At 61.0% G+C, this 52005-nt stretch carries 54 protein-coding genes, 1 tRNA gene and 1 pseudogene; 8 read left to right on the top strand and 48 right to left on the bottom strand.

Annotated elements, in window-relative coordinates; genetic code table 11:
* Positions 1 to 405 (top strand): annotated as a pseudogene (locus tag VM94_RS28990) (MFS transporter); the annotation flags it as partial.
* A 3-nt stretch (positions 406 to 408) separates the two neighbouring features.
* On the opposite strand, the gene VM94_RS12950 reads toward VM94_RS28990, so the two are convergent.
* The 34 genes from VM94_RS12950 to rpsO all read right to left on the bottom strand — a co-directional run bounded on the left by VM94_RS12950 (position 409) and on the right by rpsO (position 32325).
* Complete coding sequence (locus VM94_RS12950) at positions 409 to 711, bottom strand: hypothetical protein (RefSeq protein WP_046683866.1); 303 nt, start codon at positions 709 to 711, stop codon at positions 409 to 411.
* A 57-nt stretch (positions 712 to 768) separates the two neighbouring features.
* Positions 769 to 1944, bottom strand: coding sequence for a PQQ-dependent sugar dehydrogenase (locus VM94_RS12945; RefSeq protein WP_046683865.1), 1176 nt, complete (start codon positions 1942 to 1944; stop codon positions 769 to 771).
* A 114-nt stretch (positions 1945 to 2058) separates the two neighbouring features.
* Positions 2059 to 4098 (bottom strand): PKD domain-containing protein, encoded by a 2040-nt coding sequence (locus VM94_RS12940; RefSeq protein WP_138829160.1) that lies wholly within the window; start codon positions 4096 to 4098, stop codon positions 2059 to 2061.
* Positions 4099 to 4256: 158 nt separating this feature from the next.
* A complete protein-coding gene (ispF, locus tag VM94_RS12935; protein ID WP_046683863.1) occupies positions 4257 to 4757 on the bottom strand; it encodes a 2-C-methyl-D-erythritol 2,4-cyclodiphosphate synthase in 501 nt (166 codons plus the stop codon).
* Positions 4758 to 4774: 17 nt separating this feature from the next.
* A complete protein-coding gene (gene ispD / locus VM94_RS12930) occupies positions 4775 to 5476 on the bottom strand; it encodes a 2-C-methyl-D-erythritol 4-phosphate cytidylyltransferase (RefSeq protein ID WP_046683862.1) in 702 nt (233 codons plus the stop codon).
* Positions 5477 to 5488: 12 nt separating this feature from the next.
* Positions 5489 to 6184, bottom strand: a complete 696-nt coding sequence (locus VM94_RS12925; protein WP_046684566.1) for a membrane protein — start codon at positions 6182 to 6184, stop codon at positions 5489 to 5491.
* An 8-nt stretch (positions 6185 to 6192) separates the two neighbouring features.
* Entirely contained in the window at positions 6193 to 6750 is a 558-nt protein-coding gene (locus VM94_RS12920; RefSeq protein WP_046683861.1) for an NUDIX domain-containing protein, read from the bottom strand.
* Positions 6751 to 6808: 58 nt separating this feature from the next.
* The gene (locus tag VM94_RS12915; protein ID WP_046683860.1) at positions 6809 to 7132 is read right to left on the bottom strand and encodes a DUF2818 family protein; all 324 of its coding nucleotides are present in this window, start codon (positions 7130 to 7132) and stop codon (positions 6809 to 6811) included.
* Positions 7133 to 7135: 3 nt separating this feature from the next.
* On the bottom strand, positions 7136 to 8638 hold the full coding sequence (gene nuoN / locus VM94_RS12910; RefSeq protein WP_046683859.1) for an NADH-quinone oxidoreductase subunit NuoN: 1503 nt from the start codon (positions 8636 to 8638) through the stop codon (positions 7136 to 7138).
* Between the two features lie 16 nt (positions 8639 to 8654).
* On the bottom strand, positions 8655 to 10154 hold the full coding sequence (locus tag VM94_RS12905; protein ID WP_035820511.1) for an NADH-quinone oxidoreductase subunit M: 1500 nt from the start codon (positions 10152 to 10154) through the stop codon (positions 8655 to 8657).
* Between the two features lie 29 nt (positions 10155 to 10183).
* Positions 10184 to 12283 carry an NADH-quinone oxidoreductase subunit L gene (gene nuoL / locus VM94_RS12900; RefSeq protein ID WP_046683858.1) on the bottom strand — a complete coding sequence of 700 codons (2100 nt, stop codon included), beginning with the start codon at positions 12281 to 12283 and terminating at the stop codon, positions 10184 to 10186.
* Between the two features lie 46 nt (positions 12284 to 12329).
* A complete protein-coding gene (gene nuoK / locus VM94_RS12895; protein WP_010399724.1) occupies positions 12330 to 12638 on the bottom strand; it encodes an NADH-quinone oxidoreductase subunit NuoK in 309 nt (102 codons plus the stop codon).
* Entirely contained in the window at positions 12635 to 13267 is a 633-nt protein-coding gene (locus VM94_RS12890; protein ID WP_034779507.1) for an NADH-quinone oxidoreductase subunit J, read from the bottom strand. Before VM94_RS12890 ends, nuoK begins: the two co-directional genes overlap by 4 nt.
* Positions 13268 to 13332: 65 nt before the next feature.
* Entirely contained in the window at positions 13333 to 13821 is a 489-nt protein-coding gene (nuoI, locus tag VM94_RS12885; protein WP_010399726.1) for an NADH-quinone oxidoreductase subunit NuoI, read from the bottom strand.
* A 14-nt stretch (positions 13822 to 13835) separates the two neighbouring features.
* Positions 13836 to 14918: an NADH-quinone oxidoreductase subunit NuoH gene (gene nuoH / locus VM94_RS12880; RefSeq protein ID WP_046683857.1), complete on the bottom strand. Its 1083-nt coding sequence runs from the start codon at positions 14916 to 14918 to the stop codon at positions 13836 to 13838.
* Positions 14918 to 17251 (bottom strand): NADH-quinone oxidoreductase subunit NuoG, encoded by a 2334-nt coding sequence (nuoG, locus tag VM94_RS12875; protein ID WP_046683856.1) that lies wholly within the window; start codon positions 17249 to 17251, stop codon positions 14918 to 14920. The genes nuoH and nuoG overlap by 1 nt, the downstream gene beginning before the upstream one ends.
* Before the next feature lie 22 nt (positions 17252 to 17273).
* Positions 17274 to 18569, bottom strand: coding sequence for an NADH-quinone oxidoreductase subunit NuoF (nuoF, locus tag VM94_RS12870; RefSeq protein ID WP_046683855.1), 1296 nt, complete (start codon positions 18567 to 18569; stop codon positions 17274 to 17276).
* A complete protein-coding gene (nuoE, locus tag VM94_RS12865) occupies positions 18566 to 19045 on the bottom strand; it encodes an NADH-quinone oxidoreductase subunit NuoE (RefSeq protein WP_035820520.1) in 480 nt (159 codons plus the stop codon). The genes nuoF and nuoE overlap by 4 nt, the downstream gene beginning before the upstream one ends.
* A gap of 12 nt (positions 19046 to 19057) precedes the next feature.
* Positions 19058 to 20311: an NADH-quinone oxidoreductase subunit D gene (locus VM94_RS12860; protein ID WP_034749992.1), complete on the bottom strand. Its 1254-nt coding sequence runs from the start codon at positions 20309 to 20311 to the stop codon at positions 19058 to 19060.
* Positions 20311 to 20904, bottom strand: a complete 594-nt coding sequence (locus VM94_RS12855) for an NADH-quinone oxidoreductase subunit C (RefSeq protein WP_046683854.1) — start codon at positions 20902 to 20904, stop codon at positions 20311 to 20313. Before VM94_RS12855 ends, VM94_RS12860 begins: the two co-directional genes overlap by 1 nt.
* A gap of 17 nt (positions 20905 to 20921) precedes the next feature.
* On the bottom strand, positions 20922 to 21398 hold the full coding sequence (locus VM94_RS12850) for a NuoB/complex I 20 kDa subunit family protein (RefSeq protein WP_010399733.1): 477 nt from the start codon (positions 21396 to 21398) through the stop codon (positions 20922 to 20924).
* Between the two features lie 3 nt (positions 21399 to 21401).
* Entirely contained in the window at positions 21402 to 21761 is a 360-nt protein-coding gene (locus VM94_RS12845; protein ID WP_010399734.1) for an NADH-quinone oxidoreductase subunit A, read from the bottom strand.
* A gap of 177 nt (positions 21762 to 21938) precedes the next feature.
* Positions 21939 to 22023 (bottom strand) — tRNA-Leu (locus VM94_RS12840).
* 191 nt (positions 22024 to 22214) lie between these two features.
* Positions 22215 to 22619, bottom strand: coding sequence for a preprotein translocase subunit SecG (gene secG / locus VM94_RS12835; RefSeq protein ID WP_034749996.1), 405 nt, complete (start codon positions 22617 to 22619; stop codon positions 22215 to 22217).
* A gap of 28 nt (positions 22620 to 22647) precedes the next feature.
* The gene (gene tpiA, locus VM94_RS12830) at positions 22648 to 23397 is read right to left on the bottom strand and encodes a triose-phosphate isomerase (RefSeq protein ID WP_082127700.1); all 750 of its coding nucleotides are present in this window, start codon (positions 23395 to 23397) and stop codon (positions 22648 to 22650) included.
* Between the two features lie 72 nt (positions 23398 to 23469).
* Complete coding sequence (locus VM94_RS12825) at positions 23470 to 24450, bottom strand: NAD(P)H-quinone oxidoreductase (RefSeq protein WP_046683852.1); 981 nt, start codon at positions 24448 to 24450, stop codon at positions 23470 to 23472.
* 70 nt (positions 24451 to 24520) lie between these two features.
* Positions 24521 to 25129 carry a tetratricopeptide repeat protein gene (locus VM94_RS12820; RefSeq protein ID WP_046683851.1) on the bottom strand — a complete coding sequence of 203 codons (609 nt, stop codon included), beginning with the start codon at positions 25127 to 25129 and terminating at the stop codon, positions 24521 to 24523.
* Positions 25130 to 25193: 64 nt separating this feature from the next.
* Positions 25194 to 25955, bottom strand: a complete 762-nt coding sequence (locus VM94_RS12815) for a GIN domain-containing protein (RefSeq protein ID WP_046684565.1) — start codon at positions 25953 to 25955, stop codon at positions 25194 to 25196.
* Between the two features lie 108 nt (positions 25956 to 26063).
* A complete protein-coding gene (locus tag VM94_RS12810; RefSeq protein WP_046683850.1) occupies positions 26064 to 26273 on the bottom strand; it encodes a hypothetical protein in 210 nt (69 codons plus the stop codon).
* 153 nt (positions 26274 to 26426) lie between these two features.
* On the bottom strand, positions 26427 to 28379 hold the full coding sequence (locus VM94_RS12805) for a methyl-accepting chemotaxis protein (RefSeq protein ID WP_046683849.1): 1953 nt from the start codon (positions 28377 to 28379) through the stop codon (positions 26427 to 26429).
* Positions 28380 to 28500: 121 nt separating this feature from the next.
* Positions 28501 to 28800 carry a hypothetical protein gene (locus tag VM94_RS12800; RefSeq protein WP_082127699.1) on the bottom strand — a complete coding sequence of 100 codons (300 nt, stop codon included), beginning with the start codon at positions 28798 to 28800 and terminating at the stop codon, positions 28501 to 28503.
* Positions 28801 to 28806: 6 nt separating this feature from the next.
* The gene (locus tag VM94_RS12795; protein ID WP_052755746.1) at positions 28807 to 29502 is read right to left on the bottom strand and encodes a hypothetical protein; all 696 of its coding nucleotides are present in this window, start codon (positions 29500 to 29502) and stop codon (positions 28807 to 28809) included.
* A 215-nt stretch (positions 29503 to 29717) separates the two neighbouring features.
* On the bottom strand, positions 29718 to 31835 hold the full coding sequence (gene pnp / locus VM94_RS12790) for a polyribonucleotide nucleotidyltransferase (RefSeq protein WP_034750019.1): 2118 nt from the start codon (positions 31833 to 31835) through the stop codon (positions 29718 to 29720).
* Positions 31836 to 32055: 220 nt separating this feature from the next.
* Positions 32056 to 32325 carry a 30S ribosomal protein S15 gene (rpsO, locus tag VM94_RS12785; RefSeq protein ID WP_010399743.1) on the bottom strand — a complete coding sequence of 90 codons (270 nt, stop codon included), beginning with the start codon at positions 32323 to 32325 and terminating at the stop codon, positions 32056 to 32058.
* A gap of 185 nt (positions 32326 to 32510) precedes the next feature.
* Here rpsO and bamE point away from each other — a divergent pair, with 185 nt between their 5' ends.
* Together bamE and VM94_RS12775 are read left to right on the top strand one after the other, a co-directional pair.
* On the top strand, positions 32511 to 33008 hold the full coding sequence (gene bamE, locus VM94_RS12780) for an outer membrane protein assembly factor BamE domain-containing protein (protein WP_046683848.1): 498 nt from the start codon (positions 32511 to 32513) through the stop codon (positions 33006 to 33008).
* A 127-nt stretch (positions 33009 to 33135) separates the two neighbouring features.
* A complete protein-coding gene (locus VM94_RS12775; protein WP_138829161.1) occupies positions 33136 to 35175 on the top strand; it encodes an Ig-like domain-containing protein in 2040 nt (679 codons plus the stop codon).
* A gap of 44 nt (positions 35176 to 35219) precedes the next feature.
* On the opposite strand, the gene VM94_RS12770 is transcribed toward VM94_RS12775, so the two are convergent.
* The 9 genes from VM94_RS12770 to VM94_RS12730 all read right to left on the bottom strand — a co-directional run bounded on the left by VM94_RS12770 (position 35220) and on the right by VM94_RS12730 (position 44984).
* Positions 35220 to 36764: a 2-isopropylmalate synthase gene (locus tag VM94_RS12770; protein WP_046683846.1), complete on the bottom strand. Its 1545-nt coding sequence runs from the start codon at positions 36762 to 36764 to the stop codon at positions 35220 to 35222.
* A 48-nt stretch (positions 36765 to 36812) separates the two neighbouring features.
* Positions 36813 to 37664 carry a CDP-diacylglycerol--serine O-phosphatidyltransferase gene (pssA, locus tag VM94_RS12765; RefSeq protein WP_046683845.1) on the bottom strand — a complete coding sequence of 284 codons (852 nt, stop codon included), beginning with the start codon at positions 37662 to 37664 and terminating at the stop codon, positions 36813 to 36815.
* Between the two features lie 157 nt (positions 37665 to 37821).
* A complete protein-coding gene (locus VM94_RS12760; protein WP_046683844.1) occupies positions 37822 to 38580 on the bottom strand; it encodes an SIMPL domain-containing protein in 759 nt (252 codons plus the stop codon).
* 100 nt (positions 38581 to 38680) lie between these two features.
* Positions 38681 to 39436 carry an SIMPL domain-containing protein gene (locus VM94_RS12755; RefSeq protein WP_046683843.1) on the bottom strand — a complete coding sequence of 252 codons (756 nt, stop codon included), beginning with the start codon at positions 39434 to 39436 and terminating at the stop codon, positions 38681 to 38683.
* A 217-nt stretch (positions 39437 to 39653) separates the two neighbouring features.
* Positions 39654 to 40892 (bottom strand): MFS transporter, encoded by a 1239-nt coding sequence (locus tag VM94_RS12750; protein WP_046683842.1) that lies wholly within the window; start codon positions 40890 to 40892, stop codon positions 39654 to 39656.
* A 194-nt stretch (positions 40893 to 41086) separates the two neighbouring features.
* Entirely contained in the window at positions 41087 to 41497 is a 411-nt protein-coding gene (locus tag VM94_RS12745; protein ID WP_046683841.1) for a hypothetical protein, read from the bottom strand.
* Between the two features lie 149 nt (positions 41498 to 41646).
* A complete protein-coding gene (ilvC, locus tag VM94_RS12740; protein ID WP_034750044.1) occupies positions 41647 to 42663 on the bottom strand; it encodes a ketol-acid reductoisomerase in 1017 nt (338 codons plus the stop codon).
* A 75-nt stretch (positions 42664 to 42738) separates the two neighbouring features.
* On the bottom strand, positions 42739 to 43230 hold the full coding sequence (gene ilvN / locus VM94_RS12735; RefSeq protein WP_010399754.1) for an acetolactate synthase small subunit: 492 nt from the start codon (positions 43228 to 43230) through the stop codon (positions 42739 to 42741).
* A gap of 2 nt (positions 43231 to 43232) precedes the next feature.
* Positions 43233 to 44984, bottom strand: coding sequence for an acetolactate synthase 3 catalytic subunit (locus VM94_RS12730; protein ID WP_082127698.1), 1752 nt, complete (start codon positions 44982 to 44984; stop codon positions 43233 to 43235).
* A 496-nt stretch (positions 44985 to 45480) separates the two neighbouring features.
* Between VM94_RS12730 and VM94_RS12725 the strand changes: the two genes are divergently transcribed.
* From VM94_RS12725 to VM94_RS12705, 5 genes are all read left to right on the top strand, one after another.
* Positions 45481 to 46050, top strand: coding sequence for an RNA polymerase sigma factor (locus tag VM94_RS12725; protein WP_034779551.1), 570 nt, complete (start codon positions 45481 to 45483; stop codon positions 46048 to 46050).
* Positions 46047 to 46451: a DUF3619 family protein gene (locus VM94_RS12720; protein ID WP_046683840.1), complete on the top strand. Its 405-nt coding sequence runs from the start codon at positions 46047 to 46049 to the stop codon at positions 46449 to 46451. Before VM94_RS12725 ends, VM94_RS12720 begins: the two co-directional genes overlap by 4 nt.
* Positions 46452 to 47216, top strand: a complete 765-nt coding sequence (locus VM94_RS12715; RefSeq protein ID WP_046683839.1) for a DUF3106 domain-containing protein — start codon at positions 46452 to 46454, stop codon at positions 47214 to 47216.
* Positions 47206 to 47742, top strand: a complete 537-nt coding sequence (locus VM94_RS12710; protein ID WP_046683838.1) for an RDD family protein — start codon at positions 47206 to 47208, stop codon at positions 47740 to 47742. Before VM94_RS12715 ends, VM94_RS12710 begins: the two co-directional genes overlap by 11 nt.
* A gap of 62 nt (positions 47743 to 47804) precedes the next feature.
* Entirely contained in the window at positions 47805 to 48233 is a 429-nt protein-coding gene (locus VM94_RS12705) for a group III truncated hemoglobin (protein ID WP_046683837.1), read from the top strand.
* On the opposite strand, the gene VM94_RS12700 is transcribed toward VM94_RS12705, so the two are convergent.
* The 5 genes from VM94_RS12700 to hscA form a co-directional block, all read right to left on the bottom strand.
* Positions 48230 to 48988, bottom strand: a complete 759-nt coding sequence (locus VM94_RS12700; protein WP_046683836.1) for an rRNA pseudouridine synthase — start codon at positions 48986 to 48988, stop codon at positions 48230 to 48232. The two genes, VM94_RS12705 and VM94_RS12700, sit on opposite strands and share 4 nt — an antisense overlap.
* Positions 48989 to 49181: 193 nt before the next feature.
* Positions 49182 to 50099: a class I SAM-dependent methyltransferase gene (locus tag VM94_RS12695; RefSeq protein WP_046683835.1), complete on the bottom strand. Its 918-nt coding sequence runs from the start codon at positions 50097 to 50099 to the stop codon at positions 49182 to 49184.
* Positions 50086 to 50280: a Fe-S cluster assembly protein IscX gene (gene iscX / locus VM94_RS12690; RefSeq protein ID WP_046683834.1), complete on the bottom strand. Its 195-nt coding sequence runs from the start codon at positions 50278 to 50280 to the stop codon at positions 50086 to 50088. The genes VM94_RS12695 and iscX overlap by 14 nt, the downstream gene beginning before the upstream one ends.
* Before the next feature lies 1 nt (position 50281).
* On the bottom strand, positions 50282 to 50623 hold the full coding sequence (gene fdx, locus VM94_RS12685) for an ISC system 2Fe-2S type ferredoxin (RefSeq protein WP_034750070.1): 342 nt from the start codon (positions 50621 to 50623) through the stop codon (positions 50282 to 50284).
* A gap of 71 nt (positions 50624 to 50694) precedes the next feature.
* Positions 50695 to 52005 (bottom strand): Fe-S protein assembly chaperone HscA (gene hscA / locus VM94_RS12680; RefSeq protein WP_046684686.1); only part of this gene is annotated, 1311 nt, incomplete at its 5' end.

Genomic DNA, 52005 nt, shown 5'->3' with positions numbered 1-52005 from the left:
GGCTGGGCCGCCGGCCGCTACGAACGGGCCGCGCTGATGGTGACGGGCGCCGTGCTGGGCTTGTCCACCCTGGCCCTGGCCGCATTCGGCAGCCATTCGCTAACGGCCATGCTGCTGGTGGCCGTGTGGGGCTTCGGTTTCGGCGCCATGCCGATCGCCGTGCAGACGTGGATGTTCAAGGCGGCGCCCCACTTGATGGAAGGCAGCAGCGCGCTGTTTGTCGCCATCGTGCAAGTGTCGCTGGCGTCGGGAGCATTGCTGGGAGGCATGGCCGTCGACCGGCTGGGCGTATCGAGCGCGATGGTGATCGGTGGCCTGTTCGCCCTCGGCTGCGCCTTGACGATCGCCATCTTCGGCAAGCCGCAGGCCAGCGCCAAGGCTGGCGTGGCCTGCATCGCATCGTAGAAATCAGATACGGCCGCGGCGGAATTCGCCAAGGAATTTCGCCACGTCGGCCGGCGTCATCACGACGTCCGCGTCGCCGTGATACGCATACAGGAAGGGAATACCGCCCAGGCGGTCCGTCAGCTTGGCAAACAGTAAAAAGCGGCTGCCCAGCGGATAGCGCTGCAGGTCGGCCAGGCGGCGCGAACACTGCACAGCCAGCTCGGGCGAAAAGGCCTGGCCCGGCACGGGGCGGATTTCCACGCGGCCGTTGACGGCGCGCGATTCGACGGCAACGTGCCGGTATGCATAAGTATCACGGGCCATGCCGCCACCTTGAATGAAGTAAAGGCGCCATCTTAAGCGAAGACCGCGCCTGCCGTGTTACTGCGGCACGATGCGCAGCAAGCGGCCATTATCCTCATCGGTCAGCGCATACAGGTAGCCGTCCGGCCCCTGCCGCACGTCGCGCACGCGCGCGCCGATGTCCAGGCGGTCCTGTCCCGTCACCTTGCCGCTGGCATCGACGGCGATGCGGCGGATATCCTTGGCCGCCAGGCCGCCGCTGAAGATGCTGCCGCGCCAGGCGGCGATCTTGTCGCCCGTGTAGACGGCCAGCCCCGACGGCGCCGGCGACGGCACCCAGGCCACGCTTGGATTGAGCATGCCCGCCACTTCGTGCTTGCCGACGGGTTCATGCGTCTTGTAGTCGGCGCCATAGCTTTGCAAAGGCCAGCCATAGTTGCCGCCTACCGTCACCAGGTTCAGCTCATCGCCGCCATACGGCCCGTGTTCCGTGGCCCACACGCGGCCGGAAACAGGATCGAGCGCCAGGCCCTGCACGTTGCGGTGGCCGTACGACCAGATTTCCGGCAAGGCCCCCTTGGCCGCCAGCGGATTGCCGGGCGCCGGTTTGCCGTCTTCCGTCAGGCGCAGGATGGAACCCTGGTGCGTGGCCAGGTTTTGCGCCTGCTCGCGCGCCAGGCGGTCGCCGATGCGCAGCGGCGGATTGCCGCCATCGGCCACGCTCATCAGCAAAGTACCATCCGGCAGCCACAGCAGGCGCGAACCGAAATGCTGGCCGCCGCTCTTGTCCGTGGCCACCTTGAACAGAGTCTGGATGCCCGTCACTTTCTTGCCGTCGAACACGCCGCGCACGAGGGTCGTGCGGTTCGCGTCATTCGTGCCCGTCGACACCGTCATGTAGACGCGTGGATTCGGCTTGCTGACATCCTGCGGGTGAATCACGATGTCGAGCAGGCCGCCCTGCCCGCCCGTAAACACCTTGGGCATGCCTTCCAGCGCCACGTCGCTGAACGTCTTGCCATTCAGCAGGTGCAAGGTGCCCAGCTTGCTGGTGACGAGCGCGCGCCCCTCGCCCAGCCAGGCGATGCCCCACGGCTGGCGCACGCCCTGCGCGACGGTCTCGGCCTTCCAGCCCTGTTTGGCGGCGGGGGGCTCGCCCGTGGCTTGCAGTTCGGCGTGGGCGGGCATGGCGCAGGCCGCGAAGGCTCCCAGCAGCAATGCGTTGGCAAGGCGTGTGCGCTTGATGATTGGCATCGGGAATTCTCCTGTGTCGTCAATGAAAAAAGGCGGCCGGGATGGTCTTTGCCATCGCGCCGCCTTCTAAAATATCACATCTTGCACGGCGGACGCGCCGCCGTTTTCATGCGATCAGCGATACACCAGATAGTACTTGGCGCGCGTGGCGCCCTTCTGTGCACCGCCCGTCTGCACCAGCGCCACCGGATCGCCGGCGGCCGTGTGGAAGACGCCGATACCATAGCTGGCTTCGCCACCAATCACCGGCAGGCTGACAGTGCCCGCAGCGAACAACAGCTCGCCGCTATACTTCTTGTAGCTGGTCTGGTACGTCGTATCGTAGGCCGGATAAAGATAGTCAAGCGAGCTTTCCATCAACAGCACTTCCGCCTTGATCGGCGAATAACTCATCGACTGCAGATTATTGCTGAGACCACTGCTGCTTGTACCGAAAATAAAGCGCCCCACATATTTCAGCGTATCGGTATTGAAGTAGGTGCCATTTGCGGCAAACAACAGATCTTCCTTCGGCGACAGGACGAACGGCGATGGCACGCTGTATTCACTGTAGGTGCTACCGCTGGTCAGGATGGCATTCGTTGCAGGGTCGATGGTGAAATAGGCCAGACTGGAGTAACTGCCCTGCGAAAGAAAAGCCTTGTTCTTCGATGTGGCAAACACGCCGCGCAAGGCGCCATAGAAACCGCCGCCACTGGAAAAATCCAGCGAAGGCAAAGCCTGCCCCGTACGGCCGTTAATGACTGCAATTGCCGGCCGCGCGGATGAAACCAGCGTCTGACCCGTGAGGAATACCACACCGTCATTGGTGACAAACACTTCCGTTTGCGTGCCGCCAGTGCCCGTCGAGTTCAGCAATGTACCTGTTACCAAGTCAACCAGGCTGACCACACCATCATGCAGCACCCCAGCCAGCTTGCCATCCGGGCTCAGATTGAAGGCCTTGACCGCGGCCGGCAGATTGACGCTGGTGAAGGTACCATCGACCGGATTGATGACTTTCACGGCATCGGGCTCGGCAGTGACGACGACCAGGCGGTCAATGGCCAGGCTATAGCGCATGTCGACCGGTTTGAACGGTAGCGGAAGCACGCTGGACGTCGACGTGTATACGTTGAGCTTCAGGTAGGCGACCGCCGTCTGGCGGCCATTGCCGACCGTCAGCGACAGTACGTAGGCGCCGGCCACATCCGGCGTAAAGGAAGGAATCGCCGCAGCAGCTGCGCCGACGGTGGCTACGGAGCCGGCAGGCCGGCTGTCGACCGCCCAGGCATAAGTCAATTGCGCGCCACCCTCGTCATAGCTCAGGATGCCGCTGGTGACGACGGGCTGGCCCACGGGTACGCTCTGGTTGTCGCGGCTGACCACCGCCACCGTGCCCTGGATCACACCAGTAGGAATGCTGTTGTTGGCATCGAACTGGTACACGGTCTCGGCATAGGCGCCCTTACCATCGGCGCCGCGGGCGCGCACTTTGTACAAGCCCAGCACATCCGGCGAGAAACGGGCCGTTTGACCTGCAGCAAACAACACCGAGGTGCTGCTGGCTGGCTTCTGGATCAATTCCCACGTCGTGGTCACCTTGTCGCCATCGGCATCGATGCTGCCCGTGGCATCAAGCACGATGCCGGAACCAATCGATACAGCCACGGGCGTCTTGACGACCGGTTGCGCCGTGAACGTGGCGTTGACGACGATCACGGCGTTCGGTACGCGGTTATTCACCAGCACCGTCACATTTTTTTCCGCGAAACCACCCTTGCTATTGGAGACCCGCAACTTGAAGACGTAGCTGCCCAGCACGTCGGCCTGGAAGCCCAGCTTGGCAACTGTGGCGCTCTGCAAACTCAGGCTGCTGTCGGTGGGCTTGGAAACAATGCTCCAGGCAAAGCTCAACGCATTGCCTTCGCTATCCTTGCTGCCGCCAGCATCGAGTTCGATCGGTGCGCCCATGCTGCCGATGGCATCTGCGCCTTCGGCAGCTGCGGAAACCGCACCGGCAAACACAACGACAGCTTGCGGCACGACGGCTGCGGGCGGCGTCACGACGCTGCCATCACTGCTGCTCCCCCCGCCACACCCGGCCAGCATAGCCATGGCCAACAGGCTGGCGCCCAGCCAGCACAATGCCGGCCCCTGCATACGACTCTTCATATGATTCCGTTCTCTCAATATTCCCGTGGTTATAGGTGACGTCTTGTCGCGTCCGAAAAGCGGACAAATATTATCATGACAATAACGTTAAATTTTCACCAAATTTCAATTTGGAAATATTAATTTCAGAAATCATTAAAAAGCGCTGCCGGGCACGCTCAGGCACGCAGCAGCAAGGCCACGGCCTCGGCCGCGATGCCCTCTTCACGGCCCAGGTAACCGAGCTTTTCATTCGTCTTGGCCTTGATGTTGACCTGTCCCACGGAAACGCCCAGGTCTTCGGCCACGTTGGCGCACATGGCGGCGATGTGCGGCGCCATTTTCGGGCGCTGGGCGATGATGGTGGCGTCGATGTTGCCGATCACATAGCCGGTGGCTTGCACGCGGCGCACGGCTTCGCGCAGCAGGGTGCGCGAATCGGCGCCCTTGAATTGCGCGTCCGTGTCGGGGAAATGGCGGCCGATGTCGCCCAGGGCGGCCGCGCCGAAGATGGCGTCCGTGATGGCGTGCAGCAGCACGTCGGCGTCGGAGTGGCCGAGCAAGCCCAGGTGATGGGGGATTTTCACGCCGCCGATGATCAGGTCGCGGTTTTCCACCAGCGCGTGGCAGTCATAGCCCTGGCCGATGCGAAATGGGAGGTCGGAAGTCGTTGGGTTCATGCGGGTCTCTCTGGAATTCAAGGATGGGCCAAATACAGCTCGGCCGTGTGGATGTCGCGCGGCAGGGTCACCTTCAGGTTGCGCGGGTGGCCCTCGATCAATTTGGGCGCCAGGCCCAGCGCTTCGACAGCGCTGGCGTCGTCCGTGATTGCTTGCGGGTCGGGTGCTTCGGACAAGGCCCGGTGCAGCAGCGCATAGCTGAACATTTGCGGCGTCTGCGCCAGCCATAGATGGTCGCGCGGCACCGTCTGCGCTGACACATTGGCGGCCCCTGCCCGCTTGACGGTGTCGACCACGGGCAAGGCCAGCAAGCCGCCGGCCGGATGTCCACCGACTTCGGTAATGAGCTTTTCGATCAGCGCCGGCGTCAGGCCGGGCCGCGCCGCGTCGTGCACCAGCACCTGGTCGTGGGCAGCGATGCTGCCGTGCATGGCGTGCAAGCCATTGAGGATGCTTTCCATGCGCGTGGCGCCGCCGCAGCGCAGCACAGTCACGCCCTGCTCCGGCACGACCGTGTCGATCACGCCATCGTCGGCGCTGACGACGACATAGGTGTGCGCGATGAGGGGGCTGGCAAGAAAGGCGTCGAGCGCATGGCGCAGCATGGGTTTGCCGGCGATGGCTAAATATTGCTTGGGACTGCCCGCTTCCATGCGCGCGCCCACGCCGGCGGCGGGGATCAGCGCAAAGTAACGGATGGTGTTCGGTGCTGCTGTCATGCCATTCCTTGTCTAGTTGGCGGGCGCTGCCTTGCCCGCCAGGATGTTCTGGATTTCGCCTTTGCACGCCTTGCCCAGGCGCGCATATTCCTGTGGAGAATCGATGGCCGCCTGCAAGGTTTCCACCTTGCGCATTTCGGCCTTGATGTAGGGCAGCCAGCCCGTGTCGATCTCGCGCGCCAGCGCCGCCTTGGCTGTGCCGCTGGGCGCGTACAGGGGCCGCGCTTCGAAGCGTTTGGCCAGCGCCGCGCGCACGGTCTTTTCCACGCGCGGCAAGTGTTCCATATAGGTTTTCATGTGCCGCAACTCGTGCGCGAGTATCTCATCATACGCGCAAGTGCCGGGGGCAAACTCGCGGCCGATATAGATCACCACGGGCGCATACGTGAGGGACACGGTAATCTGCGGCGCCACACATTCATAGCCGCTGGCCGGGTCTTGCAGCATGGGACCGGCCAGGGCGATGGCCACGCGCGAATCCGTCTTGGTCAAGCCCAACACCCAGGTGTTGGCGCGCGCCGTGCCCTTCATCACCGTCAGGGCCTTGTACGGCAGATGCGTGTCGATGCTGTAGCCATTCTGCTGCGCCGTCAGCACGGACACCGTCTTGCTGATCGTGTCTTCGCAGCGCACCTGAAACGGCGTGCGCGCGGCTCCGTGCGCGCCCAGGCTGGCGGCCGCCAGCAGCAGGAAGATTGCCGTGCGCATGCGCTGTATCAGGCCGGCTGCCACACGCCGCTGGTGATCTTGTCGAGCCAGAAGATGCCGATAACGGTTTTCACGTCCGTGATCGTGCCATCCTTGACCCAGTCGAGCAGCTGCGGCACGGTGGCTGTAAATGTCTCGAGGAATTCGCCTTCATCGAGCTGGCGTTCGCCGGCGACCAGGCCGCGCGCCAGGAACAGTTCCAGGTGTTCATCTGAATACGCGATGGCGTTGTGGATGGTGGAGACGAATTGCCAGTCGCTGGCCGTGTAGCCCGTCTCTTCCAGCAACTCGCGCTGGGCGCACGCCAGGTGCGATTCGCCCGCGTCGATCTTGCCAGCCGGGAATTCAATGAAGACCCGGTCCAGCGGATAGCGGTACTGGCGCTCCATCAGCACCGTGCCATCGTCGAGCAGCGGCAGGATGACGACGGCGCCCGGATGCAGGACGAATTCGCGCGCCGTGATCTTGCCATCCGGCAGAGACACACGGTCGCGCTGCACGCGCAGGAAGCCGCCTTGGTAGACGAGCTCGCCATCCACCTTGGTTTCAATCAGATTCGTATCCATGGAATTCCTTTATTCAATAAAAAAACGGCGCCAGAGGCGCCGCTTTCGGTGGTTGCTGCTAACGGCGTTTGCGCAGGTAGCGTCCGACAAAACCTGGGAAAGCCAGCACCAGGAACAGACAGCCGGTGATGGCGTAGAACTCCCACGTCTGCGGGAAACCGTTGCCGATGCGCGCTTCGAGCGCGAACGCCACGGCGCCGACGATGAAGTACAGAATCACCATCTCCAGCAGGCGCAGCGCCAGCGGCTTGCGCCAGACCTGCTCCGCTTGCGCCGCCTTTTTCAGGGGCACGGCGGCAAACAGTTTCTCGTTCAAGAAAGGCAGGTTGGCGCCCAGGATGCCCAGGGCGATCACCAGCCAGCTCGAGACGGTGACATCCATCGGTCAGGACGCCAGGGTCTTGGTGATGGCCGAAGCGCAGGCCGCCAGGATGCTCTCAGGCATCACGCCCAGCGCCAGAACGAACACGCCGTTCAGGGCCAGCACGACGCGCATGTCGCCATGCACGACCAGCGCGTTGCTGTCCGTCGGCTCGTCGAACCACATCATTTTCACGACGCGCAGGTAGTAGAAGGCGCCGATCAGCGAGAACAGCACGGCGGCAATCGTCAGCCACAGCTGGCCCGTGGCCAGCACGGAAGCCAGCACCGAGTACTTGGCCATGAAGCCCATCAGCGGCGGCACGCCAGCCAGCGAGAACATGAACAGGGTCATCACCAGCGCGAAGATCGGGCTGCGTTTGCCCAGGCCCTTGAAATCGGCCAGTTCTTCCGCTTCGAAACCACTACGTGCCAGCAACATGATCACGCCAAAGGTACCCAGGGTGGTGAACACGTAGGTGATGACGTAGTACATCGAGGCGCCGTAGGCGGTGGCTGCGCCAGCCGCGTTCAGGGTGTTGTTCGGTGCGTCAACGGTACCGGACAGCAGACCCAGCAGAACGAAGCCCATTTGCGCGATGGTCGAGTACGCCAACATGCGCTTCAGATTCGTTTGCGCGATGGCGGTGAAGTTACCGATGGCCAGCGACATCACGGCCAGCACCAGCAGCATTTGCTGCCAGTCATGCGCCATCGGCAGCAAGCCCTCGCCCAGCAAACGCAGGGTGATGGCAAACGCGGCCAGTTTCGGCGCGCCGCCCAACAGCAAGGTCACGGCCGTTGGCGAACCTTGATACACGTCAGGCACCCACATGTGGAATGGCACGACGCCCAGTTTGAAGGCCAGGCCCGCAACGAGGAACACCAGGCCGAAGACCATGATGGTGCCGTTGGTCTTGCCGTTTTCCAGCGCCACGCGCAGTTCGCCCAGGTCCAGGGTGCCGGACGCGCCGTACAGCATCGAGATGCCGTACAACATGAAACCGGAAGCCAGCGCGCCCAGGATGAAGTATTTCATGGCCGCTTCCGTGGCCTTGGCATTGTCACGGCGCAGCGCGATCAGCGCGTACAGCGACAGCGACATCAGTTCCAGACCCAGGTAGATGATCAGGAAATTGTTGGCCGAGATCATGATCATCTGGCCCAGCAGTGCAAACAGGGCCAGCACGTAGAACTCGCCGCCCAGGTTGCCCGACAGCATATTGCGGTCGGTGGCGTAGGCACGCGAGTAGATCAGGGTCAGCGCCACGGCGCCGTACGAGAACAGTTTCAGCAGCTGCGACATCGGGTCCGACACGAACATGTTGTGGAACGTATAGACGGTGGTGCCCGCGTTGAAGTCGCCCACGGTCAGCAAGGCGCAGCCGGCCAGGGTCAGCAAGGACAGCGCATAGGTGATCGAACGCTTCGCCGCAGGCAAGAACATATCGATCAGCAAGAGCGCCGACGTGGCGATCAGCAGAAAGATTTCCGCGTACAGCGGTACCAGATTAGGTGCATTAGTCATGTTATCGGTCTTCTATTTAAGGCAACTTGCTGGTGGCGACATGCTGCAGCAGGTCAGCAACCGAAGTTTGCATCGTGTCGGTGAACGGGGCTGGGTACAGACCCATCACGAGCACGGCGATGGCCAGCACAGCAAGCATGAAGAATTCACGTTTGTTGATGTCGGTCAGTTCGGCCACATGCTTGTTCTTGATCTTGCCGAACACCACGCGCTTGGCCATCCACAGCGAGTACGCCGCGCCCCAGATCAGTGCCGTTGCAGCCAGCAGACCGATCCAGAAGTTGTATTTCACCGCGCCCAGGATCACCATGAACTCGCCGACGAAGCCGGACGTCGCTGGCAGACCGCAGTTGGCCATCGAGAACAGCACGAAGAAGGCGGCAAATTTTGGCATGCGGTTCACGACGCCGCCGTAGTCGGCGATGTTGCGGGTATGCATGCGGTCATACAGCACGCCGATGCACAGGAACATCGCGCCGGAGATGAAGCCGTGCGAGACCATCTGCACGATACCGCCCTGCACCGAAATGTCGTTGAACATGAAGAAGCCCAGGGTCACAAAACCCATGTGCGCGATCGACGAATAGGCGACCAGTTTTTTCATGTCGGTTTGCACCAGGGCAACCAGACCGATGTAGATGACGGCGATCAGCGACAAGGTGATCATGAAGCCCGACAGGTAGTGGCTGGCGTCAGGCGTGATCGGCAGCGAAAAACGCAGGAAGCCATACGCGCCCAGTTTCAGCATGATGGCGGCCAGCACGGCGGAACCGCCCGTAGGCGCTTCCACGTGGACGTCCGGCAACCACGTGTGGACGGGGAACATCGGCACCTTGACGGCAAACGCCATCAGGAAGGCCAGGAAGATGAAGATCTGTTCGTTCATCGTCAGCTTGAACGCATGCCAGGCCAGGATGTCGAAGGTGCCCGACACATTGCGCAGGTAGATGATGGCAACCAGGGTCAGCAGCGAACCGAAGAAGGTGTACAGGAAGAACTTGAACGACGCGTACACGCGGTTCGAGCCGCCCCAGATACCGATGATGATGAACATCGGGATCAGGGTTGCTTCAAAGAAGAAGTAGAACAGCAAGCCGTCCAGCGCGCAGAACACGCCGATCATCAGGCCCGACAGGATCAGGAACGAGCCCATGTACTGGGCGATGCGCTTCTCGATCACTTGCCAAGCCGAAATGACGACGATGACGGTGATGAAGGCCGTCAGTGGCACGAACCACAGCGACAGGCCGTCGATACCCAGCGAGTACCAGATATTGAAGGTTGCTATCCACGGTGCTTTTTCGACGAATTGCATGCCGTGTGCGGCGTTGTCGAAATGCTGGATCAGCGGCAAGGTGCACAGCATGCTGAGCACGGCGCCAGCCAGCGACAGCCAGCGGGTAAAGCCCGCTTTGCTGTCACGGCCGAGAGCCAGGATCAGGACGCCGCAAATGATCGGCACCCAGATCGACAGACTCAGGTAAGGAGGTAATGTAGAAATCGTAGACTGCATCATGGTTCTCAGTATTCTTTTATCAGGTCAGCTTACTTAGCGGGCCAGAATGGCAGGAAATAGATCAGGAAGCCCAGCACGCCCAGGATCATCACGAATGCATAGTGATAGATGTAGCCGGTCTGCAGCACTCGCGACAGCGAGGACAGCCAGGCGACGACCTTGGCGCTACCATTGACGACGAAACCGTCGATCAGCTTCTTGTCACCGAAGTTCCACAGGCCATTACCCAGCAAGCGGGCACCGCCGGCGAACACGACTTCATTGAACTTGTCCATGTAGTACTTGTTGTCCAGCAGGGTGTGGATCGCGTGGAACTTGGCAAAGAACCAGGCCGGTACACGCGGGTTGACCATGTAGCAGTAGTAGGCTGCCACCACGCCGGACAATGCCAGCCAGAACGGTGCCGTCGACAGTCCGTGGATCGCCATCGCCATTGCGCCGTGGAATTCATGCGACAACTCTTCCATTGCTGGATGGTTTTCGCCAACGAAAATCACGCCCTTGAAGAAATCGCCATGCAGCATCGGGCCGATCGTCAGGTAGCCGATGATCAGCGAAGGGATCGCCAGCATCACCAGCGGAAACCAGACGACGAATGGGGACTCGTGCGGCTTCTGGCCAGGTTCCAGACCGTGGTGCGCGTGGTCGTCTTCCTCTTCGTCATGGTGGTCATCATGTGCATCGCCGTGCGCGCCATGGGCCGCTTTCGGTGCGTGATGGTCGTCGTGACCGTGCGCATGCGCCTGGCCGAAACGTTCCTTGCCGTGGAAGACGAGGAAGTACATGCGGAACGAGTAGAACGCGGTGACGAACACGCCAGCCAGCACGGCGAACTGGGCAAAGCCAGCGCCCCAGATATGCGTCGCTTCGACGGCTTCAATGATGCTGTCTTTCGAGTAGAAACCGGAGAACAGCGGCGTGCCGATCAGGGCCAGCGACCCGACCAGCGACGTGATCCACGTGATCGGCATGTACTTGCGCAGGCCGCCCATGTTGCGGATATCTTGATCGTGGTGCATGCCGATGATGACGGAACCGGCGCCCAGGAACAGCAGTGCCTTGAAGAATGCGTGCGTCATCAGGTGGAACACGGCCACGGAGTATGCGGACGAACCGAGCGCCACGGTCATGTAACCGAGCTGCGACAGGGTCGAGTAAGCGACGACGCGCTTGATGTCGTTCTGGATGATGCCCAGGAAGCCCATGAACAGCGCCGTGATGGAGCCGATCACGAGGATGAAGGACAGTGCCGTGTCGGACAGTTCGAACAGCGGCGACATGCGCGAGACCATGAAGATACCGGCCGTCACCATCGTCGCGGCGTGAATCAGTGCAGAGATCGGGGTAGGTCCTTCCATCGAATCAGGCAGCCACACGTGCAGCGGGAACTGCGCCGATTTGCCCATCGCGCCGATGAACAGGCAGATGCAGGCAACGGTCAGCAGGGCCCAGTCGGTACCTGGCAGGCTCAACAGCGCCAGTTCGTCTTTCTTGGCGAACACTTCCTGGTAGTTCATGGTGCCGGCGTAAGCCAGCAGCAAGCCGATGCCCAGGATGAAGCCGAAGTCGCCCACGCGGTTGACGAGGAACGCCTTCATGTTGGCCACGATGGCCGTCGGACGCTGGTACCAGAAACCGATCAGCAGGTAAGAGACCAGGCCCACGGCTTCCCAACCGAAGAACAGTTGCAGGAAGTTGTTGGCCATGACCAGCATCAGCATCGAGAACGTGAACAGCGAGATGTAGGCGAAGAAACGGTTGTAGCCTTCGTCGTCCTTCATGTAGCCGATCGTGTAGATGTGCACCATCAGGGAGACGAAGGTGACCACGCACATCATCATCGCCGACAGCGAATCGATCTGGAAGCCCACTTCCATCTTCAGGGTGCCGATCGTCATCCAGTTATAGATCGTGCCATTGAATGTCGCGCCATCCATCACTGCCAGCAGTGTCTGCACGGACAGGATGAACGCAATCAGTACGCCCAGGATCGTCGCGGTATGCGACGTCTTGCGTCCGACCAAATTACCCAGGAACTGGGTGCCAAGCAAGCCTGCAATCGCGGCACCGGCCAGCGGCGCCAGCGGTACGGCAAGAAGGAGGTTAGGGTTGAGGAGTTGCCCCGCCATGATGAACCTTAATCGTTATTATTCGAGAGATCGAGTCTGAAAAACATCAGCCTTTGAGGCTGTCCAGGTCTTCGACGTTGATGGTATCCAGATTACGGAACATCACCACCAGAATAGCCAGACCGATAGCCGACTCAGCGGCGGCAACCGTCAGGATGAAGAAAACGAAGATCTGACCGGCCGCGTCGCCCATGAAATGGGAGAACGCGATGAAATTCATATTCACCGCCAGCAGCATCAATTCGATTGCCATCAGCAATACGATGATGTTCTTGCGGTTCAGGAAAATACCGACGATCGAGATTGCGAACAGGATCGCGCCCAGGACCAAAAAATGTGTGAGCGATAATGTCATGGTGCCTCCTTAACTTCCGGCTCAGCCGCAGGACGCTCGACAACCGCGTCCATCTTGATGATCTTCAGGCGGTCGTTGCGCTTGACGCGCACGGCATCGCCCGGAGCAAAATGCTTGGTGTCCTTGCGTTTGCGCAAGGTCAGCGCGACCGCGGCAACGATGGCCACCAGCAACACGACGGCAGCGATCTCGAAGGCAAACACGTATTTCGTGTAGATCAGCAGGCCCAGTTCCTTGGTGCCGCCCAGGTTGACGTTGACCGGAGCGATGCTAGGCGCAAAGTTGCGGAAACCGTGCCACAGGACAGCGGCCATTTCCAGCACGATGATCACGCCCACCGTCACCGACAAAGGCAGGTAACCCCAGAAGCCTTCGCGCATGCGGTCGATATTGATATCGAGCATCATGACCACGAAGAGGAACAGCACCATCACGGCGCCGACGTACACCAATACCAGCACGATGGCCAGGAATTCAGCTTGCAGCAGCATCCAGATGCCCGCTGCGGAAAAGAAGGACAGTACCAGGAACAGTACTGCGTGGACCGGATTACGGGCCGTGATGACGCGCGTCGCTGCCAGAATCAAGATCAGTGCGAAGGCGTAAAACAAAATTGTTTTAAAGTCCATAAAAAACCCAATAGACGTACAGATGAACGAGGGGCGCGCCGCAGCCAATGGCTACGGCGCATCCATCAGCGATAAGGTGCGTCGGCGGCGCGCGCAGCGGCGATGTCATTTTCATAACGATCACCTACGGCCAGCAACATCTCTTTCGTGTAATACAAATCCCCGCGTTTCTCGCCGTGGTATTCCAGGATTTGCGTCTCGACGATCGAATCGACCGGGCATGACTCTTCGCAGAAACCGCAGAAGATGCACTTGGTCAAGTCAATATCGTAACGCGTGGTGCGGCGCGAACCGTCGTCACGCTGTTCCGATTCGATCGTGATGGCCATCGCCGGGCAAACCGCTTCGCACAGTTTGCAGGCGATGCAACGTTCCTCGCCGTTCGGGTAGCGGCGCAGCGCGTGCAAGCCACGGAAACGCGGCGAGATCGGTGTCTTCTCTTCCGGGAATTGCACCGTGATCTTGCGCGAAAACATGTACTTGCCTGTCAGCGCCATGCCCTTGATCAGCTCGCCTAACAAGAGGCTGCTGAAGAAATCTTTTACCTTATCCATTCGTATGCACTCTCTTACTTCCAAATATTCCAGGATGTCTGCATCCAGGCAGCGACGAAGACCAGGTAGACCAGCGTCAACGGGATAAACACTTTCCAGCCGAGGCGCATGATCTGGTCATAACGGTAGCGTGGGAAAGTACCGCGCACCCAGATAAACACCGACACGATGAAGAAGGTCTTGGCGAACAGCCAGAAGAAGCCGCCGAAACCACCCCAGAACTCGAGGAAGGCAAATGGTGCGGACCAGCCACCGAGGAACATGAGCGAAGTCAGCGCGCCGATCAGGATCATGTTGGCGTATTCGGCCAGCATGAACATGGCGTAGGCCATGCCCGAGTACTCGACCATGTGGCCGGCAACGATTTCCGACTCGCCTTCGACGACGTCGAACGGGTGACGGTTGGCTTCAGCCAGGCCCGACACCATGTAGATGACGAACATCGGCAGCAGCGGCAGCCAGTTCCACGACAGGAAGTTCACGCCCTTGTCGGCGAAGTAGCCGATTTGCTGGCCGCCGACGATGTCGATGAAGTTCAGGCTGCCCGAGACCATCAGCACGATGACCATCACGAAGCCCATCGGGATTTCATACGAAATCATCTGCGCCGAAGCGCGCATGGCGCCCATGAACGAGTACTTCGAGTTCGAGGCCCAGCCGGCGATGATGATGCCGTAGACTTCCATCGAGGTAATCGCCAGCAGCATCAGCAAGCCCGCGTTGACGTTGGCCAGCACGGCTTGCGGACCGAACGGCACGACCGACCAGGCGGCCAGGGCCGGCATGATGGTCATGATCGGGCCGATCACGAACAGGCCCTTGGCGGCCTTGGACGGGATGATGATCTCTTTGAACAAGAGTTTCAGCGCATCGGCGATCGGCTGCAGCAAGCCCAATGGACCCACGCGGTTCGGGCCGACGCGGATCTGGATCCAGCCGATCAGCTTGCGCTCCCACAAGGTCAGGTAAGCAACCAGGCCCATCAGCGGCAGCAGCACGCACAGGATCTTGATCAGGGTCCAGAAGAACGGCCACGAGCCGCCCAGCAAATCCTGGCCGCCGCTGTTGATGACGTTTACAAATTCAGGCAGAGCCATCAGATTTTCCCCTCTGCTGTTTCAACTGTGATGTCACCGAACATGCCGCCCAGGCCAGCCGTCGAGGCATGCGCCGCCGACACCTTGACCACATTGGCTGGCAGGCCGGCGTGAATTGCCGCCACCAGGATGGCGCTGCCGGAGCCTTGCGCCACTTTGACCTTGTCGCCCGCCTTGATGCCCAGCTTGCCAGCCAGTTCGGCGGACAGGTGTGCTTGCGGCGCGGCGCCATCGACCGTGCGTTGCAACGGTTCGGAGCGGCGTACCAGCGCGTCGGCAAAGTAGATCGGCACGTCGGCGATGCGTTGCAGCGCAGGCGAAGCCGGCGCGTACGTTGCCGCTTCCGGCGCGTTCTTGGCGATGTTGTTCAGCTGTGCCGACAGATCGGTCACGCCGGCGCCAAACGCCTCGTCGCGGATCGCTTCGGAAGTGTCGTAGTCGAAACCGGCCAGGCCCAGGATGTTGCCCAGGACGCGCAGCACTTTCCAGGCTGGACGGGTTTCCGCCAGCGGTTTCACGGTGCCGTTGAAGCTTTGCGCGCGGCCTTCGCAGTTCACGAAGGTACCCGAGGTTTCCGCGAACGGAGCGATCGGCAGCAAGACATCGGCGTAATCCATGCCGTGCTTGAAGGCGGACATGGCCACGACCATGTCGGCGCCGTCCAGGGCGGCGCGGGCCGCTTGTGGATTGGCGGCATCGAGTTCCGGCTCGGCGTGCAGCAGCACGTAGGCTTTCTTCGGTACGGCAAACGCTGCTTGCACGTTGGCGCGCGGCTTGGCGACCAGGTGCGCGCCAACCGTGTTGGCCGCTTCCGTCAGGTAACCGAGCTTGGCGCCCGTCTGTTCGGCGATCCATTGCGCGGCAGCATGCAGTTGCGACGCTTGGGGATGTTGCGTTGCCGCGTTACCCAGCAGCACGGCGCCGTTGTCGCCAGCCATCAGGCTCGCGGCGATGGCCACTGCCACATCCGAAGCGGCAACCGCTTCGAAACCGCTTGGCGCGGCGATTTCTTTGGCTTTCGCAACAGCGACGACCACTTCCGACAAGGCCGCCAGCCAATCGCTTGGCGCTAGAATCATCTTGTTGGCGATGGTGATCAGCTGATCATCGTCGGAGGCGTGCAGGATCGACAGCTTGGCGCCGCCCTTGACGGACGCGCGCAAACGCGTGGCCAGCAATGGGTGATCCTTGCGCAGGAACGAGCCGATGACGAAGGCGCGCTTGATCTGGCCAAATTCGTTGATCGGCATGCCCAGCCATGGCTTGACGCCAGCGTCCAGCGCGAAGTCGGTCTGGCGCAGGCGGAAGTCGACGTTCTCGGAACCGAGACCGTTGGCCACTTTCTGCAGCAGGACCAGCTCTTCGACGGTCGAATGCGGCGTTGCCAGCGCGGCGATGGCGTCTGCGCCATGCTCGTGCTTGATGTTTTTCAGGCCGTGCGCCACGTATTCCAGCGCGGTCTGCCAATCGACTTCCTTCCACTCGTTGCCTTGTTTCAGCATCGGGGAAGTCAGGCGTTCGGCGCTGTCCAGCGCTTCGTACGAGAAACGGTCCTTGTCCGAGATCCAGCACTCGTTGACGGCTTCGTTTTCCAGCGGCAATACGCGCTTGACCTTGCCAGCTTTCACTTGCACGATCAGGTTCGAACCGAGGCCGTCATGCGGGCTGACCGATTTGCGGCGCGACAGTTCCCACGTACGGGCGCTGTAGCGGAACGGCTTCGAGGTCAGTGCGCCAACCGGGCACAGGTCGATCATGTTGCCCGACAGTTCGGAGTCGACGGACTGGCCGACAAACGACACGATTTCCGAGTGTTCGCCGCGGCCGATCATGCCCAGCTCCATCACGCCGGCCACTTCCTGACCAAAGCGTACGCAGCGGGTGCACTGGATGCAGCGCGACATTTCCTGCATGGAGACCAGCGGACCGGCTTCCTTCGGCGTGACGACGCGCTTGTCTTCCTTGTAGCGCGATTCGCTCTTGCCGTAGCCCACTGCCAAGTCTTGCAACTGGCATTCGCCGCCCTGATCGCAGATCGGGCAATCGAGCGGGTGGTTAATCAGCAAGAATTCCATGACCGACTTTTGCGCCTGCACAGCTTTATCGCTGGCGGAGCGCACGATCATGCCGGCACTGACCGGGGTCGCACAAGCGGGCAAAGGCTTCGGCGCCTTTTCCACTTCGACCAGGCACATGCGGCAGTTCGCTGCGATCGACAATTTCTTGTGATAGCAGAAGTGCGGAATGTAGGTTCCCAATTTGTTGGCGGCGTCCATCACCATGCTACCAGCAGGGACTTCGACTTTTTTGCCGTCTATTTCGATTTCAACCATGGTGATCGTTACCTGACGCAGCTTAGATATATGCGGGCACTAAGCAATGCTTGTGCTCGATATGATATTCAAATTCTTCACGGAAATTCTTAATGAAGGCCCGTACCGGCATGGCAGCCGCATCGCCCAGCGCGCAAATGGTGCGGCCCTGGATGTTGTCGGCGATCGAGTTGAGCATGTCCAGGTCGTCTGGACGACCCTGCCCCTGCTCGATGCGGTGCACCATGCGGTACATCCAGCCTGTGCCTTCACGGCAAGGCGTACACTGGCCGCACGATTCTTCAAAGTAGAAGTAGGACAGGCGTTCCAGCGCCTTTACCATGCAGCGTGTTTCGTCCATCACGATGACGGCGCCCGAACCCAACATCGAACCGGCTTTCGCGATCGAGTCGTAGTCCAGGTCGGTCTGCATCATGATGTCGCCGCGGATCACAGGGGCGGACGAACCGCCAGGGATCACGGCCTTGATCTTTTTGCCACCGCGCATGCCGCCTGCCAGTTCCAGCAGGGTCGCAAACGGGGTGCCGAGCGGTACTTCGTAGTTGCCCGGTTTTTCCACGTCGCCCGAGATCGAGAAAATCTTCGAACCGCCATTGTTCGGCTTGCCCATCGCCAGGTATTTCTCTGGACCGATGTTCAGCACGAATGGCACGGCCGCGAAGGTTTCCGTGTTGTTGATCGTCGTCGGCTTGCCGTACAGGCCAAACGAGGCAGGGAAAGGCGGCTTGAAGCGCGGCTGGCCTTTCTTGCCTTCCAGCGATTCGAGCAGGGCCGTTTCTTCGCCGCAGATGTAGGCGCCATAACCATGGTGCGCGTGCAACTGGAACGAGAACTCGCTGCCCATGATCTTGTCGCCCAGGAAGCCGGCGGCGCGCGCCTCTTCCAGCGCTTCTTCGAAACGCAGGTATTCCTGGAAGATTTCACCGTGGATATAGTTGTAGCCCACGGTGATGCCCATCGCATAAGCGCCAATGGCCATGCCTTCGATCAGGGCATGGGGATTGTAACGAATGATGTCGCGGTCCTTGAAAGTGCCCGGTTCGCCTTCATCTGTATTGCAGACGAGGTATTTCTGGCCCGGGAACTGGCGCGGCATGAAGCTCCACTTCAAGCCGGTAGGGAAACCCGCGCCGCCACGGCCGCGCAAGGACGAAGCCTTGAGGTCGGCGATGATCTGTTCCGGCGTGATTTTCTCTTCCAGGATACGCCGCAGGGCGCTATAGCCGCCGCGGCTCACATAATCTTGCAAATGCCAGTTCTTGCCATCCAGATCCTTCAGGATCAATGGATCGATATGGCGGTTGTGGAGTGACGTCATTTCTTGAGTTCCTCCAGCATGGCGTCGATTTTCTCGTTCGACATCCAGCTGCACATGGTTTTATTACTGACCAGCAAGACAGGCGCATCGCCGCAAGCACCCATGCACTCGCCTTCAACCAGGGTGAACTGGCCGTCTGCGGTGGTTTCGCGGAAATCGATACCCAGTTTCTGCTTCAGGTACTCTGCAGCGCGCACGCCGCCCGACAAGGCGCATGGCAGGTTGGTGCACACGGTGATCTTGTGCTTGCCCACGGGTTTCACGTTGTACATATTGTAGAACGTGGCCACTTCCTGCACGGCAATCGCCGGCATGCCGATGTAATCGGCCAGTTCCTTCATGGTTTCCGGCGCCAGCCAGCCCAGTTCATCCTGGGCATGGGCCAGCGCGGCCATGACGGCCGACTGACGCTGGTCGGCCGGGTACTTGGCCAGCTCGCGGTCAATTTTCTTATAGCATTGCTCTGATAACAACATACTTTTTGCCTCTTAGCGGTCAATACTGCCGAACACGATGTCTTGCGTCCCGATGATGGTCACGGCGTCGGCAAGCATGTGCCCACGCGCCATTTCGTCGAGCGACTGCAAGTGGGCGTAGTCTGGCGCGCGCAGTTTCATGCGGTACGGCTTGTTGGCGCCATCGGACACCAGGTACACGCCGAACTCGCCCTTCGGATGCTCCACGGCGCTGTAGGCCTCGCCTGGCGGCACGTGGAAACCTTCCGTAAACAGCTTGAAGTGGTGAATCAAGGACTCCATGTTGGTCTTCATGTCGACGCGGCCCGGAGGCGCCACCTTGCGGTTGCTGGTCATGACAGGACCTTCATTGTTGCGCAGCCACTCCACGCATTGCTTGATGATGCGGTTCGACTGGCGCAGCTCTTCCACGCGGACCAGGTAGCGGTCGTAGCAATCGCCGTTGGTGCCGATAGGAATGTCGAAATCCATCAGGTCGTACACTTCGTACGGCTGTTTCTTGCGCAAGTCCCACTGCACGCCCGAGCCGCGCAGCATGGCGCCCGTAAAGCCCATGGCCAGCGCATCTTCCGGCGAGACCACGCCGATGCCGACGGTACGCTGTTTCCAGATACGGTTGTCGGTCAGCAGGGTTTCGTACTCGTCCACCGAGTTCGGGAAACGGCGCGCGAAGTCTTCGATGAAGTCCAGCAGGGAACCCTGGCGGTTTTCGTTCAGCTTGCCGATGGCCTTGGCGTTGCGGATGATCGACGCCTTGTGCTGCGGCATCGCGTCCGGCAGGTCGCGGTACACGCCGCCCGGACGGTAGTAGGCCGCGTGCATGCGCGCGCCCGATACTGCCTCGTAGGCGTCGAACAAGTCTTCGCGGTCGCGGAAGCAATACAGGAACGGGCCCATGGCGCCAACGTCCAGCGCGTGGGTGCCGAGCCACATCAGGTGATTCAGGATGCGCGTCATCTCGTCGAACATGACGCGGATGTATTGCGCGCGCAGCGGCACTTCCAGGCCCAGCATCTTTTCGATGGCCATCACGTACGCGTGTTCATTGCACATCATCGACACATAGTCGAGACGATCCATGTACGGCACGGATTGCAGGTAGGTCTTCTGTTCGGCCAGCTTTTCGGTGGCGCGGTGCAGCAGGCCGATATGCGGGTCGGCGCGCTGGATGACTTCGCCATCCATCTCCAGCACCAGGCGCAGCACACCGTGCGCGGCCGGATGCTGTGGCCCAAAGTTCAGGGTGTAGTTCTTAATCTCAGCCATTATTTCATCCCGTAATGTTCTTCGCGGATCACGCGCGGCACGTTTTCCCGCGGCTCGATCGTCACGGGCTGGTAAATCACGCGCTTTTGTTCCGGATCGTAACGCATCTCGACATAGCCGGAGACGGGGAAATCCTTGCGGAACGGATGGCCGATGAAACCGTAGTCGGTCAGCAGGCGGCGCAAGTCGTTGTGGCCTTCGAAGAGGATGCCCAGCAGGTCGAACGCTTCGCGCTCGTACCAGTTGACGGCGCGCCAGATGCTCACCACGGAGGGCAGCAGCGGCATGTCGTCGTCCGGCGCGAACACGCGCACGCGCACGCGCCAGTTGTGCTTGACCGATAGCAAGTGCGAGACGGCCGCGAAACGCAGGCCATCCCAGCTACCATCGCCATAGGTCGAGTAGTCGACTCCGCACAGGTCGAGCAATTGCTCGAAATGCAGGGTCGGATCGTCGCGCAGGGTCTGCATTACGGCGAGGTAGTCCTCGGCCTTGACGACCAGGGTGACTTCGCCCAGCGCAACCGTCGTGCTAACGCGATCGCCCAGGGCATTGCCGAGGGCGTTTTGCAATACTTCTAAATGTGTTGTCATAATCTGAAGCGGCCCGGTTAGCGTGCGATCGTGCTGGTACGCTTGATCTTGTTCTGCAACTGCATGATGCCGTACAGCAAGGCTTCAGCGGTCGGAGGACAGCCAGGCACATACACGTCGACGGGCACGATGCGGTCGCAACCGCGCACCACGGAATAGGAGTAATGGTAGTACCCGCCGCCATTGGCGCAGGAACCCATCGAGATGACCCAGCGTGGCTCTGCCATCTGGTCGTAGACCTTGCGCAGGGCCGGCGCCATCTTGTTGCACAGGGTGCCGGCAACGATCATGACGTCGGACTGACGCGGCGACGGACGAAACACGACGCCGAAACGGTCCATATCGTAGCGGGCTGCGCCCACATGCATCATTTCGACCGCACAGCAGGCCAGACCGAACGTCATCGGGAACATAGACCCGGTGCGCGCCCAGTTGATCAGCTTGTCGGCCGAGGTGGTGATGAAACCTTCGCTTAATACGCCTTCAATAGCCATGGCTTATTCCCAGTCAAGGGCACCTTTCTTCCAAATGTACCAAAATCCGACCACGAATTCAGCGATGAACACCATCATCGTGACGAAACCGGCCCAGCCCAGGTCGCGCATTGCAACGCCCCATGGGAAAAAGAATGCCGTTTCCAGATCGAACAAAATAAACAGGATTGCGACCAGATAGTAGCGCACATCAAATTTCATGCGCGCGTCTTCGAATGCTTCAAAGCCACATTCGTACGGGGAGAGTTTTGCTGCGTCAGGCTTGTTAGGACCTAACAGGCGCCCCAGGAGCTGGGGAGCGATACCGACACCAAGGCCGATAATAATAAACAGCAGGACGGGGAAGTAATTTTCGAGGTTCACGATTGATGAGCTTATATTGAACGATCGGTTAAATGAGGACGCTGCGATCATTTGCAGCGTATCTAACGCACGACCCCAATCAAAGCTAAGACCAGGATCGAACGACACATCCTCGTAAAAAAAGCCAGCAACTTTGTACGAGCCATGGCTCGTGCGCCGTTGCTGGCTTCTGATTTCTGGTGCCGACGACGAGACTCGAACTCGTACAGCTTTCGCCACTACCCCCTCAAGATAGCGTGTCTACCAATTTCACCACGTCGGCGGTAAGGCCCGTATTCTACTCTGCTTTGCCGCTAAAGTTAATGCACAAATGCATCAAAACACAGATAAAAACGATAAATTTTTACATCTTCCAGCGCGTCACGATTTTTTCCTGCCGCGCTGCTGAAACATTGAGCAATAATCTGCCCGTAATGAGAATTACTCTCGATGAGGTATCGAGCTCCTACAAAATTACTTTGGAATCGCGCCGGCCGGGGTGCTGGCAACCGGTGCCGCCGCTGCCGGAGCGCTGGCAGCCGGAGCTGCCGCAGGCACCGTCGTCGGGATCGCGCCCGCGCCGGTGACCGGCACTGGCTTGACGACTTTATCCATCACGCCGCCGCCGACCGTCGTGGCGCGCTGATTGGCCATCAGCGACAGGGCCAGGGTGGCGCCGAAGAAGATCGCGGCGGCAACGCCCGTCGATTTCGACATGAAGTTCGACGAACCCGTCGCACCGAACAGGCTGCCCGAGGCGCCCGAACCAAAGGCGGCGCCCATGTCGGCGCCCTTACCGTGCTGCAACAACACCAGCGCGATAATCGACAATGCCGAAATAACCTGTACTACCACTACCAGATTGAACATCATGTTCATTGCAATTCCATTCTTAGTTTAAATTAATTCAATCAGCGGCGTGAATAATTGCCAGGAAATCCGCCGCCTTCAATGCTGCCCCACCGATCAGACCGCCATCGATATCCGGCATCGCCATCAATTCTTTTGCGTTCTCCGGCTTCATGCTGCCGCCGTACAGGATTTGCACGCCGGTCGCTGCTACCGCATTCTTTGCCGCCAGCTGGCCGCGCAATACCTGATGCACGTCCTGCGCCATTTGCGGCGTGGCCGTCTTGCCCGTGCCGATAGCCCAGACCGGCTCATAGGCCAGCACCAGTTTCGCCACGTCGTCGGCGGAAATCGCCGCCAGCACGGCGCCCAGCTGCTGCGCCACGACCGCGTCGGTCTGACCCGCTTCGCGCTGCGCCAGCGTCTCGCCGATGCAGACGATAGGCGTGATGCCCGCCGCCAGCGCGGCAACCGTCTTGGCCGCCACTTGCGCATCGCTCTCGCCATGGTAGGCGCGGCGTTCGGAATGCCCGATCACCACATAGCCGCAGCCGAAATCCTGCAGCATGGCGGTCGAGATTTCTCCCGTGTAGGCGCCGCTGGCATGCGCGGACACATCCTGCGCACCCCAGCCAAGAGCCGTGCCTGCCAATTGCGCCTGGCACTGCGCCAGATACGGCGCAGGCACACAGACGGCGCTGGCGGCGCCAGAGGCAGCCAGGCCAGCAACTATTTCAGACAATAACACCGCGTTCGAGGTGCGACTGCCGTTCATTTTCCAATTTCCGACGACGAGTTTGCGACGCATAGTAGCCTAAATTCTAATAACCCGTCATTCTAACTCCGGCACCGATGCCGGTCAAACAGGCAGTGCCCCGTTTCAAACAACTTGCAACATGATCTTGCCCACGTGCGTGCTCGCCTCCATCAAGGCATGCGCCTCGTTGGCCTTTTCCAATGGGAAGGTTTTATAGATCACGGGCTTGATCTTGCCCGCCTCGATCAGCGGCCAGACGGTCGTGCGCAGATGATTCGCGATGGCCGCCTTGAAGGCGCCCGAACGGGGACGCAAGGTGGAACCCGTCACCGTCAGGCGACGGCGCAGCAAGCTACCCAGGTCCAGTTCCGCCTTGGTGCCACCCTGCACGGCGATCAGGCCGATGCGGCCATCGTCGGCCAGGCAATCGATTTCGCGCGGCAAGTAGTCGCCGCCCACCATGTCCAGGATGACGTCGACGCCCTTGCCGCCGGTCAGTTCCTTGACGACGGCAACGAAATCTTCCGTGCGGTAATTGATGCCACGTTCGGCGCCCAGCGCTTCGCAGGCGCGCGCCTTTTCGTCGCTGCCGGCCGTGGCGAACACGCGGTGACCCAGCGCGGCGGCCAATTGAATGGCCGTCACGCCGATGCCGGACGTGCCGCCCTGCACCAGTAACGTTTCACCATCGGCCAGCGCACAGCGGTCGAAGACATTGCTCCAGACGGTAAAGAAGTTTTCCGGCAGGGACGCGCCTTCCAGCGCCGTCAAGCCCTTCGGCAAGGGCAGGCACTGGCCGGCGGGCGCGGCGCAGTATTCGGCATAGCCGCCGCCCTGCACCAGCGCGCAAACCAGGTCGCCCTTCTTGAATGCGGTGTTGGTGAAATCGCCATCGACGACTTCACCCGCTACTTCCAGGCCCGGCAAATCGGACGCGCCGGCTGGCGGCGCGTACTTGCCCAGGCGCTGCAGCACGTCGGGGCGGTTGATGCCAGCCGCGTGCACCTTGATCAGCAGCTCACCGGCTTTGAAGGCGGGGACGGGACGTTCGGCGATCTGCAAAACGTCGGCGGGACCTGGCTGGCTGATGGCAACTGCACGCATGGCGGGACTCTTTCAAGAGAAAACGGCGATTGTACGCCAAGCCGCCCACCCTTGCAGGGAGCCTCCCGCCCTAGGCGCCGCCCGTCTTCGACTGGCGCGGCAGCGGCGTGCCCGGCTTCCATTTCGCCGACAGGGCTTGCCCTTCTTCGACTTGCTCGTGCGTCATCTTGCGCACCACGGCGGCGCGCTGGTCGGCCGCATTCGCGTTGCCGTTCGCGGCCGCCAGGTTCCACAGCATGTAGGCGATAACGTTATCCTGCTGCACGCCGCCCATGTGATAGCGGTACATCAGGCCCAGCACCTGCTGCGCCTCGGCGTGGTTCTGCTCGGCCGCCTTGCGGAACCAGCCCACGGCCTGCTTGTGGTCCTGCAGCACGGCGTTGCCCGTGTAATACATGGCGCCCACCACATACTGGGCGTCGGCCTTGCCCTGGTCGGCCGCCTTGCGGTGCCAGAACATGGCTTGCTTGTAATCCTGCGGCAAGCCGCGTCCCATGTAATACATCAAGCCCAGCAAGTGCTGGGCATCGGCGTTGCCGGTCTTGGCCAGTGGCAGGATTTCCTTGTAGGCCAGCGCGTAATTCTTGTTGTTGTAGGCGCTGGCGCCTTCGACGAAGCCAGCCCGCGCGGGTAGCTGTATCGTCAACAGCATGAGTAATGTAATGATCAGTTTTTTCATCGGAATGGGATGTGGTCTGACTACTTATTCTTGTTCTGCCAATAAAGCCTGCGGCAGGATGCGTTTACTTCCAGCTGACTTTACCCAGGCCCTCGACGCTGACATCGCGGTTGGCCGGCTTGCCATACACCACCACCGAACCGAGTCCGCTCAGGTTCAGCTTGGCATTCGTATGGGCATTCACCGTGGCATTGCCCAGGCCGCTCAATTCCAGGTTGACGGCATCGACTTCGAACTGCTGCGCATTCAGGCTGCCCAGGCCGCCCAGGCTCGCTTTCAGGATACGCCCGCGTCCGCCCAGCACCACGGAACCGGCGCCCTGCAAGTCCAGTTCCGCCCGCTCATTGTTGCCTATCCAGATCTGCATGCTGCCCACGCCGCCCAGGCTGGCATTGAGCTTGCGGTAGTCGCCCACCAGCTTGATGCTGCCCGCCCCTTCCAGCGACAGGGTCAGTTCCTCGCCCTTGAAGCCCGTGATGTCCGTGCTGCCAAAGCCTTCCGAGCTCAGTTCGCGCAAGTTCGGCAGCACCAGGTCGGCGCGGATCGACGAAGGGCCGAGCTTGAAGCCGCGCACTTCCGTTTCGATGTGCAGGGTGTCGCCGCTTTGCGCCGTGCTGACATCGGCGATGTAGCGCTTGTCGGCCGTGATGCTCAGCGAAGCCACGTTGCCCTGGCGAATACGCACTTCCATCACGCCATCGAGCTTGACGCGCACCACGCGGGCGTCGACGTTGCGCATTTCCAGCAAGCGGGTCTCGGCGGCCACGCCGCGCACCAGGCCCAATGTCGCCAGGAACAGCAGCGCCAATTGCAGTATCTTTTTCATGTAGTGCATCCTCGGTATCTTGTTTTTATGTGTCGCGGCGCCCGCCTGGAGCGCCCGCATTGCTCGCGCAGCACCACTGTAGCAGCGACGAAAATGGCTGACAATCAATTATGCAAAACGAGCTTTTTCGGTAGCGGTCAGGCGCTTGGCCTTGACGACCACCACTTGCATGGCAGCCTTGTCCGCTGGTGCGGCCAGGGTGGCCGTGGAACTGGCCACTTGCAGGGCCGGGGCGGCCGGGGCGATGGCGTAGCAGCTGGCGCCAAGCAGGATGGCGGCGGCAACGGCAATGACTTCCATGTTTTTAGCGACGTTCATGTTGTTCTCCTCGGGTGTCTGGCAGTGGGCTTGCGGTATGGTGTCACTATAGCCATACCGCCCCCGGCAGACACGCCGATTGCGACGAACTGCATTTTTGGCAGGCTGGCCTGACAAAAACGCGGATGAACGTGCAGATCGCTACGCGTCTTCTTAAAACTCTTCCCACTCGTCGGCGCCGGACTTGGCCGCCTTGACGGGCTTGCTCGGCGACAGCGCGCGGGCCGGCGCGCGCGGCGCGGAAGCCGAAGCGGCAGGCTTCGCCTTGAGGCGCGTCACGGGCGCGGATGCCGCGGCAGGGCCAGCATCGCCCAGGCGGAACATGCCGACGGCTTGCGCCAGGTCCACGGCCTGCTCCTGCAAGCTTTCCGCGGCAGCGGCCGCTTGCTCGACGAGGGCCGCGTTTTGCTGCGTCATGGTATCCATGTGCGTGACGGCCGTATTGATCTCGCCGATGCCTGCACTCTGTTCGCGACTGGCCACCGTGATCTCGCTCATGATGGTCGTCAATTGCTGCACCGACGCCACCACCTGGTCCATGGTCTGGCCTGCTTCATTGACGAGGCGGCCGCCCGCATCGACCTTCTCCACCGAGTCGCCGATCAATTCCTTGATTTCCTTCGCCGCGCCGGCGGAGCGTTGCGCCAGATTGCGCACTTCCGACGCCACCACGGCAAAGCCCCTGCCCTGCTCGCCCGCGCGCGCCGCCTCGACGGCCGCGTTCAAGGCCAGGATATTCGTCTGGAAAGCGATGCCGTCGATCACGCCGATGATGTCGACGATCTTGCGCGAGCTTTCCTGGATGCCGGCCATGGTGCCCACCACTTGCTGCACCACGCGGCCGCCCTTGGCCGCCACTTCCGAGGCGGACACGGCCAGCTCATTGGCTGCATGTGCGTTTTCCGCATTCTGCTTGACGGTCGACGTCAGCTCATCCATCGAGCTGGCTGTTTCTTCCAGCGCGCCCGCCTGCGCTTCCGTGCGCGAAGACAGGTCGGCATTACCGGCGGCAATATCGGCCGATTCGCTGCGCACCAGGGTGCTGATGCTGCGGATCTGCACCAGCACGGTGGCGATCTTTTCGACGAACAAGTTGAATGCCTTGGCGATCTGCGCCAGCTCGTCCGTTCCTTCCGCGTCGAGGCGGCTGGTCAGGTCGCCGTCGCCCGTGGCGATCGCTTCCATCGCATCGCGTACCAGGCCCAGGCGGCGCAAGGCGCGCGCCACCAGTACGCTCAATACCGTGGCGGCCAGGGCCAGCACCAGCAAGGCCGTCAAGGCCGAGGCGCGCAGCATGGAGCTCAATGCCTGCGTCGCTTCTGCGCGGTCGAGCACGGTAGCCAGCAGCCAGTCGCTGCCCGGCACTTTGCTTACATGCAAGATGCCGTTGCGGTCGCCGAGGCGAATGGCGGCGCCATCGCCGCTCTTTTCGATATCGGCCAGCGCCTGCGCGCTCAGGCCCGGGTCCAGTTCGGCCAGCGGTTTCAGAGTCAGCTTGCCGTCCGGGTGGGCGATGATCTTGCCGCCGCCATCGACGAGGAAAGCATAGCTGGACGCCGTCGGCTTGATCGAGGCGACGTTTTGCACCACCGCATCCATCATCACGTCGGCCGCCATCACGCCCGTCACGCTGCCCTTGCCGCCCAGCGGCTCGGCAAACGTCACCACCAGCTTGCCCGTGCTGGCGCCGATGTATGGCGCCGTGATGATGGGGCCGCCCACTTCGGACGCCAGCTTGTACCAGGGCCGCGCCGTGGGATCGTAGTCGGCGGCGCGCTTGCGCTCCTGCGAAAACACGGCGTGTTTGTCGGCAAAGCCGATATACGCCATGTCGAACGTGCCCGCCTGTTCGGCCGCCTTGAGGGCCGGCAGCGGATCGGCCGCCGTGGCGCCCTGCTTGAGCGAGCCCACGACGGCCTGCTTGGAACGCAGCCATTCGGCGATGGCTTGCGCGTGGCTGTGCGACAACTGCAGCATCTGCGTGTCGAGCGCGGCCAGTGTGCTGGACCGTGTCGTGAAGAAATTGGCGATGGCGACGGCCAGCATGGCCAGCACGACGATGGAAACGGCGATGGCGATCAGCCGCGCCTTAAGGGAGGACAACATGGTGCATCCAATAAAAAAGAGGAAATCGGGAGGGATGCACCATGGTCGGGGAATAAGATTTTGTCGTCAAGCAATACCGACAGTCAATTACCCATAAACAACAATTGATACCATATATTAATCATATCTCGCCGCGCAGCTTGCGCAGGGCCGGCGAGTCGCCACCCGTGGCCTCGATGCGGAAACGGGCAAATGCCTGCTCCAGCTCGGCATAGCGGCGCAGACCGCCTTCGTTGAAGTAGCGTCCGCCCGGGATATCGCCCCACGGCAGCGGTGCGCTCAAGCCCCCACTGCCCGCCAGGGCCAGCAGCGGCTCGAGCGCGCTGCGCAGGTCAGCCACTTCCCCGTCGGCGGGCGCCAGACGGGTCAGCACTTGTTCCAGTTCGGCGGCACGGGCTTGCAGGCTCTGTTGATCCATCATCGTTCCTCAATTCTTGATCGTGCCGATCAGCACGGGGGCCGACCACAGGCTGCGGTTGGGTAATAGATATTGTTGCGCCCCACCCTTGCGCCGCACCAGCCCGCCCAGCTCTTCCGTCGGCGCCACCTGGCTGACGAACACGTTGACGGCGCCCTTGGGCATGATCTGATACACATCATACAGCGGCGCCTCGCTCTTCATGGGCAAGCCGAAACAGTCGGCCAGGGTGGTGCAGCGGCTGGATGCCAGCTGCAATTGCGCGCTGGTGGTGAAGTATGGCGAATACGGCGACACATTCTGGCCATGCGGCACGATTTTGACCAGCGCGGCCGACATGGCCTGCAGGTCGGGCAAGGTGCTGCCGGAAGCCAGCTGCTCGATCGCGCGCGCATAAATCGTCTCGGCCGGCGCGGCGGGATCGGCGGCGCGCAGTTCGCGCAGGAATTGCTGTCCTGGCCCACTATCGAGATAGGGATCGATGGCTGCGCGCTGCAAGCCCGCCGTCTTGAAGGTGCTGAGGTCATTGATTTCGCGCGCATGCACGGCGCGCAAGGCGTCGAGGTCTTGCACCGGCATGGCCGCGGACGCAGCGGCGATGGGGATGGGCAGCGGCACCGGCGTCGGTGCGTTGTCCAGCTGCGCCCAGGCACCGGGCGCGACGGCAAGCAGAAAGGCGGCGGCCAGCCCGCGGAATGTGCGCATGCTGCATCTCCTTGGAAGACTCGTTCAGGGGAAGATTCCCTTTCCGAATCTACAAGGAGCGGCAGCGGCCGATACGCGCTGTATCAAGGCCGATGCACACGTCGACACACACTTTCGATGCAGCGCAAACGCGGCGCAAAAAAAACCGCCAGGGCTTGCGCGCTGGCGGTTTTGATCATGCGGCCGAGGCCGCAGTCAGGCGAATCTGAAGGACATTAAGCGGCTGGCGCTTCGTTGCCTTCAGCAGCTTTCATCGACAGTTTCAGACGGCCGCGGTCGTCCGTTTCCAGCACTTTGACGCGAACCAGCTGGCCTTCTTTCAGGTAGTCGGCCACGGCGTTGACGCGCTCGTTGGCGATCTGCGAGATGTGCAGCAAGCCGTCCTTGCCTGGCATGACTTGCACGATGGCGCCGAAGTCCAGCAGTTTCAGCACGGTGCCTTCGTAGGTCTTGCCCACTTCGACGGAAGCGGTCAGTTCTTCGATGCGGCGCTTGGCTTCCTGGCCGGCAGCAGCGTCGACGGAAGCGATGGTGACCACGCCTTCGTCGCTGATGTCGATCTGGGTGCCCGTCTCTTCGGTCAGCGCGCGAATCACGGCGCCGCCCTTGCCGATCACGTCACGGATTTTTTCCGGGTTGATCTTGATGGTGATCAGACGCGGTGCGAAATCGGACAGTTCGGTTTTGACGTGCGGCATGGCTTTTTGCATTTCGCCCAGGATGTGCTCACGGCCTTCCTTGGCTTGCGCCAGCGCCACTTGCATGATTTCCTTGGTGATGCCCATGATCTTGATGTCCATCTGCAGCGCCGTGATACCGTTGCGGGTACCGGCTACCTTGAAGTCCATGTCGCCCAGGTGATCTTCGTCGCCCAGGATGTCGGACAGCACGGCAAACTTGCCGCCTTCCTTGATCAGGCCCATGGCGATACCGGCCACGTGCTCTTTCATCGGCACGCCGGCGTCCATCAGCGCCAGGCAGCCGCCGCACACCGATGCCATCGACGAGGAACCGTTCGATTCCGTGATTTCCGATACCAGACGCACCGAGTAGCTGAACTCTTCAGCTGCTGGCAGGGCGGCGATCAGCGCACGCTTGGCCAGGCGGCCGTGGCCGATTTCGCGGCGTTTCGGCGTACCGACACGGCCCGTTTCGCCGGTGGCGAACGGAGGCATGTTGTAATGCAGCATGAACGAATCGGTGAACTCGCCCATCAGCGCATCGATCTTCTGGCTGTCGCGGGCGGTGCCCAAAGTTGCCACGACCAGCGCTTGCGTTTCGCCGCGCGTGAACAGGGCCGAACCGTGGGTGCGTGGCAGCACGCTGGTGCGGATCGAGATCGGACGCACGGTGCGCGTGTCGCGGCCGTCGATGCGTGGCTCGCCGTCCAGGATTTGCGTACGCACGATTTTCGCTTCGATGTCGAACAGGATGTTGTTCACTTCAGCGCTGTCGATAGCCGCGCCGCCGTTGGCAGCCACTTCAGCCGACAGGTCGGCGATCACTTCCGACGTCGCCGCTTTCAGCTTGGCCGTACGCTCTTGCTTGTCCTTGGTTTGATACGCGTCATTGATCTTGGCGTTGGCGAAATGCGCGACGCGGGCGATCAGTGCTTCGTTTTTCGGCGCAGGCGCCCATTCGACTTCCGGCTTGCCGCCGTCACGCACCAGGTCGTGAATCGCGTCGATGACGACTTTCATCTGGTCATGGCCGAAGACCACGGCGCCCAGCATGATTTCTTCGGACAGCTGTTTCGCTTCCGATTCGACCATCAGCACGGCCGTTTCGGTACCGGCGACAACCAGGTCCATTTCCGACGTTTTCAGTTGCTGGACGGTCGGGTTCAGGATGTACTGGCCATTGGCGTAACCGACGCGCGCGGCGCCGATAGGACCATTGAAAGGCACGCCCGATACGCACAGGGCGGCCGATGCGCCGATCATGGCGGCGATGTCCGGATCGATTTCAGGGTTGACCGACAGCACGTGAATGATGACTTGCACTTCATTCAAGTAACCTTCCGGGAACAGCGGACGGATAGGACGGTCGATCAGGCGGGAGGTCAGTGTTTCTTTTTCGGAAGGACGGCCTTCGCGCTTGAAAAAACCGCCCGGGATTTTACCGGCAGCATAGGTTTTCTCGACATAATCAACCGTCAAAGGGAAGAAATCCTGGCCTGGCTTGGCATCTTTGCGTGCCACCACCGTTGCCAGAACGACGGTATCTTCGATCGACACCAGCACTGCGCCGGATGCCTGACGTGCGATTTCGCCGGTTTCCAGGGTCACTTGATGTTGACCGTACTGGAAGGTTTTCGTAACTTTGTTAAACATGGGGTATCCCTTTTCTAATTGCCGACAGATTTTCAGGGGCTGTCGTTCACCTCACCACAGGCGACGGAAACACTGTTGCCGCCTTTACTACTTTACTTTTAAAACATGATATCGGTAGAGAATACTGTACTTCTCGACAAAAATCCGGAATTCAAATGACAAAATGCCCGCGTCAGCGAACTGGCGCAGGCATTTCTGTATAAACTTTGTACGGCAAAAATTACTTGCGCAGACCAAGTTTAGCGATCAGGTCGCGATAACGGGTAGCGTCTTTAGCCTTCAGGTAGGACAACAGGCTCTTACGACGGTTGACCATCATGATCAGGCCGCGGCGGGAGTGGTGATCTTTCGAGTGGGCTTTGAAGTGGCCGTTCAGTTCGTTGATGCGAGCTGTCAGCAGTGCAACTTGCACTTCAGGGGAGCCGGTGTCGTTTTGACCACGTGCGTTGTCCGCGATGATAGCGGCTTTGTTGATGTTTTCTACTGTCATGATAAACCTTTCACATGCGGTGCACAGAGTCTGAACCCTATCCACCGTGAACTACGATTATTAAAATACTGGCCTATGCTTCCAACCAGACGCGCAAGTATATCGGAAAAATGCCCGCCTGTATCCTGCCGTGCGGCCTTTTCTCGGCGCATGATAGGATTTTCCTGCATTTCAGGAGGTCAAACATGAAAAAACTGCTCAAATTAGCAACGCCGCTGCTGTTTGCCGCGCTGGCCGGCTGCGCCAGCTGGAACGTCCCGCCGCCACAGCCGGGCGAGCCGCGCGCCGCCGTGGAAGCGCGCCTGGGCCGTCCCACGAATATCTACCAGCTACCCACGGGTCCCGAACTCGAATACGCGACGGGACCGTACGGCCAGTACACGTATATGGCCCGTTTCGGCCCCGACGACAGGTTGATTTCCTACGAGCAAGTGCTCGACACACCAGGCTTTGCCCGCATCAAGGTCGGCGTGTCGACCCAGCAAGACGTGCTGCACACCCTGGGCCGCCCGACGGAAAAATCCTACCTGCCGCTGCCCAAGCTCTACGTCTGGTCCTACCGCTACAAGGAATCGGGCGTGTGGGATTCCATGATGCACGTGCACTTCGACCACGACGGCATCGTGCGCATGATGATGAACGGGCCCGATCCGGACAAGGAGGAGCGGCGGTTTTTTTGGTGACGGAGGAGCATCGCTTGCGTGCGCGTGACAATGTGTGAGTTTTTGCACGGCATTAGTCTGTAAAGTCGGGCAAAAAATGGCCAAACTAACATGTCTGGTCACTCATCCACCGCCAACAAGGAAGCAGATGCTCGACCACCCGCAAAAAGTCCACCGATTCAGTCATTTTGCCTGCCACTCCATCCCCGCAACCCTGTTATTGGCCTCCTTGCTGAGCGCATGCGGCGGTGGCGGCGGCAGCGACACCGCCACGCCACCCGTGACACCGCCCGTAACACCACCGGCAAGCAGTGCCGATACACCACTATTGTTGAATGCAATTAATGCCGACTCGGCACCCACGCTCGCACTGGCCTACGGCGCCACGCCACTGGCTGTGGCGCAAATGGTGGTTGACTGGTCGGCACGCGTCAGCACCAGCGGCACCGCTTCCAGGACCTGTGGCAACGGCGGCAGCCAGAGTGCAGCCTTCATTGATGCCGATGGCAACGGCCGCGTCAGCGCTGGCGACAAGCTGAGCGTGACGTATGCAAACTGCCGCGTAAAGGAGCTTGACGGCGTGCTCGACGGCACCATGAACATTGCCTTCACGGCGCCGCTGGCACAGCAGCAACTGGCCGGCATCATCAGCTTCATGCCAGGGTTCGGCGACCGCACGGAAACGCCACGCCAGGATATACAGGGCAGCGTGCGCTTCGACTACACCAATGGCGCCCTCTCACGGCTGCTGCATGTCTACTCCGACACAAAGCCGTTCATCATGGCATTTTCCGATGCCACTACTACCAAGAACGACACCGTCACGGGCCTCGACGTGCAGCATGAATTGAGGCTCGATACCGCGCGCACGGCCACCAGCATCCGATTCCACCTGGCCAGCAACCTTCTGGGAGGCAGCCTCGATGTCGCTACGCGCATCCCGCTGAGCTCCTGGTTCGACAGCTATGCCGATGCCGGCGAACTGGTGCTGAGCGGCGCAAACAACAGCAAGGCCAGCCTGCGCGTCAAGGCGGACAATCGCAATCAATTTGACTCATTGCTGGGAGACACGGTGATCCGTGCGCAGGATGGCCTGGATGTGGGACTTCTCTGGAGCAGCGGCAACTGGTTTCCAGGCAATAAGGCCAATCTGGACTATTACGAAATCAAACCTGTCCTGGCTACCGATTTCAAGCTGCTGGTGTCGCCAGACGTCAGCGCCATGGCGCCCAGCGGGAGCTTGTCGTGGGCTTATTCCCGGCCGCTCGACACTACGTCAGTTACCGACGCCCTCTTTCAAGGACAAAGCGCCGATGCTGGCACCATAGAAGCCAAAATCAGCTACAACGGCGCCATCGTTACCGTCACGCCATTGAGCCAGCTCAAGGCGGGCGCCATCTACGACGTGCGCCTCAACGCGAAGACGAATGCACTCGTGCGCGATACGGCCGGCAATACCTTGTTCACCCCCGGGGTCAATGTGAATGTGGCCCAAAGCATACGCGCCGCCATCGGTACCGGCGGCATGGCGCCCTTGGTGCTGGGCCCAGCGGGAACGCTGACACTGGACGCCGGCGCTTCGTCGGCCAACGGCGCACCCGTCAGCAGCACGCGCTGGCGGCAGGTGTCGGGGCCGACCTTGACGATGGACAATCCCAACGCCGCCCGCGTCACCCTCTCCAGCGCGACGCCATCAAGGGGCATCGCGGTAATGGCGCTCGATGCCACGAACGCCGCAGGCGAAACGGACAGCCGGCAGATCAGCATAGACGTACTGAGCGACCTTTCGCAGGCCCTGGCCTACAGTTCACGCACTGGCAACGGCGAGTTTGAGATCGACAGCACGGCACGCACCGAGTTCGCACCGAACACGCTCTACATGGCCAATACAAACGCCTTGCAGTTCCTGTCCCCTACGCGCATCAACGTCTTCCTGCTCGCCATACCAGGTCTCACCTGGCAGTCAGGGCTGACGTTCACTTACGGCGCAGGCAACACCAGCGGAGCACAGGGGACGGCCAAGGTAGGCTGCTCCGGCGTGAATACAGGCACGGTCCGCGTGCTCGATTTCGCGCTCGATGGCGATGGCAAGCTGGCGCGCGCCGCCATTGACTACGACGACAACTGCAGCGGCATCGTCACGCAGGCATCGATCCGTTACCGCAGCGACATGCCTGTGCGCAAGTAAGCCGGCGCACGGGCAGGAAGCGTCGCGCCGCGGGCGCGGCGCGTCTACGGCTGCGGATCGATACGCTCATCCTTGGCATGCAGTTTATTGAGTGCCGACAAATACGCCTTTGCCGACGCGACGATGATGTCCGGATCAGCACCCACGCCGTTGACGATGCGCCCGTCGCGCGACAATCGCATGGTGACTTCGCCCTGCGACTGCGTGCCCGTGCTGATGGCATTGACGGAGAACAAGACCAGCTCGGCGCCGCTGGCGACCGAGCTTTCGATGGCGTTGACGGTGGCGTCGACGGGGCCGTCGCCCTGCCCTTCGCAGCTGCGCTGTTGGCCGCCGACGAGAAACTCCACGCGCGCATGGGGAACGGCGCCCGTCGTCGACTGCTGCATCAGAGAAATGAAACGGTAGTGCTCACTCTCCTGCGCCTGCTGCTCCTCGCTGACGAGGGCCATGATGTCTTCGTCGAAAATCTCGGATTTCCGGTCGGCCAGTTCCTTGAAGCGCAGGAAGGCCGCGTTGACTTCTGCTTCCGATTCCAGAGAAATACCCAGCTCCTGCAACCGCTGCTTGAAGGCATTGCGCCCCGAGAGCTTACCGAGGACGATCTTGTTGGCCGTCCAGCCCACGTCTTCGGCGCGCATGATTTCATACGTTTCGCGGGCCTTCAAGATGCCATCCTGGTGGATGCCGGACGCGTGCGCAAAGGCGTTCGCGCCCACGACGGCCTTGTTCGGCTGCACGGCAAAGCCCGTGATCTGCGACACCATCTTTGACGCGGCCACGATCTGCGTCGTATCGATGCCCACCGTCAGGTTGTAATAGGCGGCGCGCGTGCGCAGCGCCATCACCACTTCTTCCAGCGCCGTATTGCCGGCCCGCTCACCGAGGCCATTGACCGTGCATTCAATCTGCCGCGCGCCGCCTATCATGACGCCGGCCAGCGAATTGGCGACAGCCAGGCCCAGGTCGTTATGGCAATGGACGGACCAGATGGCTTTATCGGAGTTCGGGATGCGTTCGCGCAAGCGCTTGATGGTCGCGCCGAAGATTTCGGGCACCGCGTAGCCGACCGTGTCGGGGAAATTGATGGTGGTGGCGCCCTCGGCGATCACGCCCTCGAGCACACGGCAAAGGAAATCTTCATCGGAGCGGCTGCCGTCTTCGGGACTGAATTCGATGTCGTCCGTGAACTGGCGCGCAAAGCGCACGGCGTTTTGCGCCTGCGTAAGCACTTGCTCTGGTGTCATGCGCAGCTTCATCTGCATGTGCAGGGGCGACGTGGCAATAAACGTGTGGATGCGCTTGCGCTCGGCTGGCGCCAGGGCCTCGGCGGCGCGGGCGATGTCGCGGTCGTTGGCGCGCGACAGCGAGCAGATGGTGGACTCGCGCACGGCGCCGGCAATCGCCCGGATCGACTCGAAGTCGCCCTGCGAGGCGGCGGCGAAGCCCGCTTCGATCACGTCGACCTTCATGCGCTCGAGCTGCTTGGCGATGCGCAGCTTTTCCTCGCGCGTCATGGAGGCGCCCGGCGATTGCTCGCCGTCGCGCAGGGTGGTGTCAAAAATGATGAGTCGGTTGCTGGTGGTCATGGCTGCTCCTGGCTGGCTGAAGACTGGCGACGCTACCGACTCACCGCATTAATGCTCGGGGTCGGTCTGGATGATGCTGACGGGCTTGCCCTTCGCCATGCGCCAGAAAAACACGGCGTAGCCGGACAGGCCATACACGACGAAAATCGGGAACAGCACCTTCGGCGGATCGATGGAAATGAGCGCAAAGAACAATGCCAGCAGGAATACCACGATGAAGGGCACGGACTTGCGGAAATTCACATCCTTGAAGCTGTAGAACGGCACGTTGGTGACCATGGTCAGGCCCGAAAACAGGGCGATCGTCCACGACACCCAGGCCAGCTGGTTACCGGCAAATTCCAGGTCATTCATCAGCAGGATGAAACCGGCCACCATGGCCGCCGCCGCCGGGCTGGGCAAGCCCTGGAAGAAGCGCTTGTCGACCACGGCGATATTCGTGTTGAAGCGGGCCAGGCGCAAGGCGGCGCCGGCGCAATACACGAAGGCGGCCAGCCAGCCCAGTTTGCCCATGCCGCGCAGCGACCATTCGTAGATCACCAGCGCCGGCGCGGCGCCAAACGACACCATGTCCGACAGGCTGTCGTACTGGGCGCCGAATTCGCTCTGCGTATTTGTCAGGCGGGCGATGCGGCCATCGAGGCCGTCGAGGATCATGGCGATGAAGATGGCCCAGGCCGCGTGCTCGAATTTCTGGTTCATGGCCATGACGATGGCGTAGAAGCCGCAAAACAGGGCTGCCGTCGTGAAGGCGTTCGGCAACAGGTAGATGCCGCGGCGGCGCAAGGTTTTCTTGCCAGTGCCATCGGTCACCGGCTGGCGCGCGAATTTGCTGAAGCGGGACGCTTTGGAGACTGCGGGGGTGCCGTTCTTGCCTCTACGACGGGGGAAGTTTGCCATGTTGTTCCATATCTTGTGTACTGCGGGGGAATCGGTGCCAGATGGCAGGCGCATGAGTGTCACGGCATGCGCCTGCCGATGTTGTCATTATAGAGGAGCCACCGCCAAAGAAAAGCGCGGCGGCGTCAAGCTGACAATATTGATCCCTGTTCAAGCCTTATTTGAACTTGACCTTGGCTACCAGACCCATGTTCAGGGTCGTTTCGCCTGGTTCGAAGCTAGGTTCGGCCACCTGGTTGCCGCCATAGCCCATGGAGTCGGCGCTCATGCTGGCGCGCGCGCCGGCCACGTTGGCGCGCTGCGCATAGTTGCCCGAGCCTTCGAAATCGATGGTGTCGATCACGGCGTCATTGACAGTGCGGCCCATGGCGCCGGCGATGGCGGCCACGCGCTCGTTGAGGTTCTTGTAGGCGGCGGCGATGCGCTGGTCGTCGAGCTTGCGGATGGTGGCGGGCGCCAAGCCGAAGTTCAGGCGGTTCAGGGTCAGCACGCCTTGCGCAGCCGACACGGTTTTCGGCAAGGCGGCCAGATTCGTCGTCGTTACCTGCAGATACTGGCCCACTCGCCAGCCGGTCGGCACTCTGGGTTTGGCGGCGACACCAGGCGGCAATGGCGCCGTTTCAGGATACACGGCATACGTGTAATAGCCCTGGGTTTTCAGCACGGCTTGCGGATCGGCTTTCTTGACGATGGCCGCGCCCTGGTTCATCTTCTGGTTCACGCGCGAGGCGGCGGCGGCCTTGTCCTTGTCCTGCTCTTCGACGGCCAGGGTGACGGTCACCTGGTCGTTCGCATGCACCACTTCGCCGTTGGCGGGCACCACCACAAGGGTACCGGAGGTGGGCAAGGCCTGGGCTTGTGCGCCCAAGGCAACGGTAGCGGCGGCGGCAGCCAGCAGTGATTTCATGACGGTCATGGTGTTCTCCTGGAAAATATGGGGGCAAAAACGACCATGGGGCCAACAGCCCCATGATTTTTAAAACAGTCTAACGCGGAAATATTTCCCGTTGACAAGCTTACTTGAACTTGACCTTGCCGACGACACGCATGTCGAGCGTCGTTTCGCCCGGCTCGAAGCTCGGTTCGGCGACGGCACTGTCTTCGCTCATCTTGGCGCTGCGCATCATCATCGGTGCGGCGGCAGAGCGGTTTTCCGTGACGTAATTGCCCGAACCTTCGAAGTCCACCGTATCGAGCACGGCGTCGGAAACGTTGCGGCCCATGGCCTTGGCGATGGCGGCCACGCGCTCATTCAGGTTTTTATAGGTGGCGGCGATGCGCTGCTCGTCCAGCAAACGGATGGTTTCCGGCTTCAGACCGAAATTCAAGCCATTCAGGGTCAGCACGCCTTGCGCCGCCGACACGGTTTTGGGCAGGGAGGCCAGGTTGGCCGTCGTCACTTCCAAGTACTGGCCCACGCGCCAGGCCGTTGGCAGGCGCGGCTTGGCAACGGCGCCAGCCGGCAATGGGCGCTCTTCCGGATACACAGGATAGGTGTAGTAGCCATACGATTTCAATGCCGCCGACGGGTCAGCCTGCTTGACGATGGCGATGCCCTTGTTCATCTTCTGGTTGACACGCGACGCGGCCGCGGCTTTGTCCTTGTCCTGTTCTTCGACGGCCAGGGTAGCGACCACCTGGTCATTGACATGCTTGACTTCGCCAAACGCGGGAACGACCACCAGGGTGCCGGAAGTCGGCAGGGATTGAGCTTGTGCGCTCAGGGCAACGGTGGCTGCGGCGGCAACAAGGACGGATTTCATCACGGTCATGGGGGTACTCCTAGGTAGTTAATGTGGCTGACAGCCAGCGAAGGGGGCAGTTTTGCCGCCCCTTTCGCTTGAGAAACTTGTCAAACTGTGTAGATTCTAACGCCTCATTCATTCCCGTGGCGCAAATTAACAAATCGTCACAAAATGCGCTTGCCAGTCACATCTGCTCACATTTCAATACACCACCACTTAAAAAAACAATGTTATTAATGACTTATCAGTGGCCGACCACCGCGTCACCGCTGCGCCGGCCCGGCTTGAAACTGTGGCGGTGGGCGCACCAGGCGATGGTCAACGCCACCAGCAGCAAGGCCAGCATGGCCCATGGGAACGATGCCGCGCCATAGCCGTCGAGCAGCATGCCGCCCGCCAGGCCGCCGCCCGCGATGGCCACGTTCCAGATGGTCGCCACCATGGCTTGCGCCACGTCCATGCCGTCGCCGGCCGCATCCGCCGACGCCGTCTGCAGCAAGGTGCCGGCGCCGCCAAAGGTGATTCCCCAGACGGCCATGCTGACATAGATCACGATGGGGGAGTCCATCGCCAGCCCCAGCGCCACCATCACGAGGGCAAAGGCGGCGATGCAGCCCAGCACGAGCGGGCGCAGCCAGCGGTCGATCAGTTGGCTGACCAGCCAGATGCCTGCCAGGGAACCGACGCCATACACGAGCAGCACCAGATCGACGCGGGGGCGCAAGCCGGACGGCGCCAGGAACGGCGCGATGTAGGTATACAGAATGTTATGCGCCAGCATCCAGGCGACGATCACCGCCAGAATCGGCCGCACGCCCGGCGTCATGAATACCTGGCGGATCGACAGGCGCTCGCCATTCTTTTGCCCCGGATAGTCGGGCACGACCAGCAGCACCCACGCGACCAGCACCACGGCCAGGCCTGACATGATGCCGAAGATGCTGCGCCAGCCCAGCACGCCGCCCATCAGGGTGCCCAGCGGCACGCCCAAGGACAGGGCCAGCGGCGTGCCGATCATGGCAATGGCCATCGCCCTGCCCTGCTGCTCCACGCTCACCATGCGGCGCGCATAGCCAGCCATCAAACCCCAGGCCAGCCCGGCGGCCATGCCCGTGACGAAGCGCGAGGCCAGGGCGACCATATAGTTGGGCGACAGGGCCGTCGCCGTATTGAAGATCAAAAAGCCGATGATGGCCAGCAGCAAGACATTGCGCCGGCGCCAGCCGCTCGTCAGCGCCGTCAGGGGAATCGCCGTCAGGATGGAACCGATGGCGTAGACGGTGACCAGCTGGCCCGTCATGACTTCGGAAATATTCAGGTCACGGGCAATCTGCGGCAGCAAGCCGGCCGGCAAGGTTTCCGACAGGAGGGCGAGAAACGCCGTCATGGCCAGGGCCAGCAAGGCCAGGACGGGAAGGCGTTCGGAAATGGAAGATTCGGCAGTGCCCGGCATGGGTACTGTGGCGGTAGTGCGGTCGGTCATAGGGGTCCTTCAGGTTGCGCAAGCAGCTGGTAAACCAGCGCCTGGCGTGCTACGAAAGCGGTGATGCGCGTTGCGGTCGGCAGATACCGAAACAGATGCAGTCAAGTATGAAACTGCAAAGGAAGGGCGGGATTATATAGGAATATAAAAAGACAGGAGGCGGGCGGAAAACGTGCGAACGAAAGCAGCCGTGCTCAAGCTGGCGTCATGCAGGCATCATTGGCCGCCTTGCGTGGCGAAAACCAGGCATTCGATTTCGGACTGTACAGGAAGGCGCAGATGACGGCGAACGTGAGCGCGCCTGGCAGGACGTTCATCTTGAGCGGCAGGGTCGCCAGACAGAACGCAATGTCGACCACGCCCCACGCCAGATACACGGTGCGCGCGCCACGCCGCCTTTGCAGCATGGCCAGCGCCGCTACCAGGTTAATGCCCATGCTAAACATCAAAATCGCGTATTGCACCTCGGCGGGAATCACGCTGTGCCCCATTCCCGCCAGCATGGCGGGATCGTTGCGACCGAGGTAGGACGACACCAGCGCTGACAGCGAGCCGAGGAGCAGAAACCAGCAGCTGATGGTCACCAGGAAGGGGCGCTTGAGCACATGAAGATTCCCGACAAAAACTTTAGAAAAAACAAGCATGGTGCGCACGGTATTGTTGAATGGACCTGATTGTAACGGATGTTGCCTGCCAAACGATGCGCATAAAAAAAGCCGGCTTGCGCCGGCTTCTTGTGATGCACTACAACTGCTTAGTTCTTCGACTGGTCAACCATCTTGTTCTTGGCGATCCAAGGCATCATGGCGCGCAGTTTCGCGCCCACTTCTTCGATCTGGTGCTCGGACGTCAAACGGCGGCGCGAGATCAGGGTCGGTGCGCCAGCCTTGTTTTCCAGGATGAAGCTCTTCGCGTATTCGCCCGTTTGAATGTCTTTCAGGCATTGACGCATTGCATCCTTGGTGGCCGACGTCACGACTTTAGGACCGGTCACGTACTCGCCGTATTCGGCGTTGTTCGAGATCGAGTAGTTCATGTTGGCGATGCCGCCTTCATAGATCAGGTCGACGATCAGCTTCAGTTCGTGCAAGCACTCGAAGTACGCCATTTCAGGCGCGTAGCCCGCTTCCGTCAGGGTTTCGAAGCCGGCCTTGATCAGTTCCACGGCACCGCCGCACAGCACGGCTTGTTCGCCGAACAAGTCCGTTTCGGTTTCTTCACGGAAGTTCGTTTCGATGATGCCAGCACGGCCGCCGCCGTTGGCCGAGGCGTACGACAGGGCGATATCGCGGGCGATGCCCGATTTATCCTGGTACACGGCGATCAGGTGGGGCACGCCGCCACCCTGGGTGTAGGTGGCGCGCACGGTGTGGCCCGGGGCTTTCGGCGCGACCATGATCACGTCCAGGTCGGCGCGTGGCACGACTTGGCCGTAATGCACGTTGAAGCCGTGGGCGAAGGCCAGCACGGCGCCTTGCTTGGCGAACGGCGCGATGTTTTCGTTGTAGACCTGGGCGATGTTTTCATCTGGCAGCAAGATCATGATGACGTCGGCCGCTTTCACGGCGTCGTTGACTTCCGCCACTTTCAGGCCGGCTTGCTCGACCTTGGTCCACGAAGCGCCGCCCTTGCGCAGGCCGACGGTGACGTTGACGCCCGAATCGTTCAGGTTTTGCGCGTGTGCATGGCCTTGCGAACCGTAGCCGATGATGGCAACGTTTTTGCCTTTGATCAAGGAGAGGTCAGCGTCTTTGTCGTAAAAAACTTTCATGGTATTTCCTATATATTTGATGATGCGTTGTTGTTTTAAATGCGGCGCCAGGGCCGCGTAGTGCTGCTTGTATTTTTATACTTTGAGGATGCGTTCGCCGCGGCCGATGCCGGAACCACCCGTGCGGACGGTTTCCAGAATGGCGGCGCGGTCGATCGAATCGATGAACGCGTCGAGCTTGACCTTGTTGCCGGTCAGTTCGATCGTGTACGTCTTTTCGGTGACATCGATGATGCGGCCACGGAAGATATCGGCGGTGCGCTTCATTTCCTCGCGTTCCTTGCCCACGGCCCGAACCTTGATCAGCATCAACTCGCGTTCGATATGCTGGCCTTCGGTCAGGTCCACCACCTTGACTACCTCGATGAGGCGGTTCAAGTGCTTGGTGATCTGCTCGATGATGTCGTCCGAGCCGCTGGTGACGATGGTCATGCGCGACAGGGTCGAGTCTTCCGTCGGCGCCACCGTCAATGTTTCGATGTTGTAGCCGCGTGCCGAGAACAGGCCCACCACGCGCGACAGGGCGCCCGCTTCGTTTTCCAGCAAGACAGAAATAATATGGCGCATGATTAGAGATCCTCCGAACCGAGCATCATTTCGGACAGGCCCTTGCCGGCTTTCACCATTGGCCACACGTTTTCGGACTGGTCGGTAATGAAGTTCATGAATACCAGCCTGTCTTTCATGCCAAACGCCTCTTTCAGGGCGCCGTCGACGTCGCCCGGTTTTTCAATTTTCATGCCCACGTGGCCATACGCTTCGGCCAGCTTCTCGAAGTCGGGCAGCGAATCCATGTACGACTCGGAATAGCGCGAACCGTAATCGATTTCCTGCCACTGGCGCACCATGCCGAGGAAGCGGTTGTTGAGCATGATGATCTTCGGCGTCAGGTGGTATTGCTTGCACGTGGCGAGTTCCTGGATGCACATCTGGATCGAACCTTCACCCGTGATGCAGGCAACGGTGGCGTCCGGATTGGCCATCTGCACGCCCATGGCGTACGGCAAACCGACACCCATGGTGCCCAGGCCGCCCGAATTGATCCAGCGGCGCGGCTTGTCGAAGCCATAGTATTGCGCCGCCCACATCTGGTGCTGGCCCACGTCGGACGTGATGAAGGCGTCGCCCTTGGTGATCTGGAACACCTTTTCCACCACCGATTGCGGCTTGATCACCAGGTCGGAGGTCGGATATTTCAGGCATTCGCGGCCACGCCATTCGGCGATCTGCTTCCACCAGTTGCTCAAGGCATTGACGTTCGGCTTGGCTTCAGCCGCGTCCAGTTGCGCGAGGAACTCGATCAGCACGTCCTTGACGTTGCCGACGATGGGGATATCGACCTTGACGCGCTTGGAAATCGACGATGGATCGATGTCCACGTGGATGATCTTGCGCGGATGCGAAGCGAAATGTTTCGGGTTGCCGATCACGCGGTCATCGAAACGGGCGCCGATGGCGATCAGCACGTCGCAGTTCTGCATCGCCATGTTCGCTTCATAGGTGCCGTGCATGCCGGGCATGCCGACATACTGCTCGCTCGAGGCGCGGTAGCCGCCCAGGCCCATCAAGGTGTTGGTGCAAGGGAAACCCAGGCGGTCGACCAGCTTGTTCAGCTCGGGAGCCGCATGCGCGAGGATGACGCCGCCGCCCGTGTAGATCATCGGGCGTTCGGCTTGCAGCAACAGCTGCACGGCCTTGCGGATCTGGCCCGAGTGGCCCTTGTCGACGGGACGGTAGGAACGCATCTCGACTTCCTTCGGATAGTCGAAGTTGCATTTGTGCATGCTGATATCCTTGGGGATATCGACCAGCACGGGTCCCGGACGGCCGGTACGGGCGATAAAGAAGGCTTTCTTGATCGTCGCTGCCAGGTCCTTGACGTCCTTGACGAGGAAGTTGTGCTTGACGACGGGGCGCGTGATGCCGACCGTGTCGCATTCCTGGAACGCATCCTGCCCGATGGCGTGGCTCGGCACCTGGCCGGAGATCACGACCATGGGAATCGAGTCCATGTACGCGGTCGACAGGCCCGTGACGGCATTCGTGACGCCCGGACCGGACGTGACGATGGCGACACCGACTTTGTTCGAGCTGCGCGAATAGGCATCGGCGGCGTGGATCGCGGCCTGCTCGTGGCGTACCAGGATATGCTGGAATTTGTTTTGCTGGAAGATGGCGTCGTAGATGTAGAGTACGGCTCCGCCCGGATATCCAAAGACGTGCTCGACGCCCTCTTCAGCCAGACAGCGCACGACAATTTCTGCGCCCGTGATCGGTCCTGTTGTGGAACCTGTTGCAGGTCCCTTTGCTTCGGTATTCATGAAACATTCCTTTCAAGGTCCATTGGAGATTGATCGGATGTTCTTTCCTGACGAAGTTCGCCGTGCGCGACAGTGCTCCTGCTTCCCTTTTCATGCGGTCACGACATTTCTTTGGGCACCCATAGATACCTTACAAAACAACGCTTAACGCAACTCGTTTGGCCGGAGTTTCTGTGGCGCCTGTACGAACCGCTCGCGCTTGTGGCGCGGGTTAGAACAAACTGCCTACAAATGAAAGCGCGTCTTGCCGCGGATGGCCTTGTGTGCCGGTCGCGACCTGACCATAGGGCTTTGGGGTGTTCAAAGCGTCCCATACGTTATCGCGTTGCACCATTATGGTCAAGGAAAATGTCGGCCGAAAGGCCATTTCGCCCGCACGTCGTGCAAAAACCCTGCGGAAACGCACATTTTTTGCTAGCATGCACGGGGTTGCAAAAAGCATACCCGCCCCCATTTCGCCCACCGCACCCCGCAGCCGCTAAGATCCCCATACCGCATGGCAACAGACAAAGAATTATCCGACTTTCTAGAAAATGTCGAGCGGCGCGCTTTCAAGCAGGCCGCCTACGCGGTCCGCAAGGAAGAATCGGCACTCGACATCGTGCAGGACGCCATGATCAAGCTGGCCGAGAAATACGGCGACAAGCCGGCCGCCGAGCTGCCGATGTTGTTCCAGCGCATCTTGCAGAACACCATCCTTGATTATTTCCGCCGCGAAAAAGTTCGCAACACCTGGGTCAGCCTGTTTTCCGGCATGAAGCCCTCGGGCGACGAGCATGAAGATTTTGATATACTTGATACTTATGAATCGGAACAGGGCTCGAGTGCCGCCGAATCGTCGGCCGACCAGGTCGAACGCGCGCAAATCCTTGATTTGATTGATGCAGAGGTACAAAAACTGCCCTCACGTCAACGCGAAGCCTTCCTCATGCGTTATTGGCAGGACATGGATGTGGCTGAAACAGCGGAAGCGATGGGTTGCTCCGAAGGTAGCGTGAAAACACATTGCTCTAGAGCTACCCACACGCTCGCCGAATCGCTGAAAGCCAAGGGAATTAAATTATGAACACCGACGATCTCAATTTCGCTTACAAAGTGCGCCATGCACTGAACGAAAAACTCGACGACCTGCCCGCATCGGCCACCGATCGCCTGGCAGCAGCACGCAAGCTGGCCCTGTCGCGCAAGAAGGCGGACGCGCCCGCCGCCGTCGCCGTGCGCAAGGACGTCTTCGCCGGCATCGCCAGCAGCCTGTTTGTCGAACCGCTGTCGTGGCTGGGCCGCATGAGCGTCGTCATCCCCCTGCTGCTGCTGGTCGGCGGCCTGGTGGGCATCTATCAGTTTGAGCAGGAACAACATATTGCCGAACTGGCAGAAATCGACGCCGCCGTCCTGTCGGACGAATTGCCGCTCTCCGCCTATATGGACCATGGCTTCAACGCCTACTTGACGAAACGCGAGCAATAAATGGCACGCACGAGCGTACGCAAAGGCTGGCTGGCTGGCGGCATCGGCCTGGGTGCTTGCGCCCTGGCGGGCGCTGCCTGGGTAGGCGCGCAGCAACATGCCGCGCCGCCCCCTCCTCCCGTGGCGGCCGCGCCCGTGGTGGCACCGGCCCCGGCCGTCAAGCCCGGCTCGCCCCGCACGGGCGGCAAGGGCGGCACGCCGAAGGCTGGCGAGAATCCATCGTGGAACAAGCTGTCGCGCGCGCAGCAGGAAGCCCTGCAGCCGCTGGCGGGGGAATGGAACAAGCTGGAACCGCTGCGCAAGCAGAAATGGCTCGATATCGCCAGCCGTTTTGCTTCGATGACGCCGGACGAGCAAACCCGCGTGCATGACCGCATGCGCGAATGGATCAAGCTGACGCCGGAACAACGCCGCCTCGTGCGCGAAAACTATACGCGCACGAAGAAGATTGATCCGGGTCAAAAAACCGCGCAATGGGAGCAATACCAGCAATTGCCGGAAGATCAGAAGAAAAAGCTGGCGACGGAACTCGTGCCGAAAAAACCGCTGGGCAAGGTGCCCGCGATCAATTCCAACACGAGCAAGCCGCCCGTGCTCATGGCGCCCGCCACCCCGGCAGCGCCTGCCGCCGCGCCCGTCCCGCCGCCCGCTCCCGCAGCGACGGCCGTGCCGGCAAGCGATCCTGCCGCCACCACACCACCCGCCGCCGCCGTGCCCGTCACGCCACCTGCCACGCCTGCCCCACTGCCAACCAATGTCAAATAGCACGCCTGCCGCCAGCATCACTTCCCATCCCACGATCAAGCGCCGCCTGATTTCCATGGTATACGAGTCGCTGCTGGCCCTGGCCGTGCTGTTCTTGCCCTTCCTGCTGTTTGAACTGGCCGTGCAAGGCGCGCATACGCCGTTGACGGAGCACATGCGCCAATGCCTGGCCTTCCTCGTCATGGGCGCGTATTTCATCCATCAGTGGAGCCGCGAAGGGCAAACCCTGGCCATGAAGACGTGGCGCTTGCAACTGATGCTACCGGGCCATGCCCACGTGCCGCTGCGCGTGGCCGCCTACCGCTACGTCCTGTCATGGATGTGGCTGCTTCCAGCCCTGCTGGTATCGTATCTGCTGGACTTGCAGCACTGGACAGCCCTGGGCGCCATCGGCGTGGGCATCCTGGCCTGGTCCAGCACGGCCCTGTTCACGGGCAATGGGCAATTCCTGCACGACAAGCTGGTGGGCACACAGATCGTGCAATTGCCAGCCCCCGCGAAGAAGCCGAAGAAAGTCGCCGCCTGAGTTTTACGCGGCTTGACCTGGGTCATTGAAGCGCCATGGGGGCTCTGCGATCATGGCATGCCATGAAGAATACCGCCCCCCTCCCCCACACACGCTTCGCTCCCTACCGCGAGGAAGTCTGCAGCGAAGACGAAGTCAAGCATCTCGTCCACACCTTTTATGCGGCCGCGCGCGACGACGCCATGCTGGGCCCCATCTTTGCCGCCGAGGTCAAGGATTGGGATGCTCATCTGGCAACATTGATCGATTTCTGGTCAGGCTTGCTGCGCGGCACCATGCGCTACCACGGCAAGCCGCTGGCCCAGCACGCGCAAATGGAAAACCTCACGCCCTGCATGTTCCGCCGCTGGCTGACCCTGTTCTTTGCCACGACGGAAAGCATGGGCAATGCGGCCCTGCAGGAAAAGGCCGACACCATCGCGCTGAATATTGCCGAACGGCTATGGAAAAGCTTTGCAGAAAGCCATTCCATCACGGCGCCGCAGCTTTAGAAGCGCTCGTAGCCTTGCAGATAGCGCCACTGGCCTGATGGCATGGCGCCCATCGGGATGCGGCCGATGCGCAAGCGCTTCATGGCGACGACCTCCAGTCCCACCATCTTGCACATGTGCGCGATCTGGCCCGGCTGCACGTTTTTCAGGGCAAAGCGCAAGCGCGTTTCATTTTGCCAGCTGACCTTGATCGGCGGCAAAGGCTTGCCATTGAAGGGCAAGCCGTGATTGAGCAGCGCCAGACCGTTTTCGGCAATGGCGCCCGACACTTCCACGATGAATTCCTGCTCCACCGTTTTCGCTTCGTCGACCAGTTTGCGGGCGACGCGGAAATCCTGCGTGAACACCAGCAGGCCGGACGCCATGGTGTCGAGCGGATTGGTGATGGTCAAACCGATCAGATGACGCTTGAGGAAGCGCGTGACGGAGCTGGGCGCCACATTTTCCGGCGTGAAAATCTCTTCGGGACGCAAACAACTCAATGCTGGCTTGCCTTCGCTGCCCACGCCGCCGTTGATCCCTGCCGGCTTGTGCAGCAGAATCGTCACGGGCGGCATTTCTTCCAGGGTCGCGCTCGGCAGCAGCACCACCGTTTGATTGTCGGCCACGCGCGCGCCCGACTCTTCCACCAGCACGCCATCGACCGTGACCCAGCCGCCCTCGATATACAGCTCGGCCTCGCGGCGCGAACAGGGCACGTCTTCAGACAGGCGCTTGGCCAGGCGGACGGTGGGCATTTCGATTGGTGTGGTCATGGGGAGGCGCAAAAAGCAAGGGAGGAGAAAGCCGGTATTGTAACCGACCCGCTCCTCCCCTCTTGTTGCCGTTGTTGCTGATTGCCCGGTGATTGTCGGATTACGCGCTTGCGCGCTAATCCGACCTACCCAACCTGCGCGGCGGTGGCGGGTTTGGTTGGTTGGATTAGCGGCTTGCCGCGTAATCCAACAATCAGGCCTGCGCCTTGGCCAATTCCTCGGCAAAGAAACGGTGTCCCATCTCTTCCAGGCCCAAGGTCTGCAGTACTTCCTGCAGGCGTTCCGTCGGGCGCTGGCGCGGCAGATTTTTATAACTGGCGATGATCAGTTCATTCTTCATCGAATGCTCCCAGCCCACCAATTCCGTCACGCTGACCTGGTAGCCGTGCGCTTCCAGTTGCAAACAGCGCAGCACGTTGGTGATCTGGCTGCCGAACTCGCGCGTGTGCAGCGGGTGGCGCCACAGTTCCGTCAAGACGTTCTTGCCCAGGCTCTTGCCCTTGTTCTTCTTCAACACGGACGCCACTTCCGCCTGGCAGCATGGCACCAGCACCATGAATTTCGCCTTTTTCTTCAAGGCGAAGTGAATCGCATCATCGGTGGCCGTGTTGCACGCATGCAAGGCCGTGACGATGTCGATCTGCTGCGGCAGCAAGTTCGATTCTGTCGATTCGGCCACGGACAGCGGCAGGAACGACATGCCGGGGAACTTGAATTTCTTCGCCAGTTCCTGCGAGCGCTGCACCAACTCTTCGCGCGTCTCGATGCCGTAGATGTGCGAACCGTCGTTGCCGTTCTTGAAGAACAGGTCGTACAGAATGAAGCCCAGGTACGATTTGCCGGCGCCGTGGTCCACCAGCGAGACGCCAGGGTGATCGAGCTGCACTTCGCGCAGCAGCGGCTCGATGAACTGCGTCAGGTGGTACACCTGCTTGAGCTTGCGGCGGCTGTCCTGGTTCATCTTGCCGTCGCGCGTCAGGATGTGCAATTCCTGCAGCAGGGCGACCGACTGGCCATCCTTGATCTCGGGCATGTTGCTGGCGGCCGTGATGACGTCTTTCGGCGCAGCGACTGCGGTGGCGGCGGCTGCCGCGCCCTTAGCGCGCTTCATCGATCCACGCCATCTGTATCGCTTCGAGCACTTTTTCGCCGCCGCGCGTGTGGTCATCGTCGAAACCATCCAGTTCCACCACCCAGTTATGCAGGTCGGTGAAACGCACGGTCAGGGGATCGATGTCCGGATGCGTGTCGTACAAGGCTTCGGCGATCGCGGTGATGTCGGACCATTTCATGTTAGTGGCTGCCTTCGCTGACCTGGTTGATCGTGTATTTCGGGATTTCAACGACAAGGTCGGCCTCGGCCACGATGGACTGGCACGACAGGCGCGACACGGCTTCCAGGCCCCAGGCCTTGTCCAGCATGTCTTCTTCCAGTTCCGTCGCTTCGTTCAGGGACTCGATGCCTTCGCGCACCAGCACGTGGCAGGTGGTGCAGGCACACGATTTTTCGCAGGCGTGCTCGATGTCGATGTCGTTTTCCAGCAGGATGTCGCAGATGGATTTGCCGGCAGGTGCTTCGATGACGGCGCCGTCCGGGCAAAGCTTGGCGTGCGGCAGGATAACGATTTGTGGCATGGTTTCTTCTTTCAGTCTGTCATTCGGAGCGCGGCCGCCGCAGGCTATGCTCGCGGCGGCGCGCTGTTCAATTAGTCTTGTACGACCTGGTCCAGGGATTTACCCGTCAAGGCAGTGCGCACGCTGCGGTCCATGCGGCGCGAGGCGAAATCCTCGGTGCCGTCGGCGAGCAGCTCGATCGCCAGCTTCAAGGCCTGGTGGTCAATGGCGCCGCTTTGCGATTGCACGATGGCGTCGCGCACCCGGTTCATCAAGCCATCCACGACAACGCGCTCGGCGTCGTCCAGCAAGCCGCCGTCTTCATCGAGCGCCGACCGCGTGGCCAGCAGGATGCGTTCCGCTTCCACCTGCTCTTCGCGCAGCGCGCGCGCCACCATGTCGACGTCGGCCGACGTGTAGGAATCCTGCAGCATGCGGGCGATGTCGTCGTCGCCCAGGCCATAGGCCGGCTTGACGCTGATCGACGCTTCCACACCCGAGCGCAGTTCCCGCGCCGAGACGGACAGCAAGCCGTCCGCATCGACCTGATACGTGATGCGGATGCGCGCGGCGCCCGCCACCATCGGCGGAATGCCACGCAATTCAAAACGCGCCAGCGAGCGGCAGTCGCTCACCAGTTCGCGCTCGCCCTGCAGCACGTGCACGGCCAAGGCCGTCTGGCCATCCTTGAAGGTCGTGAATTCCTGCGCACGGGCGCACGGGATCGTCGAATTGCGGGGGATGATTTTTTCCACCAGGCCGCCCATGGTCTCGATACCGAGCGACAGCGGAATCACGTCGAGCAGCAGCCAGTCGTCGCCGGCGGCGCGGTTGCCTGCCAGCAAGTTCGCCTGGATGGCGGCGCCCAGCGCCACCACTTTATCGGGATCGATGTTCGCGTGCGGCGTCGTGTGGAAGAATTCGCTGACGGCGCGCTGCACGTGCGGCATGCGCGTGGCGCCGCCAACCATCACCACGCCGTCGACGTCGTCCGCATCCACGTTCGCGTCGCGCAAGGCCTTCTTGATGGCGTTCATGGTCTTGGCGACCAAATGCTGCGTCATGGCGGCAAAGTCGGCCGCCGTGATGCGCAGGTGGATCTCTTCGCCCGAGTTCAGGGCCGCGTCGATCATCGTTTCCGGCTTGGTCGACAGCGTTTCCTTGATCTCGCGCGCTTTCACCATCAGGATGGCCGTGTCTTCGTCCGACAGGGGCGCCAGCTTGGCCTGCTCGCTGATCCAGCAGAACAGGCGGCGGTCGAAATCGTCGCCACCGAGGGCCGAATCGCCGCCCGTGGACAGCACTTCGAAGACGCCCTTGCTCAGTTTCAGGATCGAGATGTCGAAGGTGCCGCCGCCGAGGTCGTACACGGCGTACACGCCTTCGGACGCGTTGTCGAGGCC

Source organism: Janthinobacterium sp. KBS0711 (genome assembly GCF_000988085.1).
In the GTDB taxonomy this organism is placed as follows: Bacteria; Pseudomonadota; Gammaproteobacteria; order Burkholderiales; family Burkholderiaceae_D; genus Janthinobacterium; species Janthinobacterium lividum_E.
The sequence above is the reverse complement of the archived record's forward strand: the minus strand, read 5'-3'. Positions and strand labels throughout refer to the sequence as shown.

Bases quoted from the DNA above. Each gene is read 5' to 3' on its own strand.
- nuoI (WP_010399726.1), bottom strand. From the start codon at position 13,821: ATGGATAAGGTAAAAGATTTCTTCAGCAGCCTCTTGTTAGGCGAGCTG.
- nuoK (WP_010399724.1), bottom strand. From the start codon at position 12,638: ATGACATTATCGCTCACACATTTTTTGGTCCTGGGCGCGATCCTGTTC.
- nuoE (WP_035820520.1), bottom strand. From the start codon at position 19,045: ATGTTGTTATCAGAGCAATGCTATAAGAAAATTGACCGCGAGCTGGCC.
- VM94_RS12715 (WP_046683839.1), top strand. From the start codon at position 46,452: ATGGCACGCACGAGCGTACGCAAAGGCTGGCTGGCTGGCGGCATCGGC.
- pssA (WP_046683845.1), bottom strand. From the start codon at position 37,664: ATGGCAAACTTCCCCCGTCGTAGAGGCAAGAACGGCACCCCCGCAGTC.
- VM94_RS12940 (WP_138829160.1), bottom strand. From the start codon at position 4,098: ATGAAGAGTCGTATGCAGGGGCCGGCATTGTGCTGGCTGGGCGCCAGC.
- VM94_RS12695 (WP_046683835.1), bottom strand. From the start codon at position 50,099: ATGAAGCGCGCTAAGGGCGCGGCAGCCGCCGCCACCGCAGTCGCTGCG.
- VM94_RS12810 (WP_046683850.1), bottom strand. From the start codon at position 26,273: ATGAACGTCGCTAAAAACATGGAAGTCATTGCCGTTGCCGCCGCCATC.
- ispD (WP_046683862.1), bottom strand. From the start codon at position 5,476: ATGACAGCAGCACCGAACACCATCCGTTACTTTGCGCTGATCCCCGCC.
- VM94_RS12725 (WP_034779551.1), top strand. From the start codon at position 45,481: ATGGCAACAGACAAAGAATTATCCGACTTTCTAGAAAATGTCGAGCGG.
- VM94_RS12730 (WP_082127698.1), bottom strand. From the start codon at position 44,984: ATGAATACCGAAGCAAAGGGACCTGCAACAGGTTCCACAACAGGACCG.
- VM94_RS12945 (WP_046683865.1), bottom strand. From the start codon at position 1,944: ATGCCAATCATCAAGCGCACACGCCTTGCCAACGCATTGCTGCTGGGA.
- VM94_RS12860 (WP_034749992.1), bottom strand. From the start codon at position 20,311: ATGGCTGAGATTAAGAACTACACCCTGAACTTTGGGCCACAGCATCCG.
- VM94_RS12850 (WP_010399733.1), bottom strand. From the start codon at position 21,398: ATGGCTATTGAAGGCGTATTAAGCGAAGGTTTCATCACCACCTCGGCC.
- VM94_RS12795 (WP_052755746.1), bottom strand. From the start codon at position 29,502: ATGCGCACATTCCGCGGGCTGGCCGCCGCCTTTCTGCTTGCCGTCGCG.
- bamE (WP_046683848.1), top strand. From the start codon at position 32,511: ATGAAAAAACTGCTCAAATTAGCAACGCCGCTGCTGTTTGCCGCGCTG.
- VM94_RS12720 (WP_046683840.1), top strand. From the start codon at position 46,047: ATGAACACCGACGATCTCAATTTCGCTTACAAAGTGCGCCATGCACTG.
- VM94_RS12775 (WP_138829161.1), top strand. From the start codon at position 33,136: ATGCTCGACCACCCGCAAAAAGTCCACCGATTCAGTCATTTTGCCTGC.
- pnp (WP_034750019.1), bottom strand. From the start codon at position 31,835: ATGTTTAACAAAGTTACGAAAACCTTCCAGTACGGTCAACATCAAGTG.
- nuoN (WP_046683859.1), bottom strand. From the start codon at position 8,638: ATGACTAATGCACCTAATCTGGTACCGCTGTACGCGGAAATCTTTCTG.
- nuoL (WP_046683858.1), bottom strand. From the start codon at position 12,283: ATGGCGGGGCAACTCCTCAACCCTAACCTCCTTCTTGCCGTACCGCTG.
- VM94_RS12805 (WP_046683849.1), bottom strand. From the start codon at position 28,379: ATGTTGTCCTCCCTTAAGGCGCGGCTGATCGCCATCGCCGTTTCCATC.
- ispF (WP_046683863.1), bottom strand. From the start codon at position 4,757: ATGAACCCAACGACTTCCGACCTCCCATTTCGCATCGGCCAGGGCTAT.
- nuoG (WP_046683856.1), bottom strand. From the start codon at position 17,251: ATGGTTGAAATCGAAATAGACGGCAAAAAAGTCGAAGTCCCTGCTGGT.
- VM94_RS12890 (WP_034779507.1), bottom strand. From the start codon at position 13,267: ATGGACTTTAAAACAATTTTGTTTTACGCCTTCGCACTGATCTTGATT.
- tpiA (WP_082127700.1), bottom strand. From the start codon at position 23,397: ATGCGTCGCAAACTCGTCGTCGGAAATTGGAAAATGAACGGCAGTCGC.
- ilvC (WP_034750044.1), bottom strand. From the start codon at position 42,663: ATGAAAGTTTTTTACGACAAAGACGCTGACCTCTCCTTGATCAAAGGC.
- VM94_RS12755 (WP_046683843.1), bottom strand. From the start codon at position 39,436: ATGACCGTGATGAAATCCGTCCTTGTTGCCGCCGCAGCCACCGTTGCC.
- VM94_RS12820 (WP_046683851.1), bottom strand. From the start codon at position 25,129: ATGAAAAAACTGATCATTACATTACTCATGCTGTTGACGATACAGCTA.
- VM94_RS12825 (WP_046683852.1), bottom strand. From the start codon at position 24,450: ATGCGTGCAGTTGCCATCAGCCAGCCAGGTCCCGCCGACGTTTTGCAG.
- VM94_RS12700 (WP_046683836.1), bottom strand. From the start codon at position 48,988: ATGACCACACCAATCGAAATGCCCACCGTCCGCCTGGCCAAGCGCCTG.
- nuoH (WP_046683857.1), bottom strand. From the start codon at position 14,918: ATGGCTCTGCCTGAATTTGTAAACGTCATCAACAGCGGCGGCCAGGAT.
- nuoF (WP_046683855.1), bottom strand. From the start codon at position 18,569: ATGACGTCACTCCACAACCGCCATATCGATCCATTGATCCTGAAGGAT.
- fdx (WP_034750070.1), bottom strand. From the start codon at position 50,623: ATGCCACAAATCGTTATCCTGCCGCACGCCAAGCTTTGCCCGGACGGC.
- VM94_RS12920 (WP_046683861.1), bottom strand. From the start codon at position 6,750: ATGGATACGAATCTGATTGAAACCAAGGTGGATGGCGAGCTCGTCTAC.
- VM94_RS12915 (WP_046683860.1), bottom strand. From the start codon at position 7,132: ATGGATGTCACCGTCTCGAGCTGGCTGGTGATCGCCCTGGGCATCCTG.
- VM94_RS12750 (WP_046683842.1), bottom strand. From the start codon at position 40,892: ATGACCGACCGCACTACCGCCACAGTACCCATGCCGGGCACTGCCGAA.
- rpsO (WP_010399743.1), bottom strand. From the start codon at position 32,325: ATGACAGTAGAAAACATCAACAAAGCCGCTATCATCGCGGACAACGCA.
- iscX (WP_046683834.1), bottom strand. From the start codon at position 50,280: ATGAAATGGTCCGACATCACCGCGATCGCCGAAGCCTTGTACGACACG.
- VM94_RS12855 (WP_046683854.1), bottom strand. From the start codon at position 20,904: ATGACAACACATTTAGAAGTATTGCAAAACGCCCTCGGCAATGCCCTG.
- VM94_RS12710 (WP_046683838.1), top strand. From the start codon at position 47,206: ATGTCAAATAGCACGCCTGCCGCCAGCATCACTTCCCATCCCACGATC.
- VM94_RS12950 (WP_046683866.1), bottom strand. From the start codon at position 711: ATGGCCCGTGATACTTATGCATACCGGCACGTTGCCGTCGAATCGCGC.
- VM94_RS12815 (WP_046684565.1), bottom strand. From the start codon at position 25,955: ATGAAAAAGATACTGCAATTGGCGCTGCTGTTCCTGGCGACATTGGGC.
- ilvN (WP_010399754.1), bottom strand. From the start codon at position 43,230: ATGCGCCATATTATTTCTGTCTTGCTGGAAAACGAAGCGGGCGCCCTG.
- VM94_RS12705 (WP_046683837.1), top strand. From the start codon at position 47,805: ATGAAGAATACCGCCCCCCTCCCCCACACACGCTTCGCTCCCTACCGC.
- VM94_RS12760 (WP_046683844.1), bottom strand. From the start codon at position 38,580: ATGACCGTCATGAAATCACTGCTGGCTGCCGCCGCCGCTACCGTTGCC.
- secG (WP_034749996.1), bottom strand. From the start codon at position 22,619: ATGAACATGATGTTCAATCTGGTAGTGGTAGTACAGGTTATTTCGGCA.
- VM94_RS12770 (WP_046683846.1), bottom strand. From the start codon at position 36,764: ATGACCACCAGCAACCGACTCATCATTTTTGACACCACCCTGCGCGAC.
- VM94_RS12800 (WP_082127699.1), bottom strand. From the start codon at position 28,800: ATGATGGATCAACAGAGCCTGCAAGCCCGTGCCGCCGAACTGGAACAA.
- VM94_RS12905 (WP_035820511.1), bottom strand. From the start codon at position 10,154: ATGATGCAGTCTACGATTTCTACATTACCTCCTTACCTGAGTCTGTCG.
- VM94_RS12925 (WP_046684566.1), bottom strand. From the start codon at position 6,184: ATGCGCACGGCAATCTTCCTGCTGCTGGCGGCCGCCAGCCTGGGCGCG.